54 protein-coding genes and 1 riboswitch (1 of these 55 only partly in view) are annotated in these 57671 nt (G+C 36.4%); of the genes, 8 read left to right on the forward strand and 46 right to left on the reverse strand.

Annotated elements, in window-relative coordinates:
* Window positions 1–296 precede the first annotated feature (296 nt).
* The 9 genes from RTL21_RS05380 to RTL21_RS05420 form a co-directional block, all read right to left on the reverse strand.
* Window positions 297–1583: a phospholipase D-like domain-containing protein gene (locus RTL21_RS05380; protein ID WP_312094099.1), complete on the reverse strand. Its 1287-nt coding sequence runs from the start codon at window positions 1581–1583 to the stop codon at window positions 297–299.
* Window positions 1584–1909: 326 nt separating this feature from the next.
* Window positions 1910–2554, reverse strand: a complete 645-nt coding sequence (locus RTL21_RS05385; protein ID WP_312094101.1) for an urease accessory protein UreH — start codon at window positions 2552–2554, stop codon at window positions 1910–1912.
* 29 nt (window positions 2555–2583) lie between these two features.
* Window positions 2584–3399 (reverse strand): urease accessory protein UreD, encoded by an 816-nt coding sequence (locus tag RTL21_RS05390; RefSeq protein ID WP_312094103.1) that lies wholly within the window; start codon window positions 3397–3399, stop codon window positions 2584–2586.
* Window positions 3400–3402: 3 nt separating this feature from the next.
* Complete coding sequence (gene ureG, locus RTL21_RS05395; protein ID WP_312094105.1) at window positions 3403–4011, reverse strand: urease accessory protein UreG; 609 nt, start codon at window positions 4009–4011, stop codon at window positions 3403–3405.
* 30 nt (window positions 4012–4041) lie between these two features.
* Window positions 4042–4728, reverse strand: a complete 687-nt coding sequence (locus RTL21_RS05400) for an urease accessory protein UreF (protein WP_312094107.1) — start codon at window positions 4726–4728, stop codon at window positions 4042–4044.
* A complete protein-coding gene (ureE, locus tag RTL21_RS05405; protein ID WP_312094109.1) occupies window positions 4721–5167 on the reverse strand; it encodes an urease accessory protein UreE in 447 nt (148 codons plus the stop codon). The genes RTL21_RS05400 and ureE overlap by 8 nt, the downstream gene beginning before the upstream one ends.
* A 10-nt stretch (window positions 5168–5177) precedes the next feature.
* Window positions 5178–6887, reverse strand: coding sequence for an urease subunit alpha (gene ureC, locus RTL21_RS05410; protein ID WP_312094111.1), 1710 nt, complete (start codon window positions 6885–6887; stop codon window positions 5178–5180).
* A gap of 26 nt (window positions 6888–6913) precedes the next feature.
* Complete coding sequence (locus tag RTL21_RS05415; protein WP_312094113.1) at window positions 6914–7219, reverse strand: urease subunit beta; 306 nt, start codon at window positions 7217–7219, stop codon at window positions 6914–6916.
* A gap of 13 nt (window positions 7220–7232) precedes the next feature.
* Complete coding sequence (locus RTL21_RS05420; protein WP_312094115.1) at window positions 7233–7535, reverse strand: urease subunit gamma; 303 nt, start codon at window positions 7533–7535, stop codon at window positions 7233–7235.
* 420 nt (window positions 7536–7955) lie between these two features.
* Between RTL21_RS05420 and ahpC the strand changes: the two genes are divergently transcribed.
* Both ahpC and ahpF read left to right on the forward strand, forming a co-directional pair.
* The gene (ahpC, locus tag RTL21_RS05425) at window positions 7956–8519 is read left to right on the forward strand and encodes an alkyl hydroperoxide reductase subunit C (RefSeq protein WP_312094117.1); all 564 of its coding nucleotides are present in this window, start codon (window positions 7956–7958) and stop codon (window positions 8517–8519) included.
* A gap of 14 nt (window positions 8520–8533) precedes the next feature.
* Window positions 8534–10063: an alkyl hydroperoxide reductase subunit F gene (ahpF, locus tag RTL21_RS05430; RefSeq protein WP_312094119.1), complete on the forward strand. Its 1530-nt coding sequence runs from the start codon at window positions 8534–8536 to the stop codon at window positions 10061–10063.
* A 347-nt stretch (window positions 10064–10410) separates the two neighbouring features.
* Here the strand turns inward: ahpF and RTL21_RS05435 are convergent, their stop codons facing one another.
* On the reverse strand, window positions 10411–10857 hold the full coding sequence (locus RTL21_RS05435) for a GNAT family N-acetyltransferase (protein WP_312094121.1): 447 nt from the start codon (window positions 10855–10857) through the stop codon (window positions 10411–10413).
* Between the two features lie 269 nt (window positions 10858–11126).
* Between RTL21_RS05435 and RTL21_RS05440 the strand changes: the two genes are divergently transcribed.
* Entirely contained in the window at window positions 11127–12785 is a 1659-nt protein-coding gene (locus RTL21_RS05440) for a peptide ABC transporter substrate-binding protein (RefSeq protein WP_312094123.1), read from the forward strand.
* A 136-nt stretch (window positions 12786–12921) separates the two neighbouring features.
* On the opposite strand, the gene RTL21_RS05445 is transcribed toward RTL21_RS05440, so the two are convergent.
* The 12 genes from RTL21_RS05445 to RTL21_RS05500 form a co-directional block, all read right to left on the reverse strand.
* Window positions 12922–14841 (reverse strand): BglG family transcription antiterminator, encoded by a 1920-nt coding sequence (locus RTL21_RS05445; RefSeq protein WP_312094125.1) that lies wholly within the window; start codon window positions 14839–14841, stop codon window positions 12922–12924.
* Window positions 14842–14993: 152 nt separating this feature from the next.
* Window positions 14994–16385: a glycoside hydrolase family 1 protein gene (locus tag RTL21_RS05450; protein ID WP_312094127.1), complete on the reverse strand. Its 1392-nt coding sequence runs from the start codon at window positions 16383–16385 to the stop codon at window positions 14994–14996.
* Window positions 16386–16402: 17 nt separating this feature from the next.
* Window positions 16403–16717 (reverse strand): PTS sugar transporter subunit IIA, encoded by a 315-nt coding sequence (locus tag RTL21_RS05455; RefSeq protein ID WP_312094129.1) that lies wholly within the window; start codon window positions 16715–16717, stop codon window positions 16403–16405.
* 103 nt (window positions 16718–16820) lie between these two features.
* On the reverse strand, window positions 16821–18098 hold the full coding sequence (celB, locus tag RTL21_RS05460; RefSeq protein WP_312094131.1) for a PTS cellobiose transporter subunit IIC: 1278 nt from the start codon (window positions 18096–18098) through the stop codon (window positions 16821–16823).
* A gap of 56 nt (window positions 18099–18154) precedes the next feature.
* Window positions 18155–18469: a PTS sugar transporter subunit IIB gene (locus RTL21_RS05465; protein WP_312094133.1), complete on the reverse strand. Its 315-nt coding sequence runs from the start codon at window positions 18467–18469 to the stop codon at window positions 18155–18157.
* 243 nt (window positions 18470–18712) lie between these two features.
* On the reverse strand, window positions 18713–20317 hold the full coding sequence (gene xynB / locus RTL21_RS05470; protein WP_312094135.1) for a xylan 1,4-beta-xylosidase: 1605 nt from the start codon (window positions 20315–20317) through the stop codon (window positions 18713–18715).
* A 78-nt stretch (window positions 20318–20395) separates the two neighbouring features.
* Window positions 20396–21790 carry an MFS transporter gene (locus RTL21_RS05475; protein WP_312094137.1) on the reverse strand — a complete coding sequence of 465 codons (1395 nt, stop codon included), beginning with the start codon at window positions 21788–21790 and terminating at the stop codon, window positions 20396–20398.
* Window positions 21791–22610: 820 nt separating this feature from the next.
* Entirely contained in the window at window positions 22611–24113 is a 1503-nt protein-coding gene (locus tag RTL21_RS05480) for a malate:quinone oxidoreductase (protein WP_312094139.1), read from the reverse strand.
* Between the two features lie 307 nt (window positions 24114–24420).
* Window positions 24421–25248: a MetQ/NlpA family ABC transporter substrate-binding protein gene (locus tag RTL21_RS05485; RefSeq protein WP_312094141.1), complete on the reverse strand. Its 828-nt coding sequence runs from the start codon at window positions 25246–25248 to the stop codon at window positions 24421–24423.
* Between the two features lie 18 nt (window positions 25249–25266).
* Window positions 25267–25929: a methionine ABC transporter permease gene (locus tag RTL21_RS05490; protein ID WP_312094143.1), complete on the reverse strand. Its 663-nt coding sequence runs from the start codon at window positions 25927–25929 to the stop codon at window positions 25267–25269.
* Window positions 25922–26671, reverse strand: a complete 750-nt coding sequence (locus RTL21_RS05495) for a methionine ABC transporter ATP-binding protein (protein ID WP_312094145.1) — start codon at window positions 26669–26671, stop codon at window positions 25922–25924. The genes RTL21_RS05490 and RTL21_RS05495 overlap by 8 nt, the downstream gene beginning before the upstream one ends.
* Window positions 26672–26805: 134 nt before the next feature.
* Entirely contained in the window at window positions 26806–27420 is a 615-nt protein-coding gene (locus RTL21_RS05500; RefSeq protein WP_312094261.1) for a LysE/ArgO family amino acid transporter, read from the reverse strand.
* A 127-nt stretch (window positions 27421–27547) separates the two neighbouring features.
* Here RTL21_RS05500 and RTL21_RS05505 point away from each other — a divergent pair, with 127 nt between their 5' ends.
* Complete coding sequence (locus RTL21_RS05505) at window positions 27548–29002, forward strand: aminotransferase-like domain-containing protein (RefSeq protein ID WP_312094147.1); 1455 nt, start codon at window positions 27548–27550, stop codon at window positions 29000–29002.
* 16 nt (window positions 29003–29018) lie between these two features.
* Here the strand turns inward: RTL21_RS05505 and RTL21_RS05510 are convergent, their stop codons facing one another.
* From RTL21_RS05510 to RTL21_RS05550, 9 genes are all read right to left on the reverse strand, one after another.
* Window positions 29019–29675 carry a FusB/FusC family EF-G-binding protein gene (locus RTL21_RS05510; RefSeq protein ID WP_312094149.1) on the reverse strand — a complete coding sequence of 219 codons (657 nt, stop codon included), beginning with the start codon at window positions 29673–29675 and terminating at the stop codon, window positions 29019–29021.
* Between the two features lie 126 nt (window positions 29676–29801).
* Window positions 29802–30077 (reverse strand): CD3324 family protein, encoded by a 276-nt coding sequence (locus tag RTL21_RS05515; RefSeq protein ID WP_312094151.1) that lies wholly within the window; start codon window positions 30075–30077, stop codon window positions 29802–29804.
* A gap of 233 nt (window positions 30078–30310) precedes the next feature.
* Window positions 30311–31291 (reverse strand): LLM class flavin-dependent oxidoreductase, encoded by a 981-nt coding sequence (locus RTL21_RS05520; protein WP_312094153.1) that lies wholly within the window; start codon window positions 31289–31291, stop codon window positions 30311–30313.
* 36 nt (window positions 31292–31327) lie between these two features.
* Window positions 31328–32323: an LLM class flavin-dependent oxidoreductase gene (locus RTL21_RS05525; RefSeq protein ID WP_312094155.1), complete on the reverse strand. Its 996-nt coding sequence runs from the start codon at window positions 32321–32323 to the stop codon at window positions 31328–31330.
* A 98-nt stretch (window positions 32324–32421) separates the two neighbouring features.
* A complete protein-coding gene (locus RTL21_RS05530) occupies window positions 32422–32724 on the reverse strand; it encodes a DUF3219 family protein (RefSeq protein ID WP_312094157.1) in 303 nt (100 codons plus the stop codon).
* A 12-nt stretch (window positions 32725–32736) separates the two neighbouring features.
* The gene (locus RTL21_RS05535; RefSeq protein ID WP_312094159.1) at window positions 32737–33807 is read right to left on the reverse strand and encodes a sensor histidine kinase; all 1071 of its coding nucleotides are present in this window, start codon (window positions 33805–33807) and stop codon (window positions 32737–32739) included.
* Window positions 33804–34484, reverse strand: a complete 681-nt coding sequence (locus RTL21_RS05540; protein ID WP_312094161.1) for a response regulator transcription factor — start codon at window positions 34482–34484, stop codon at window positions 33804–33806. The genes RTL21_RS05535 and RTL21_RS05540 overlap by 4 nt, the downstream gene beginning before the upstream one ends.
* Window positions 34485–34584: 100 nt before the next feature.
* Window positions 34585–35400 carry an ABC transporter permease gene (locus RTL21_RS05545; protein ID WP_312094164.1) on the reverse strand — a complete coding sequence of 272 codons (816 nt, stop codon included), beginning with the start codon at window positions 35398–35400 and terminating at the stop codon, window positions 34585–34587.
* Window positions 35397–36398, reverse strand: a complete 1002-nt coding sequence (locus RTL21_RS05550; protein WP_312094263.1) for an ATP-binding cassette domain-containing protein — start codon at window positions 36396–36398, stop codon at window positions 35397–35399. The genes RTL21_RS05545 and RTL21_RS05550 overlap by 4 nt, the downstream gene beginning before the upstream one ends.
* Window positions 36399–36593: 195 nt before the next feature.
* Between RTL21_RS05550 and RTL21_RS05555 the strand changes: the two genes are divergently transcribed.
* Entirely contained in the window at window positions 36594–38135 is a 1542-nt protein-coding gene (locus tag RTL21_RS05555; RefSeq protein WP_312094166.1) for a DUF4179 domain-containing protein, read from the forward strand.
* A 34-nt stretch (window positions 38136–38169) separates the two neighbouring features.
* Here the strand turns inward: RTL21_RS05555 and RTL21_RS05560 are convergent, their stop codons facing one another.
* Window positions 38170–39564 (reverse strand): MFS transporter, encoded by a 1395-nt coding sequence (locus RTL21_RS05560; RefSeq protein WP_312094169.1) that lies wholly within the window; start codon window positions 39562–39564, stop codon window positions 38170–38172.
* Between the two features lie 97 nt (window positions 39565–39661).
* Window positions 39662–40234: a cysteine hydrolase family protein gene (locus RTL21_RS05565; RefSeq protein ID WP_312094171.1), complete on the reverse strand. Its 573-nt coding sequence runs from the start codon at window positions 40232–40234 to the stop codon at window positions 39662–39664.
* A 117-nt stretch (window positions 40235–40351) separates the two neighbouring features.
* On the opposite strand from RTL21_RS05565, the gene RTL21_RS05570 reads away from it, so the two are divergent.
* Window positions 40352–40954 carry a TetR/AcrR family transcriptional regulator gene (locus RTL21_RS05570; protein WP_312094173.1) on the forward strand — a complete coding sequence of 201 codons (603 nt, stop codon included), beginning with the start codon at window positions 40352–40354 and terminating at the stop codon, window positions 40952–40954.
* Between the two features lie 70 nt (window positions 40955–41024).
* On the opposite strand, the gene RTL21_RS05575 is transcribed toward RTL21_RS05570, so the two are convergent.
* Entirely contained in the window at window positions 41025–41366 is a 342-nt protein-coding gene (locus tag RTL21_RS05575; protein ID WP_312094175.1) for a zinc ribbon domain-containing protein YjdM, read from the reverse strand.
* Between the two features lie 135 nt (window positions 41367–41501).
* Here RTL21_RS05575 and RTL21_RS05580 point away from each other — a divergent pair, with 135 nt between their 5' ends.
* The gene (locus RTL21_RS05580) at window positions 41502–42326 is read left to right on the forward strand and encodes a lipid II flippase Amj family protein (RefSeq protein ID WP_312094177.1); all 825 of its coding nucleotides are present in this window, start codon (window positions 41502–41504) and stop codon (window positions 42324–42326) included.
* Window positions 42327–42618: 292 nt separating this feature from the next.
* Here RTL21_RS05580 and RTL21_RS05585 read toward each other — a convergent pair whose 3' ends face one another.
* Entirely contained in the window at window positions 42619–44622 is a 2004-nt protein-coding gene (locus RTL21_RS05585; RefSeq protein ID WP_312094178.1) for a YhgE/Pip family protein, read from the reverse strand.
* Between the two features lie 122 nt (window positions 44623–44744).
* Here RTL21_RS05585 and RTL21_RS05590 point away from each other — a divergent pair, with 122 nt between their 5' ends.
* A complete protein-coding gene (locus RTL21_RS05590) occupies window positions 44745–45656 on the forward strand; it encodes a LysR family transcriptional regulator (protein ID WP_312094180.1) in 912 nt (303 codons plus the stop codon).
* A gap of 159 nt (window positions 45657–45815) precedes the next feature.
* On the opposite strand, the gene RTL21_RS05595 is transcribed toward RTL21_RS05590, so the two are convergent.
* The 11 genes from RTL21_RS05595 to RTL21_RS05645 all read right to left on the reverse strand — a co-directional run.
* Window positions 45816–47264: a DEAD/DEAH box helicase gene (locus RTL21_RS05595; protein ID WP_312094182.1), complete on the reverse strand. Its 1449-nt coding sequence runs from the start codon at window positions 47262–47264 to the stop codon at window positions 45816–45818.
* A 180-nt stretch (window positions 47265–47444) separates the two neighbouring features.
* A complete protein-coding gene (locus RTL21_RS05600; protein WP_312094184.1) occupies window positions 47445–47636 on the reverse strand; it encodes a hypothetical protein in 192 nt (63 codons plus the stop codon).
* A gap of 217 nt (window positions 47637–47853) precedes the next feature.
* A complete protein-coding gene (locus tag RTL21_RS05605) occupies window positions 47854–49248 on the reverse strand; it encodes a vWA domain-containing protein (protein WP_312094186.1) in 1395 nt (464 codons plus the stop codon).
* Window positions 49249–49472: 224 nt separating this feature from the next.
* Window positions 49473–50219 carry an amino acid ABC transporter ATP-binding protein gene (locus tag RTL21_RS05610; protein WP_312094188.1) on the reverse strand — a complete coding sequence of 249 codons (747 nt, stop codon included), beginning with the start codon at window positions 50217–50219 and terminating at the stop codon, window positions 49473–49475.
* A 20-nt stretch (window positions 50220–50239) separates the two neighbouring features.
* Window positions 50240–50983, reverse strand: coding sequence for an amino acid ABC transporter permease (locus RTL21_RS05615; RefSeq protein ID WP_312094190.1), 744 nt, complete (start codon window positions 50981–50983; stop codon window positions 50240–50242).
* A 63-nt stretch (window positions 50984–51046) separates the two neighbouring features.
* On the reverse strand, window positions 51047–51883 hold the full coding sequence (locus RTL21_RS05620) for a transporter substrate-binding domain-containing protein (RefSeq protein ID WP_312094192.1): 837 nt from the start codon (window positions 51881–51883) through the stop codon (window positions 51047–51049).
* Between the two features lie 109 nt (window positions 51884–51992).
* A riboswitch (Lysine riboswitch) is annotated at window positions 51993–52173 on the reverse strand.
* A 268-nt stretch (window positions 52174–52441) separates the two neighbouring features.
* A complete protein-coding gene (locus RTL21_RS05625; RefSeq protein ID WP_312094194.1) occupies window positions 52442–52549 on the reverse strand; it encodes a methionine/alanine import family NSS transporter small subunit in 108 nt (35 codons plus the stop codon).
* A 1-nt stretch (window position 52550) separates the two neighbouring features.
* Window positions 52551–54053, reverse strand: coding sequence for a sodium-dependent transporter (locus tag RTL21_RS05630; RefSeq protein ID WP_312094196.1), 1503 nt, complete (start codon window positions 54051–54053; stop codon window positions 52551–52553).
* A 338-nt stretch (window positions 54054–54391) separates the two neighbouring features.
* On the reverse strand, window positions 54392–54991 hold the full coding sequence (locus tag RTL21_RS05635; RefSeq protein ID WP_312094198.1) for a hypothetical protein: 600 nt from the start codon (window positions 54989–54991) through the stop codon (window positions 54392–54394).
* A gap of 12 nt (window positions 54992–55003) precedes the next feature.
* Complete coding sequence (locus tag RTL21_RS05640; protein WP_312094200.1) at window positions 55004–56173, reverse strand: Alp7A family actin-like protein; 1170 nt, start codon at window positions 56171–56173, stop codon at window positions 55004–55006.
* Window positions 56174–56812: 639 nt separating this feature from the next.
* Window positions 56813–57671 carry the 3' portion of a DUF5050 domain-containing protein gene (locus tag RTL21_RS05645; RefSeq protein WP_312094202.1) on the reverse strand. It continues 647 nt past the right edge of the window, so 859 of the gene's 1506 nt are visible here — the last part of the coding sequence; its start codon lies off the right edge, out of view — the gene reads right to left on this strand; it ends in the stop codon at window positions 56813–56815.

Below are 57671 nucleotides of genomic sequence, written 5' to 3' on the forward strand. Positions count from 1 at the left end.
TGCTCTTGCTTTTTCGGTTTTCATTCCCTTCATGAACACCACTTTTCCCTCTTGCTCTTGCTTTTTCGGTTTTCATTCCCTTCATGAACACCACTTTTCCCTCTTGCCCCTGCTATTTTGCCTTTCATCTACTTGAAGGATAATTCTATTGTTAAGCACAGCTTTTAGAAACCTATGCGAAGGAAACAAGTGATACTTTTTAATTAAACAAAGCCTCCAAGTTTCACGTGAAACATGGAGACTTTATACGATTTGTTTATATTTCCTAGAAAATATTCTTATTCTCTTTCTACTCCTTAAACTAAAAAAGCAAAAAACTTTATGATCGGAGCTAAAATTTTTGTAGCTATTTTCTTAACAAATCCAACCTCTGCTTGATTTACTTTTTCATTCGTTTTATAGCTTCCATCTTCTAAAACCTGAAGACTATGATTATCAACCGTTTTATTTAGCTCTTTTTGGAGAAAGCGAGCAAACTCTTCACTATCAATCAATAGCATTGTTTCTGTATTTAAAAAGGTACTTCTTGCATCTATATTGTAGGAGCCAATTAAACTAATTTTCTCATCAAAAATGTAAGTTTTTCCATGAAGAGATTCTGTCTTTTCCTGGTATTCATATAATTCATCCACCCAATTAATGATAGATTTTCGATTTGCCCAATATCCTGAAAAAGCAACCATATTAGGTGTAGAGGCAGTAGAATTTGTTAGTACCTTCCAATGATCAACTGTTATTTTCTTTGGATCTGCATAATCAAGCATTTTCTTAGTAGGAACAATATAAGGACTTTCAAAATATATAGACTTTGAAGCCTGTTCACTTAAAGATACAAGTTCCTTCCAAATAAGTGGGTCTTTATTAATTCGCTGATGTGGATTATGAAGTAAATATACCTTATTAGTTGAATACGCATCTTTCTTCCAATCTTTTGCTTGGTTAATTGATAATGGGTATACATCTTTTGCATGTTTTAATAATTGAATGGACTTCTCTGCTTTTTCCTTTCCTAATTTCTCCTTCCTTTGCGATAATTTTTTTACTGCATTCTTCGTATAAGGATGATTCCATACGTATTGGTAATAATCAGTCACTTCCTTTAATACGCTATCCTTATAATTTGCTTGCTCATCGGTAAACACGAGAACATCTCGGTCATTTGAAGCTCCCTTAGACCCTGGTGCACTAAAGTATTTATCCCCAATATTTCTGCCACCAACTAACGCAAGCTCCCTATCTATAATGAAAAGCTTATCATGAAATCGATTATTCCATGCCCAAGGCTTTCCGAGATGAAGGGGCTCATAGTATTTTAATTCGATATTCGGATGATTAAATATCGCATAGCTGTATAATCGTAAATCCTTATTAAATTGACTGACAACGCCATCTAATAAAATTCGCACCTTTACCCCATGGTTTGCTGCCTCAAATATACAACCAAATAAAAGATCTGAATACGTACCCTTATGAATTGCATAAGTAGATATATCAACAGATTCTTTAGCATTCTTTATCAACTGTAATCTAGCCAAACCTGACTCTTCCCTATCTTGAAGTAGCACAACTTTATCCGGAGACATTCCTCTTTTCTTATTCTGGTTGAAATAACTAGCTGGCCTCCACGAAGGGACCTCCTTAGGTTCATAAAAATAAGGTACGATAACACAGGAAATGACGATGTAAAGTAAATATATACCACCAAGGACTAAAATTGTCTTAAGACTATTCATTATCATACTTTTTCCCACCAATTTCTTAATAGATACTTATATCTTCTCCTTCATCAGACTAAATATTAAAGATTAGAGAAGAATCTCATTAAGAAATAAAGTAGTACGATAGTCAGACATTTAGCACTAAAAAAAGCCAAAAGATACCATGATATCTTTTGGCCTTACAGATAACGTTAAATCCAAATTTTAAATAACCCATCATTAAATCCGATATTATACATATAATAAATCCCAAAAATGATACTGATGCTTCCTGTTACTTTTGTAAAAAGACCATTTACATTGACCTTTTTCGTTGAAAATACAAATGGGACACCTAATACGGTCGTAAATAGTAACATGCCGACACATGTACCTATTCCAAAAATAACGATATAAATGGCACCTTCCCAAATCGTATTAACGGTGCTCATCGTTAATAGAACCATTGCTGCACTTCCCGCCAGACCATGAACCAATCCTAATAAGGAGGATTTCCAATAAGAAGTAGCTTCATTCTTATTATGCGAATGTGTTTGCCTTCCTTTAAAAAACATATTTGTTATTCCTAGATATACGAGTACGATACCTACTATAAATTCCAAAGACATGGCTACCGGATCCGGTATTTCCTGCTTTAATACGATGACGATTAATCCAAAAATCAATAAGGTAAAAGTATGACCAATTCCCCAAAACACACCAGATAAAGAGGAATTCCATAAATTTTTGCTTCTACTTGCAATGGTAGATACTGCAATCACATGATCTGGTTCTAATGCATGCTTAAATCCTAGTACTAGTCCAAATAATAAAATGGACAGAAATCCAAATTCCATTAATGCTGTTCCTCCGTTTGCTTGTTATGTTAGTATTTTCTCCACTCGAGTGCTTCTTTTCCTAAAAGGCTTTTTCTTGCCAGGGCATGAACAGAATGAAAGATTCGCTCAATTATTCCCGTATTATAAGCTAATATGCGCAAAATGAATCCATTCACAGGCAGTTTAGAAATACCAAATCGTATACCCTCTTGATAGTTCTCTACTAATTGATCCAACTCTAGTCGAAATGTGCGATCTGCTTGGTCATGTATAAGCAGAAGCGTACCAATATGGGTATAACCTTCCATTTGCATAATAGATGTAAAGTCTTCTCCTGGTTCCAAACAAAGATGGTCAAAGAAAATTAGTTTATTATTTCTATATATTTTTTGCTTGGAGCGAATCCACGCATATTTAAAGAAACTGCCATCCTCTGCCCATCCAGGCGTGATAATATCGCTAGCAAAATAACAGGCTCCTTCTTCCATATGTACAACCGTATTTTGGAAAAACTTTGCTTCTTCATAAGCGATAATAGGATCTGGAAAATACTCTAATACACTATTTCTAGCTAGATTAATTATCGTCTCTTGCTTCACGCAGTCAGTTGGTGTTCGATAAATTTTTGTGGAGGATTGGGTGGTGACGGAAACTGCGGCAGCTTCCGTCAAATGAATCGATGTCTTATATCTATCTCCATCCACATATCCTCCTCCCACATGAATACAATAGAGCGTTGGTTCATTTTCTTCTAAGTAAACGGGCCGAGTAATTTTCATTGTCCCTTCATAATAACAATCTCCCAGCACTGTTTTCTGTTGTCTTTTCTTTACAGAAAGATGTAATACTCCTGTATAGCTCATTTTCTATAATCCAACTAGAAATGCTTGCTTTTTAATCCATTCCACTACTTCCGAAAGTCCAATTTCCTCTTTCAGATTGGTAAAAATATACGGTTTATCCGCTCTAGCCGCAATCGTATCTCGCTCCATTACTTCCAAGCTCGCACCAACATATGGAGCTAAATCGATTTTATTAATAATAAATAAGTCCGATTTAATCATCCCTTGTCCACCTTTTCGTGGGATTTTTTCACCTTGCGCTACATCGATAATATAAATGGAAAAATCCACAAGCTCTGGACTAAAGGTCGCAGCCAAATTATCACCGCCACTTTCGATAAAAATCAGCTCTAAGTCTGGATGTAATTCCTTCAGCTCATCAATAGCAGCAAAATTCATCGATGCATCTTCTCTAATCGCCGTATGTGGACATCCTCCTGTTTCTACACCAATAACACGATTTTCTGGCAACACACCATTTTTCAATAAAAACAGTGCATCCTCTTTCGTATAAATATCATTTGTAACAACAGCCATGCTGAGCTCATGTTGCATAGCACGAGTTAATTTTTCAACAAGCATTGTTTTTCCAGCACCAACTGGGCCTCCGATTCCAATTCGAATTGCTTCCATACGTTTCTCCTCTTTTGCTTATTTTTTTCACTAGGACATAAAAAGACGAACATGTAAACGCTCATGCTTCATTTGTGCAATTTCAAGTCCAGGACTAACACTTGCAAAATCCTCCATCGTCAAACTCATTATTGTATCTACACATGTATCTACTAATGGTTGAATGGCAACCAATATCTTTTGTCCATCGGTTTGTCCTAAAGGAATGCCGCGCACAGCATTTTGCACAAGGGAAGAGATGGATGTGAAAAGATATGTCTTTAGAGCTGTCGCTTCCTCCACATTCAAATAGTGAGCAAGAACCGCAAATACAATGCTCGTATGTCCAAAGGCATCTTTTTCCTTTATATAAGAAATATATTGCACCAAATTAGCAGAATCATAGAGCTCTTGGCAAAGCTTAGCCATTCTTTCCCCAATTCTCTTGTTTCCCATTCTCGTTTCTTCTGCGAGAGATGAGACATACAAAAGTCTATCTATCTCTAAAACCTTATCCCAGCTGCTAGCTGCAATTGCTTCATATGCTAAGTGAAGAGCAAGACCATCTACATACACGAGCTGTTTCTTTATATAAATGATTATCGCCTCATAAAAGCTTTGCTTATCTGTTATTTTTCCTTCTTGAATATAAGTTTCCAACCCAAAAGAATGGGAAAAAGCCCCTGAAGGAAAATTCGAATCACTTAGCTGCAGCAAAGGATATAATGGATTAGTCATGGCTATGCCCGATATGACGGAAAGCTTGCTTTACCTTTCGATTTTCTCTTTTAAAGGGAATGGATAATTGTTTTAATAATTCTTCTACCAAATAATCATATTGGACAATCATTTCATTGCCTTCAAATTGTGCAGGTAAATGACGATTTCCAAGCTGATGTGCAATTTCACCCATTTGCTGAATACTTAATGGCTGGATAGTGATGACATCGTCTGCCTTTACGGAGATAACAATCATATTCTTTTCATCCATATATAAAACATCCCCATCAAGGAGTTCTCTCTTATCTGTTAAACGAATGCCAATTTCCTTTCCGTGGTCTGTTACGACTCGCTGAATTCTTTTTAATAAATCATTACTTTGCAAATAAACTCTTTCTACATGATTTGCTCTTTTTTCCAATGTCGCTATATTTCCAACAATCTTTTCGATAATCATCTTATTCACCTCAAAATAAAAAATATCGCTGTGCCATTGGCAGTGTCTTTGCAGGCTCACAGGTTGCAAGCTTTCCATTCACCTTTACTTCATAGGTTTGTGGATCTACTTCAATGGTTGGCGTTTCTCCGTTAAAAAGCATATCCGCTTTTTTTAATGCTCGTATTCCAGCTACCGGCTTGACTATTTTTTGTAGATTAAGTGTTTGATGAACGCCTTTTTCGTAGGCTGCTTTTGAAACAAATGTCATGGAGGTTTGGTATTTTACACGACCATAGCTCGCAAACATTGGCCGGTAAAAAACTGGCTGCGGTGTGGGAATACTAGCATTTGGATCTCCCATTATACTATGAGCAATTAATCCTCCCTTTAAAATAAGGTCAGGCTTCACCCCAAAGAAGGCGGGATCCCACACAACTAAATCCGCTAATTTTCCCACCTCAATTGATCCAACATATTCAGATATCCCATGAACAATGGCTGGATTAATCGTATATTTCGATACGTAGCGCTTTAAACGAAAGTTGTCACCAATTCCTTTATCTTCTTCTAACTTTCCTCGTTGTTTTTTCATCTTATCTGCTGTTTGCCATGTTCTCGTTATCACTTCACCAATTCGCCCCATCGCTTGCGAGTCCGATGAAATCATACTGAAAATTCCTAAGTCATGAAGAATATCCTCTGCTGCAATCGTTTCTTTGCGAATGCGAGAATCAGCAAAAGCGATATCTTCCGGAACAGATGGATCTAAGTGGTGACAGACCATTAGCATATCTAAATGCTCTTCAAGAGTATTTATGGTATATGGCCTAGTGGGATTGGTTGAAGATGGTAAAATATTAGAAAAACTAGCCGCCTTAATAATATCTGGTGCATGGCCACCGCCTGCGCCTTCTGTATGATAGGTATGGATAACACGTCCATCAATGGCAGCAATGGTATCTTCAACAAAGCCACCTTCATTCAATGTATCTGTATGTATTGCTACTTGAACATCATATTTATCAGCTACCTTCAAACTTGTATCAATAGCTGCTGATGTAGTACCCCAGTCCTCATGTAGCTTCAACCCAATAGCTCCGGCTTCAATTTGCTCTGCTAACGCGTCTTCGCTAGATGCGTTTCCTTTTCCAAGGAACCCCAAATTCATAGGAAATGCTTCTGCTGCTTCAAGCATGCGATGAATATTCCAAGCACCTGGTGTACATGTTGTAGCATTCGTTCCTGTTGCAGGGCCAGTACCTCCACCAATCATTGTGGTAACTCCTGAACTTAGAGCCGTTTCTATTTGCTGCGGACAAATAAAGTGGATATGTGCATCAATTCCACCCGCTGTGACAATCTTTCCTTCGGCCGCAATTACTTCTGTAGAAGCACCAATCACAATATTGACATCATCCATCAACAATGGATTTCCAGCTTTTCCAATTGCTTCAATTTTCCCATCCTTTACGCCAATATCCGCCTTATATATTCCTGTGTAATCAAGAATGATGGCATTTGTTAAGACAAGATCCACGGTATCCTTCCGTGTAGCTAGCGGATGCTGTCCCATCCCGTCACGTATAACCTTTCCGCCACCAAACTTTACTTCATCCCCATATGTCGTATAATCCTTTTCAATTTCCAGAAAAAGCTCAGTATCTGCTAAGCGAATAGCATCTCCCACTGTTGGACCAAACATATCTGCATATTGATTTCTTGTCATCCGAAAACTCATGAATATGCCTCCTTTCTTACAACATGTTATACCGAACCGTTTGTTTGATTATTCAAACCATAGATCTTTCTTTCTCCTGAAAAGGGAACGAGCTGTACTTCCTTTTCGTCTCCCGGTTCAAAGCGGACAGCTGTACCGGCTGGTATATTTAAATGTGTTCCAACAGTGTTTTCTCGACTAAATTGCAAAGATTTATTTACCTCATAAAAGTGAAAATGGGAACCTACCTGAACAGGACGATCACCTTTATTTAACACTTTTACTGAGATAGCCTTTTTCCCTTTATTGCAAATAATTTCTTCCTTCTTTAAAATAAATTCACCAGGAATCATCACCACTTCTCCTTTATCTTATGGGATCATGTACGGTAACAAGCTTTGTACCATCTGGAAAGGTTGCCTCCACCTGTATATCCGGAATCATTTCCGGAACTCCTTCCATTACATCTTCTCTTTTCAAAATGGTTGCCCCATATTGCATTAGCTCTGCTACCGTTTTGCCATCTCTCGCACCTTCTAAGACTTCATAGGTAATAATCGCAATGGATTCTGGATAATTTAATTTCAATCCTCTTCCTTTCCGCCGCCGGGCAAGGTCTGCAGCAACCACGATCATCAACTTTTCCATTTCTCTTGATGTTAGCTTCATCCTAAACCTCCGTCCCATATTAAAAACTTAATTTTTTAAATTTTAAAAATTATGTAATTATATCTTCTACTAATGCTGTTAAAATTCCTTCTAGAAGTTTAGTAGAGAAAATAGCTTTTCCTGATAGATTAATTTATTGAGCCTTAATTGAGAAAAGAGCTTAACAAATGAAAATTACTGGATATACAGCAAAAATAACTTAAATTCCATACTAACATTATTAATTTTTTACAAAATAAAGCGTGACGCATAGTATATAAAAATTAAAATAATTATAATTAAGTTCCATCTTGTCCTTGACAAAATAATTAAGTTTATATAATAATAAATGTTGAATTGTAATAATTATTATTTGCATAAGTTTGGATTATTCGTCTAAACTAGTAATAAATTTTATTTATATTAGGAGGAATTTAAACAATGTCAATTATCGGAAGAGAAGTTGCGCCATTTAAAGCTCAAGCATTTCAAAAAGGTGAATTTATTGAAGTAACAGAAGAAAACTTAAAAGGTAAATGGAGTATTTTCTGCTTCTACCCAGCTGATTTCACTTTCGTATGCCCAACTGAACTAGAAGATTTACAAAACGAATATGCTACATTAAAAAACCTTGGTGTAGAAGTATACTCTGTATCAACAGACACTCATTTCACACACAAAGCATGGCATGATCATTCAGATGCTATCGGCAAAATCGAATACATCATGATCGGTGACCCAACACAAAGAATCTCTCGTGATTTCGAAATTCTAAACGAAGAAGCTGGTCTTGCAGATCGTGGAACTTTCATTATCGATCCAGATGGTAAAATCCAAGCTGTTGAAATTAACGCAGATGGTATCGGCCGTGACGCTAGCACACTTGTAAACAAAATCAAAGCTGCACAATATGTACGCAACAATCCAGGTGAAGTTTGCCCAGCTAAATGGCAAGAAGGTAGCACAACTCTTAAGCCTAGCCTAGACCTTGTTGGTAAAATTTAAGGGAGTGGCTCTATATGTTATTAGATAATGAAATAAAAGGGCAACTGAATCAATATCTGCAAATGATGGAAGGCGATGTGGTTCTTAAAGTTAGCGCGGGATCCGATGATGTATCCCGTGATATGCTAGCTCTAGTAGATGAACTAGCTACTATGTCTTCACACATCAAAGTAGAAACTACCCAATTAGAGAGAACACCTAGCTTTAGTGTGAACCGTGTCGGTGAAGACACTGGGATCACTTTTGCTGGTATCCCTCTTGGACATGAATTTACTTCTTTAGTGTTAGCTTTACTTCAAGTAAGCGGAAGAGCTCCTAAAGTAGACCAAAAAGCAATCGATCAAATTAAAGCAATCAAAGGTGAATATCGTTTTGAATCTTACATTAGCTTAACTTGCCATAACTGTCCGGATGTTGTACAAGCATTGAATGTTATGAGTCTTTTAAACCCTGGAATCACACACACAATGATTGATGGGGCTGCTTTTAAAGAAGAAGTAGAAAGCAAAGATATCATGGCAGTTCCTACTGTTTTCCTTAATGGAGAATCATTCGGCAGTGGCCGTATGTCATTAGAAGAAATTTTAGCAAAAATGGGTAGCACAGCTGATGCTTCTGAATTTGCTAGCAAAGAACCTTTTGATGTATTAGTAGTTGGCGGCGGTCCTGCTGGTGCAAGTGCTGCAATCTATGCTGCACGTAAAGGAATCCGCACTGGTATCGTTGCAGAACGCTTCGGTGGCCAAATTATGGATACTTTAGCTATTGAAAACTTCATTAGTGTGAAGCAAACAGAAGGTCCAAAGCTTGCAGCTAGTTTAGAAGAACATGTAAAAGAATATAACATTGACGTTATGAATCTTCAACGTGCTAAACGCCTAGAGAAAAAGGACTTAATAGAAATTGAGTTAGAAAATGGAGCAGTTCTTAAAAGTAAATCTGTTATTCTATCAACTGGTGCTCGCTGGCGTAATGTTGGTGTACCTGGGGAAGCTGAATTTAAGAACAAAGGTGTAGCATATTGTCCACACTGTGATGGCCCATTATTTACTGGAAAAGATGTTGCTGTAATCGGCGGCGGTAACTCAGGAATTGAAGCTGCTATTGACTTGGCAGGAATTGTGAAACATGTAACAGTTCTTGAATTTATGTCTGAATTAAAAGCTGATTCTGTGTTACAAGAGCGTCTATATAGCCTTCCAAATGTTACAGTTCTTAAAAATGTTCAAACAAAAGAAATTACTGGTACTGATAAAGTAGACGGTATTACTTATATTGAACGTGAAACTGGTGAAGAAAAACATGTCGAACTTGCAGGCGTGTTCGTTCAAATCGGTCTAGTTCCTAATACGGACTGGTTAGAAGGCGCTGTAGAGCGTAACAGAATGGGTGAAATCCTTGTCGATAAGCATGGTGCAACAAGCCAACCAGGTGTATTTGCAGCTGGAGATTGTACCGACAGTGCTTATAAGCAAATTATCATTTCCATGGGTTCAGGTGCAACTGCTTCATTAGGTGCTTTTGATTATCTAATCCGTAATTAATAGATGTTTTGTCAAGGAGCTTCCTTTTTGGGGAGCTCCTTTTGTTTGAATTTTGATTGCTAGGGAAGTGGGTGGCTTTAGCAGATATTTTATATTTCCGCTGATTCTATGCGCTTAGATGACTTCTGTGCTACTGTTCGCTTTCTTTTTATATGTTTTTGGTAACAGAGACGCTCTCTCTATTCCCTTTTCCTTTGCTTTTTATGCTGAAGGTAACAGAGCCCCTCCCTCTGTTACCATTCTCTCTTTCCACCCCTTCAAACTAGCTTAGAGAACCTATCACCTTACAGCTGTATAAAAGAAAAAGCCGCCCTCTATTAAAAAGAACACCCCGCATTTATTTCTACTTATAACTCTAATTCCATCCATTCATCTGTTTCCGTAAAGCCAAATTTCTTATATACAGGTCTACCAAGCTTTGAAGCACCTAGCCACATTTTAGTAATCCCTAAGTTTTGTGCTTCTTCTACTAATTTCATTAATAGACTAGAAGCAATTCCTTTTCCACGATAATCATTTTTCGTATACATATTCGTCACATAAGCTTTTTTTCCACTCTTATTGGTATACGATGGAGGAAAATCATAAATAACGATTGCCCCTGTTGCAATAATCTCATTTTGCTCCTCAACTACCAATTGAATAAGAGAACCTGCTGCTAATTTCTTCCGAAAGAAAGCTTCTAGCTCTATATCAATATCTTTATCTGCTTTAATCCCTTCATCTACTAACTGGGTTTTTCTCCATTCCATTAACAAGTTGACATCGGCAACAGTCGCTTTACGATAATTCATCCAATCCCTCTCTATTATTCATAATAAATTTTACCTATTTTCAACAGATTACTAACTATTCTAAAAATTATCATATCATATTTCATTTTTCCGCAAAAGTTTCTCCCATTAAGCAAACAATAGTCCAAATATACTAAAATATTCAATAATTATCCAACAATAACTTTACAAGTTAACTAATTAATAGGTATAATCATTTTTATAGTTTTGAATGTTCTCTAGATATACAATATTCAGAATTAAACAACGCATAATAGGGGGAATACTTCATGAAGCGAAAAAATTGGTTATTACTTCTCACTTTCGCATTTACGCTAAGTGTATTAGCAGCATGCTCTGGTGATAATACCAACGTTTCTACAGACGCAGACGACAATGAAAAATCAGATGAAAAAGTCCTTAACTTTTTAAATCCAGAGGCTATTCCATCAATGGATCCATCTTTAGCTACAGATGAATCTTCTTTTATCTATTTAGGCGCTACAATGGAAGGGCTTTACCGTTTAGATAAAGATACACAACCATCACCTGGTATTGCTAAAGAGCATTCCGTTAGTGATGATGGTTTAACTTGGACTTTTACATTAAGAGAAGACGCTAAGTGGTCAAATGGGGACCCAGTTACAGCAAATGACTTTGTATATGCATGGCAACGTGCCGTTAATCCTGATACTGGATCAGAATATGGTCCATATATGATGAATGGTGTAATCAAGAATGCTAGTGCTATCAGCTCTGGCGAACTTGCTGTCGATCAACTAGGAGTAAAAGCTGATGGTGATTATACACTTGTTGTCGAATTGGAAAATCCAACTCCTTACTTTGAAACATTAACTACATTCGGCACTTTCTTACCACTAAACCAAAAATTTGTAGAGGAAAAAGGGGATAGCTTTGCAACAAGTTCTGAAAACTTATTAGCAAACGGACCTTACACAATCTCTAATTGGGATAGCACAAGTAACTCATGGGTTCTTGCAAAGAACGATAATTATTGGGATGCAAGCACCGTACAAATGGATAAGTTAACATTTGAAGTAGTTAAAGATCCACAAACAGCACTTAACTTATATGAAAAAGGATCTGTTGATCGAATGGATCTTACTTCTGATCTAGTTGACCAATATTCAACAGATGAGAACTATGTTGTTTCTGCAGATACATTTGTGTACTTCCTGAAATTTAATCAAACTACATCTGAAGCTTTAGCAAACAAAAACATTCGTCTAGCTATTAGCCGTGCATTTGATAAAGAGGCTTTGGTTAACGAAATCTTAAATAACGGCTCTATCGTAGCGAACGGACTTGTTCCAACTGACTTCACTCCAATGCCAGAAACTGGTGAGGACTTCCGCAAAGTTAGTGGAGATCTTGTTTCTTATGATTTAGAAGCAGCTAAAGAATACTGGGCAAAAGGTTTAGAAGAGTTAGGCACTGATAAAGTTGAGCTTGAGTTTTTAGCAGATGATGATGTGACAACAAAAACGTTAATTCAATATGTTGCTAATCAGCTTTCTACAAACTTAGAAGGATTAACAGTTAACATCAAACAAGTTCCAAAAGAACAACGACTTGATTTAGATTCCAATATGCAATATGAGCTTCAACTTTCCAGATGGGGTCCAGATTTCCTTGATCCATTTACATTCATGAACCTATGGATTACAGATGGAGGAAACAATAAAACTGGATATTCTAATAAAGAATACGATCAATTAGTTGGCGATACTGCAACAAAATACGCAACAGATAATGTTGCTCGTTATGAAAATTTCTTAAAAGCAGAAAAACTATTATTTGAAGATGCACCAATTACACCAGTTTACCAAGCTTCTAGAGCACAATTAATTTCACCGAAAGTTCAAAATGTGTTCGTGAACCCGTTCGGGGCAACTTATGAATATAAGTGGGCTGACGTAGCCGAATAAGAAAAGCGCAATTTGAAAAAGCGGGAATGTACCAAAAGGGTACACTCCCGCTTTCTTTTTTTATAAACCTGTGTTCAAGAAATATTCCTATTGTGTTGCCTTCTCGCATTTAAGTTTAAGCCTTAGAAAATGCTTTTTACGCTTCTTTCATTATTCGAATAAACTCCTCATAAGAGCTTGCCTTTAATATTTTATGGACACTCGTATGATCCTCAATAAACTTTCCAAGAACTTCATACATTTCTTGCAAATCTTCCTGACTATTCTTTTTCACACATAATAAGAAGACCATTTGAACAGGATTGTTATTCCAATCAATTGGCTTTTCTAATGTACAAACACATACAAATGTTTTTTCTGTTTGTGGAGTAATGGGATGAGGAATCGCAACCAAATTCCCATAGGAAGTTGGAGCTACCTTTTCCCGCTCGTATACTGCGTCTAAAAAAGCTTTGCCCACAATACCTTGCTCCATTAATTGTTCATGCAAAAATGCTAAAACTTCCTCCTGTGTATGAAATGTTTTCTTTAAAAAAACAAGCTCTTGAAGGAAAAACGATTCAATTGGCTGATGATTACCTTGTGTTAGGATAAATTTTTCAATCGCTTTTAAATCACTTTCCTTCAGTATCGCATTTACCTCTATTACAGGTACATCAAAGCTTTCCTTGATTGGAATGGAACTAACGATGAAATCAACCTCGCTTAAATTATATTGGTCGAGCATATAATATTCCGTTGTCCCAATCACCTCTAAATTGCTTCCAAAATAGGATTTTAGTCGATAATAAATTAACTGAGCCGTTCCTAGTCCTGACGCACATACTACAAGACAGCGTTTCGGGCCAGAACGCAATTTTGTTCTTTCCATTGCAGCACCGATATGGAGAGCTAAATAACCAATCTCATTTTCATCCATTTCAATTCCTGTATACTCTTTAATGGCAAGCCCTGCAATAATTCCCGCTTCATAGGCAAGTGGATAATTGTTCTTTATTTCTTTCAGCATTGGATTTCTGATATTCATGCCATATTTAATTCGGTTCACTGCAGGCTTTAAATGCATGCTCATTCCAAAGATGAGTTCTTCATCTTTTTCAATCCCCAAATCTAGTTTTTCTTCCATCTTTGCCACTACAAAGTGAACTAGCTGAAGAATATCATCTTCAATCACATGATCAATATGTCCCTTTTTCTGGGTGACTAGCTTTGTTCCAAGTAAGTGCATAGCAATATAGGCAATCTCTGCTTGTGGAAACTTAATGTGATAAAGATCCTCTACTTCTTTCACAATTTCACTTGCAACATGGTATTCCCTTTGTTGTTCAATCTCATCCATATCTGCATGAAATATCGCCACATAATGACCACTAACAATTCGCTTTTGGGCGATTACAATATGAATGAATAAGTTGTTTATGGCAATATCAGAAAGCGTAATTTGATACTTCTTTATTTGTTTTAAAATAATTGCCTGAATAGCCTCCATATTTTCACTATCAAAGATGGAGGGGAGTGGACTATCTATTGTATTAGTTGGTTGTTTTTTTCGATCAAGTACATACTCTGATAAACAAAATCGAACCTTTATTTCATCCCCAACTGTTTTCAATCCGTAATTCGGTCTTGCCTCTAGCATAATGTCATACTTTTGCAGAATCTCTTTCACCGTTTTTATGTCTTGTTGAATCGTAGATTTACTTACAAATAGTTCATCTGCAAGATCATCCAATTTAAGATAATGATCATTTAATAAAAACCGGATGATAATATAGGTTACTCTATCCTCTGGTGTTTTGGGAATACCAATATGAGATAGAGAGTTTTCTACAAAGATAGAATGTAAATACTGTTGGAAAACAGGTTTATCCCAAATTTCCAATGTATAACCTTTTGATATAACAGAGATTATTTTGGCACCATGATTATTTAATAGTGCATCTAAGTTTTTAATATCTTCTCTCGTCGTTCGAGCCGTCACATGATTGACAGTAGCTAAATATTCACCTGTAATAGGTGTATCCGCTGCCAATAATTCACGTAAAACTTGTTTCATTCGGGAGCTTAGCAAAATAAAGTCTCCTTCCACTCATATTTTTACAAATTTTTCTATATATATCCTTACTCAAAAAGGTTCTGATCTTAATCCTTGATCAGAACCTTTCCTTTATATCTTTAAAATTATATCAGAAATGATTTCATTTACCCCTAAAACCCGTTGTTTTTTGCTACATTTTTAAACCAGTAAGCACTTTTCTTTGGTGTTCTTTGTTTTGTCTTTATGTCTACTGAAATGAATCCATAGCGATTTTTATAAGCATTAGACCAAGACCAATTGTCCATGAATGTCCATAGATGATAGCCCTTTACATTACAGCCTTCTGCTAGGGATTTATGCAGCCATTGTAAATGACCCTCAATGAATTCAATTCGGTAATCATCTTGAATTTGACCATCTTTCAAGAAACGTTCTTCATCTTGAACTCCCATACCATTTTCAGAAATAAAGGATTCCACATTCCCATAGTTTTCCTTTAAATTAACCATGATATCATAAATACCTTTTTCGTAAATTTCCCAGCCACGATAAGGGTTCATTTTCCGTCCAGGCATTTCATAAGAATCAAAGAACCACTCTGGCATAAATGGACTGTATGGATTTGGCAAATGTTCTTTCGCCTTCACTCGGCGCGGTTGATAGTAGTTAACACCAAGAATATCGACTGTATTTGCTTTAATTAATTCTAAGTCCCCTTGTTCTACATTTGGTAGTTGGCCATGTTCACGTAGTATTTCTACTAATTCCACTGGATATTCACCAAGAACAGCAGGATCTAAGAAACTTCTATTAAAGAATAAATCACAAATATTTGCCGCCTTTAAATCATATGGATTCTGGCTTCTTGGATAAGATGGTGTTAAATTCAAGACAATCCCAATTTTCGTATTTTCGTCTTTATTCCATTCTTTAAAAGCTTGAACTGCTTTTGCATGAGCTAAAACGGTATGATACGCAACTTGTACAGCCTTTTTGAAGTCTACGATATTTGGATAGTGGAAATCGTATAAATATCCACCCTCCACAGGAACAACTGGTTCATTAAACGTAAACCATTTTTTCACACGATCACCAAATAGTTGGAAGCATTGCAAAGCATATGCTTGGAAAGCATCTACCACTTCACGATTTTCCCACCCACCAATGTTCTGCATTTCAAGGGGCATATCGAAATGATACAGGGTAACGAATGGTTCAATTCCATTAGCGAATAGCTCATCTATTACATTATTATAAAAGGCTACAGCTTCTGGATTAACTTCTCCCCGTCCGTTTGGAATTAACCTAGACCATGAAATAGATAAGCGGAATGAATTATGCCCAATTTCCTTCATCAATTGAATATCTTCTTTGTATTGATAATAGAAATTGGAAGTAGTTGCTGGTCCTACATTATCAAAAAAGCGATTTGGCTCTGCCTCATACCAATGATCCCAAATATTTTTCCCTTTTCCTGCTTCATTTGCTGCACCTTCTATTTGTGTTGCAGAGGTGGCACTCCCCCACCAAAATCCTTCAGGAAATTTGTATTGAACAGTCATTTTCCGAAACCTCCAACTTATTTATTACGATAGATTTCTATTATTTCTGTAGCTAGATCACGAACAGTAATAGCTGTCATCAGATGATCTTGAGAGTGAACTAAAATAACATTCACACTAGCTCCATTTCCACTCGCTTCTTCTTGGAGTAATTTCGTTTGAAAACCATGCGCTTTTCCAAGTTCTGCACTTGCCTCTTCTATTAATTTATCCGCCTCTTCAAAGTTTCCCTCTTTTGCCTCTTGTATCGCTTCCATCGCACATGAACGGCCATTACCAGCGAAGAGAATAATTTGAAAAGCTATTTCTGTCATTTTGTTATCTGTTTCCATCCCTGTCACTCCATTCTCTAATACCCAAGGGGTCACCCTTAAGTTAACTAAGGTAATACCCCTTTTTTTGATGTAGAATTTCTAATCTATGATTCTTTCTCTATTATCCTTGTTTTTCTGTTTCATAATAATTTTTATCTAGGACTTTAAGGAATGGCCACCAGATTGCCATTACAACAAGTAAGTTAAAGATTTGAAGGGCTGCTCCTCTCCAATCATTACCCGTTGCTAAAAATCCACTTATACCAATTGGTGTTGTCCATGGAACAATGATTCCTGCAGGCTTTGGCACGATACCAGCTGACATGGTAAGATACGTAATTACCGTTACAACTACTGGCGCTAAAAGCCAAGGAATAATAACTAATGGATTCATAATAATTGGAAGTCCAAAGATCATTGGTTCATTTACGTTGAAAATTCCTGCTGGTCCACCAAGTTTTCCAAGTTCTTTTGTTTGTCTGCTCTTACCGATTAAGAAGATAAGGATAACAACACCTAATGTCATTCCCGTACCACCCATACCAACTAAGAACGTATCCATAAATTGTTTTGTAACAACGTTTGGAAGCTCTGTTCCTGCTTGGAAGGCACTGAAGTTTTGATCATTCAACGCATACCAAATTGGATCAAGTACAGAGTTCATAATAATCTGACCGTGTAAACCGAAGAACCAGAATAATTGAATTAATAGTACAACTACGATTGTTGCTGGTAGACTACTACCCAAAGCAGTTAATGGCTCTTGAATAATCGTATAAATAAAGTTTTGTACTGTTTCAAATGGTGTAAAGCTAAATAAAATACGAATGATTAAAAAGATTGTTAATGTTAATGTAATCGGAATCAATGCACTAAATGATCTAGATACAGACTCTGGTACACCTGGAGGCATTTTAATCGTCCAGTTTTTCTTCACAAAGAATCGATATAGCTCTGCAGAGATAAATGCAGTGAATATTCCTAAGAACATCCCTTGTGCTCCTAGAATAGCAGTTGGGATAACACCTGTTACTTCTCCTAATTCTTGCGGGTTTAGAATAAGGAATGACGCAACCCCAACTACTGCACCATAAATTGCTTCAAGACCATAATGCTGTGTCAATTTATATCCTATCCCCATTATGACAAATAGACCCATTATGCTTAGCGTGGCTGCAGATGCTGGCCCTAATGCATTTTGGTAGGATGCATATGCCTCCGGACTGATCCATTTATCTAGGAAAGGAAAGTTTGCAATTACAACAAAGATTGATCCAAAAATGATTAGCGGCAAGGCAACCATAAAACCATCACGTAATGCTGCTAAATAACGATTGTTATTCAATTTTTCAGCAATTGGTAACAGAATATTTTCCAAAACCTCCATAAATTTATTCATAAGGTTTTCCTCTCTTCCTTCTATTAGTAAGTGTTTTCATTTTTAAAATAAAAATCTTACTTATTATTCTCGATTAATTCTAAAGCTTTATTTAAAACAGCTAATCCGTCAATGCGTCCGTAAGCAACCGGATCAATAACATCTAATGGAATACCAACTGTTTCTGCCACAGCAGCAAGCTTCTTTTTCAAAAAGCGCATTTGCGGACCAATTAGAAGTACGTCTGCACGTTCCATATCTGTTTGAGCTTTATCTTGAGCAACAGCCCAAATTTCTACTTCCATTCCTTTTTCTTTTGCAGCATCTCTCATTTTTGAAACAAGTAAACTAGTAGACATACCTGAAGAACAAGCTAATAAAATTCTTTTCATTTTAATGACCTCCGAATTAATTTATTTTAAGTAAATTGTTTATTATGATTACTACGCTTTTATCTTACTATGAAAACTCTTACATCTTAACATATTGTTTTTCCGTCTAAAGGAGGAAATAGAATGTTAGCACTTTCATTTTTCATTTCCCCTTTAGCACACAAATTAAAAAAAAGGAGGTTTTAGAAAAGGAACCGAATAAAAAACCCAGTAGCAATATATTCTGCTCCTGGGTCTACATCTTTACTCTTTTTCTTGATAACGGAAATATTTAAAGTCAGCTGGTATGTTTTGACCGCTTGTATCTTGACATTGCATTCCTACAAATGCTCCTGTGAAGAATCCTCCTCCGCGAATATAATCATCCGATAATTTTTTAGATTCAAAAACAATATCCACTTTATGCCACTCTTCTTTATTAAAGGAATAAGAATAGTAATAAACCTCAGTATCGACTGTTACTCTCAAATATACATATTCCGCTTCACTTGGAACAATAATTTTCTCCTTCAGTGGTTGGGAGAACGAGAAGTTATCACTAATCGTTAAATCAAGGATGCGGCCAAGCTCTTCATCATATGTTACTTGCAGTGCTGTCCAATTTTCTGTGTTGTAATAATTCACTAATCCTGCAGCCTGTTGAATGCTTTCTGGTGTAAAAGCTAATGCTGTTTCTGCTTCAAATTGAAGACTTTGCCAGCGTCTAGCTACAAAAGATTGTGTAAAAGTAGATGTTAATGATTCTTGACCAAATAATCGTAAATGATTAGATCTTTCCGTTAAGGAACCTAATTGTTCTGTAAATGGAATACGCAATGTTTGAAAATTTATATTTAGCTTATCTTGATTAAATTCATCCAATACTGGATAAGTGGATGGAAACTTTGTTTCAGTAATCTTTGGTGCTTCTACCTCCACGCTTCCTTCTTTTCCACCTACAACATACGGCCAGCCATCTCTCCATTCAAGCTTTTGAATAGCTGTTTCTCTGCCTAAAGGACAGTATCCTCTTTGTTGAATAATAGAATCATCATCTGGATGAATAGGGCGTCCAGTTAAATGGGCTAAATACCATTCATCTGTATGCGTTTGGACAATAGAAGCATGTCCACATTTTTGCAATGGATTTCTAGGGTCATGCCAAGCTGTTAAAATTGGGTTGTTTGGATGAACCTCATATGGACCTTCTATATTTTTAGATCGAGCAATCGTTGCAGCATGCTCGTACTTCGTTCCACCTTCTGCTGTTAATAAGTAATAATATTCACCAATATGATATAAATGCGGCGCTTCAGTTAGTTTTATATCCGTACCTTTAAAAATAATTTGGGGTTTATTGATTAATTTTTTCTGTTCTGTGGAATATTCCTGCATCACTATTCCACCAAATGGATGACGATCTAGGCGTTGGTCCCAAAGCATATTTAACAAATATTTTTTTCCACCCGTGTCATGGAACAAGGAAGCATCAAATCCAGAGCTATTTAATTTAACTGGCTCCCCCCAATCCCCGTCCACTGTTTCAGAAGTAACTAAATAGTTATGACAATCCTTCCAAGCACCATCTACCACTTTTACATCTGTATAAATAAGCCAAAACTTTCCATCGCTATAGCTTAAGCATGGCGCCCAAACACCGCCAGAGTTAGGGTTTCCTTTCATATCTAATTGAGATACTCTTTGTAATGGGTGTGCAACCAGTTCCCAATTGACTAAATCCTTAGAATGGTGAATTTGTACTCCTGGGAACCATTCAAAAGTAGATACGGCAATATAATAGTCTTCTCCAACTCTACAAATACTCGGATCTGGATTAAAGCCTTTAAGTACTGGGTTGATAATCTTCATCTTAACATCCTCCTTATACATTTGCTTCCAATAAAATAAGTACTTTAAATGGTAATAGATTAATAGTTTCTAAAATTATTATTTTGCTTCAAATTCTTCAATATTATCTAAGTAAATTTTATCTCTGTTCTCTAATTCTCGTATCATTTTGTCATATGTCTTTTCATCAAGATTATAGAAATTGATATCAACCATTGCTAATATTAAGAAAATTACTGGTACAACGGTTGTTGTAATGAGTATTCCCATCAATGCCTCAGGAGTCTGTACTTGATTGGCAATATAGCCGAATTTGTCCAAAATCAACCCTGGGACAATACCACCAAGAGCCATCCCAAATTTAAAGAAGAATCCGATAATTGCATAAATCAAGCCACCCATTCGTTTTCCTGTCTTATATTCCCCATATTCGATCGTTTCTGGGATAAGCGCCCACATATATCCTCCAGCTGTAAGACTTCCTGCTGCAGCAACTAGACGAAAAATAAGAACTAATGCCACATTACTAGGCGGAATAACAAGCAAAGCTAAAAGACCAACAATATTTAATAGTAATGCATAGTTTAATAGTCTCTTCTTACCAAGCGCCTTACTAATTTTAGGTAAAAATGGGAGAACTGCTAAAGCAGGCAAGCTTCCAAGTAATCCATACCACTTTACCAAGTCTTCTCTGCCAAGATTATATGTTACATAGTAGATTCCAACAGAATTACTAATAGAGTTTACGCCAAAGATAATGATAAAGAAAATACTTAAAACAACTAATGGACGATTAATGCGAAATTGTTCGAAGATATCAGTGAACTTAATTTTCTCTACAGATTTTTGTAAAACAACTCGCTCTTTTGTACTCTTAAAGCAGAAAATTAATAGACAAGCGCCAATAACACCTAAAATACTCATCGTTAACTGCCAGCCAAGAGCTGAATTTTCTGTAGTATTTCCTAGAAATGTCGATAATAATGGGACAAAAAAGGCTACAACTAATCCACCCAAGTTTGCTAAAATCATTCGAACAGATGTAATGCTAACTACTTCTTGGTTATTTCTTGTCATAGCAGAAGTTAATGCACCATATGGAACATTTATCGTTGTGTAAACAAGGGATAAACCAACGTAAGTAATATATGCATAGATTAATTTACCCGCACTTGAAAAGTCAGGCGTCGTAAAACACAGAATAGCTAATATAGCAAAGGGAAAAGCACCAAATAGTAGATACGGTCTAAAACGTCCAAACTTTGTATTTGTTCTATCTACAACTGTTCCAATAAAAGGATCAGCAAGGGCATCAATAATCCGGACTACTAAAAACATCGTACCTGCTGCTGCTGCAGATAGCCCATAAACATCGGTGTAAAAGAACAAAAGGTAGGTTGATACCGTTGTGTAAATCAAGTTACATGCAAAATCTCCAGATGCATAGCCAAATTTCTCATTCAAACTAATTTTTTTTAAATTCTCACTTGCCATCATCTTTCCTCCTTTAAAAGCCCCTACAGACACAACTTGCTCCAATTTGATTTTTCTATCGAGTCATCTTCCTTTTTAATTAAGGAATTCTTTTATTTTTCTGTATGTAATATATTTTCTTTAAAAGATTAATAATGAGTTCTCCAGCCCAAATGGAACCGTTTCCATATCAGAGAATAAATACACCTTGGTCATTTATTTTTTTATTCACCAACATAAAGCGTTAACAAATATTTGGTAAATGGTCACCTTGACTCTTTCTGATTTTCCTGACCTCTGTAATACCATCTAAAACCTTATCTTCAATTATTCTTTGGGGAATTTTTCATTCTAAAGCAATATAAGCATGGAATACACCTTCTAGTTCAAAAGAAGTTCTTCTTTCTTTTGCGTCAAAAATTAAACCACCTCGCATTTCCTTTTTTAATAATGATATACATGAACAAGTTACTCATTTTAATTAGTTAGTTTGTTCATCGTATAAACTAAGTTACCCTTTTTGAAAGCGTTTGTCAATCCTTTCAAAAAAATTACATAAATTTTTGTCTGGTTTGAAATTTTCATAGGGGAGTGTAACTTGTATGAACTCTGTAAGTCTTTTGGACTTTTTCAACATAGGTTTTTCATAAAAAAAAGAACTTCCATCCTTTCGATGAAAGTTCTTTTTTATAACTATATTTAGTTCACGCAAGTAGACAACAGAGAGCCTTTTCTGAACAATCGTATTTCAGAAGTAATAAATGCTATTAATTTTAAAAAATACGCTCAAAAAAATTTTTTTCTCTAAAAATTTCACTTTCTTCTCTTGCCATTCCAACTATTAGTTATAAATCGCTTTTTTCTCACTTAAACCAAGTGTTTGTGTTGTTACCTTGTGAACTTCCTGCAGCAACTTAGGATTATCCTTCAGTGATACTCCATAAGAGGGAATCATTTCTTTCAATTTGGTCTCCCATACTGGCATTTGCTCTGGGAAACATTTTCGAATAACTTCCAGCATAACATGGACAGCAGTGGAAGCACCAGGTGAAGCGCCGAGCAATGCTGCTATAGATCCATCGGCAGCACTCACAACCTCTGTACCAAATTGAAGTGTTCCTTTGCCTCCAGCTTCTGTATCTTTGATTACTTGCACACGTTGCCCTGCGACAACGAGATCCCAATCTTCTGCTTTAGCATTTGGAATGAATTCTCGTAACTCTTCTATCCGCTTCTCTTTCGATAACATAACCTGCTGAATTAGATAACTCGTTAAGGACATATTTTTGGCACCAGCTGCCAACATGGTAAACAGATTATCTGGTTTGACAGATGTAATTAAGTCAAACATTGATCCTGTCTTTAAAAATCTAGGCGAGAAGCCAGCAAAAGGGCCAAATAGTAATGATTTCTTATTGTCAATAAATCGTGTATCGAGATGAGGAACAGACATTGGCGGCGCCCCAACCTTTGCCTTCCCATATACTTTTGCATGATGCTTTGCCACTATATCTGGATTCTTACATACTAAAAATATGCCACTTACCGGAAATCCGCCCATATGCCTTCCTTCAGGAATACCAGATTTCTGCAGTAAATGCAGACTACCGCCCCCACCGCCAATAAAGACAAATTTAGCAGAATGGGTTTCCGTGCTGCCACCATCTAAATCTTGCACCTTCACTTCCCACAAACCATCAGTTGTACGTTTTAAATCATTTACACTATGCTTGTAGTTAATTCCTACATTTTTCTGTGCTAAATCAGCAAACAGCAGTCGTGTTAAAGCGCCGAAATTAACATCTGTTCCTGAAGCAATCTTCGTTGCTGCTATCGGATCTTTTGATCCACGGTTCTGCATAATAAGAGGGATCCACTCCTTCAGTTTTTCCGGATCCTTTGAAAATTCCATCCCTGCAAATAATGGATTACTTACCATTGCTTCAAAACGTTTCTGTAAAAAGTCTACATTACTTTCTCCTAGCACTAAACTCATATGAGGTAATGGCATAATAAATTCTTGCGGTTTATGTAATACTTGATTGTTTACAAGATAAGACCAAAATTGCAATGAAACTTGAAACTGTTCGTTAATTTCTATCGCCTTTCTAATGTCTACAGAGCCATCTGGTTTTTCCACTGTGTAGTTCAGCTCGCAAAGTGCCGCATGACCTGTTCCCGCATTATTCCATTCGTTAGAGCTTTCCTCTCCTGCACTTGCCAATTTTTCAAACACTGTGATTTTCAAACTCGGGTCTAATTCTTTTAAAAGCATTCCCAAAGTTGCACTCATAATCCCGGCACCAATTAAAATAACGTCTGTTTTCGTTTCTCTTCTGCTCATTTTAACCTTCCTTATACTTTTAGATTTTCAGTAAAAATGTAAGCGTTCCCTTTTTAACGCATTGAAGCAGCAAGGAATAAAACTAGTCCTACATCTTTTCTGTATCAAGCATTACCTGGTTACAGCCCAACTCATTTTCAAAAAATTTCAAATAGTTATCTTTTATTATACGATAATTATTCATTTTTTTAAAGTCAGAATTAGCAAGATTTGTCCCTAAAAAAGAAAGCCTTACCCTCGCCAAAAGACTCGGATAAGGCATTGTTATGCTATTTAGTAAAGAAATATTACTTCAATCACCCTTCATTTAAAATGCAGGGATTGCTGTTTCATCATATTTTTCTTCTAAGAATTTACGAACCTCAGGACTTGTCATTGCTTCTGCTAGCTTTTGAATTGGTTCCCAATCCGCATTATCTTTACGAGCTACTAACGTAATCGCGAAGTCATTCTCTACTCCCTCTGTCAGCAATGCATCACTTTTTGGTGTTAAGCCAAGTGGGGAAGCATAAGCTGGTGTCATCACTACTAAATCCGCATCATCATACATTCTCGCAAGCATCAATAAATCCACTTCTTTAAACTTTAAGTTTTTCGGATTTTCCAAAATATCTGCTTTTGTATAATAAGGACCTGTTTTCTCTTTTAATGTAATCACGTCATGCTGAGCTAACAATGCCAATGAACGGTCAATATTGGAAATATCATTCGCAATCGCAATGACAGCACCCTCTGGCACTTTATCCATGGAATCATATTCTTTTGAATACACACCATAGTTTGCAAAATAGATCTCTTTAACAGGCACTAGCTCCGCATCATTGCTACGGTTGAATTCCTCCATGTATGGAACGTGTTGGAAGAAGTTTGCATCCACTTCACCTGCTGCAAGAGCAGTATTTGGCTGCACATTATCACTTAATACAACGATATCAAGATTGATACCTTGCTCAGCTAATGTCGGTTTAACAAGTTCAAGGATTTCAGTCATTGGAGGAATTAAGGAAGCAACCTTCAATGTTACTTCTTCTTTCTCCTTATTTTGCTCATCCTTTTGGTTAGTTTCAGTATTGTCTTTTCCACAACCTGCCAAAATAAATAAACCTATCATCATTAAAAATAGAATTTTCTTCATTCGTTTATCTCCTATCATTTACCTTTTATCTATTACTTTCGCTATTGCTGTACCAGTAAATTGTATAGCCTGTACTAATATTACCATAATAATAATCATATAAATCATTAAGTCTGTTTTAAATTGTTGATACCCATAGCGAATGGCAAAATCTCCAATGCCTCCACCCCCGACAACTCCCATAATCGTCGAATAAGAAATGAAGCTAATAATTGATGTTGTTAGTCCTAAAATGAGTCCAGAACGAGCTTCCACATAAAGAAATTTAAAGATTACTTCCCTAACAGATGCTCCCATTGAAATCGCTGCTTCTATAACACCCTTCGGTACTTCCAATAAGGATTGCTCCACTAATCGAGAATAATGAGCAATTGCTATGATGGATAATGGAACAGTTGCAGCAGCTGTTCCAATGGCCGTTCCTATAATTATTCTTGTAAACGGAATAAGAAAGACAACTAATAATAAAAATGGAAATGAACGAATAATATTCACTACTAAATTCAATGTAGAAAATATGAATGGATTCTCCAGCATTTTGCCCTTTCTGCATAAGAAAAGCAATGTACCAACTGGGAGCCCTATTATGATAGCTGCTAAAATAGACATGCCCACCATAACAAAGGTTTGTCCAATTGATTGCCAAATTTCCAATCTATATTGTACTAATATCTCAGGCATGGTCAACTTCACCATCCTTTGTAAGCTGTTCTACCATTCTTTTTGAGGTATTATTTATTTGCTGAATTCCTTTTGGTTCGATAGCTACCGTATCGTAGATTTCTCCGTCTTCGATAACCGTCACACGATTACATATGCTTTTAATTACTTCCATCTCATGACTGACGATTACAATCGTTACACCTAGACGTTTTTTTACATCCTCTAATACATGTAAAATTTCAGCTGTCGTTTTTGGATCAAGAGAAGACGTAGGTTCATCGCATAATAATACTTGCGGATTATTTGCAATTGCCCTGGCAATCGCAACACGCTGCTTTTGTCCACCACTTAATTGAGCAGGATATTTCTCCATAAAGCTTTCCAATCCAACAAATTGAAGACACTCGATTACACGACCTCTTCTTTCTTTTCTAGGATAATTAGCCAACTCTAAAGAGACTGCGACATTTTCATAAACCGTTTTATTAGCGACAAGGTTAAAATGCTGAAAGATCATCCCAATCGATTGGCGAGCTTGTCGAAGTTCCTTGTATCCTAAGCTAGTCAGCTGTTTCCCGTCCACTTCCACTTCCCCGTCATCTGGCACCTCTAATAAATTCATTAATCGAAGCAACGTCGATTTACCAGCACCACTCGCACCAATTATCCCGAAGATTTCGCCTTTATGTATCTTTAAAGAAATAGACTTAATGACTTGGTAATGTGCAAACCGTTTACTGACATTACGTAATTGAATCACAAACGTTACCCCCTTTATCATTTGAAGGGTGATTACAACCTTTTTATTATAGCTAAATACTCAGTGAATGTCATTTTGAATGCCCAAATTTATAGGCACAACAAATACATGGTGGGCGCAAAAGCAATGAGTACCTACGAGATTAGCAAGTTAGCCCCTAAATAAACTGCCATTCCCCAAATAATAATGGCTGAAAGCTGATTCACACGCTTTAACAACAATCCTCGCTGATCAATTTGTCCAAGCTTTCGACCTAATATAGCTAAAAGGCAAAACCATATCCATGAAACACTCATACAAGCGACCGCAAAAACAAGTTTTTCTTCACCAGTATAAGCAAGAGAACTTGTGCCAATAACCCCAATTGTATCAAGAATGGCATGGGGATTTAATAAGGAAACAGAGGCGGCGAACGTTATTTGTCGACGTGGAGAAAACCGTATTTGTTTTTGTTTATTCCCCATTTCCGATGTACTCTTCCACATCGCCCATCCCATATAGGCTAAGAAAAAAAAGCCGATGATAAACAACAACACTTTTACCCATTCAAAGGTAAATACCACCACAGAGACACCGGCAACAGCCAAATATATAAGTAAACTGTCACAAATACTAGCCGTAATGATTGCTGGTAACACATAGGTAAACTTTTTATGCGTTGCCCCTTGATTAAATAGAAATATATTTTGAACACCTAAAGGTAGTATTAACCCAAATGCCAATATCATTCCATGCAGTAATGCTTCCATCCCTATTCCCCCTCTTCTTCCTACAGCATAACGAAGAAAAGGCATCCTGTCTCCATCCAATTGGATGGTCACTAACCCAACCATTTTGATAGAATAGGAGAAAATAGATACAGGAGTATACTCAGTTATGGCAGAAATAGAATGGAAACCACAAAAGAATTCAACCGTTTCTTTACATCAGCAAATAACTACCTATATGAAACAGAAAATACTTCATGGGGAATGGACAATTGGTATGAAACTCCCTTCCCAACGAAATTTAGCTAAGCAATTTCAAGTCAATCGAAGCACCATCGTAGTAGTCCTTGAAGAATTAGCTGCCGATGGATTAATTGAAGCCAAGGTAGGAAGCGGAACAAAGGTAATAAATAATACGTGGAGCTTGCTCGCATCTACTCCTCCAGATTGGATAGGTTATGTTCAATCGAGTATTCACCAGCCAAATATTTCTATTATCCAAGCGATCAATAAAGCGGAAGCAGATTCACATTTTATTAGACTAGGAACTGGCGAGCTTTCCCCAGAACTCCTTCCTAATAAGCAGATGGAACAGACCTTTCAATTTAGCGATATGCATAGCTTATCACTTGGATACACGGAACCAAAGGGAAGCTTAGCTTTACGCCAAGCGGTTAGTACCTACTTAAAAGCAAAAGGGATAAACGCCTCATCCGAATCGATTTTAATTGTTTCAGGTGGGCTGCAAGCCCTGCAATTACTTTCACTTGGCTTATTAAAAAAAGGTTCTACTATCTTTCATGAAACACCCTCCTATTTAAATTCTATTCATGTATTCCAGTCAGCTGGTATGAATCTATTTGGACTCCCCCTTGATGTAGAAGGAATTACCTATGATGCATTCAGCAGACTAAAAAGGCAGCATAAAGGAGGATTGCTCTATACAATTCCAAATTTTCATAACCCGACAAGCATCGTAATGTCTGAAAAAAGACGAACAGAATTAATCATGTTAAGCCAAAAGGAATCCCTCCCTATCATTGAAGATGATGTCTATGGCGATCTATGGTTGGACAGCCCTCCACCTAAGCCATTAAAAGCACTCGATACGCAAGGAAACGTTCTCTACATTGGAAGCATGTCCAAATCATTAAGCCCTGGCCTTCGAATTGGATGGATTGTAGGACCAGAGCCAGTCATTGAGCATTTGGCTGATATAAAAATGCAAACCGATTATGGCTCCAGCTCCTTATCCCAGTTTGCTGTTGAAAGATGGCTAGAAAGCGGGATGTACGAGAAGTTTTTAAAAGAAATAAAAGTGGAGTTACGGTATAGAAGAGATTTTACTCTGGATTTATTAAAAAGATATTTTTCTGCTTTCGCAACCTGGAACCTTCCAAAAGGCGGCTTCTATATATGGCTGAAATTAAAGCAAAACATCTCTTCACGCAAGCTATTTGATTTAGCTCTAAAAGAAGGAATTCTTATCAATCCAGGCATTGTTTACGATAAAACGGATGACCAGCATCTGCGAATATCCTATTCCTACGCTTCTTTGGATGAGCTGGAAAGGGGTTTAATAACCTTAGCACAGGTTATACGAAAGGAAGGACGATTCTACTGAGAATATTTAGTGATTCTCAGTAGAGTCGTCCTTCAGCAAGCTGCAAAAATTCTCGCAAATATTCAGTATTGGTAATGTTTTCATTACATTCATTGCTATCTGTGCAGATTAGATTACCAATTGCTTTATAGTAATCAGCATTTTTAGGTTTCTTTTCTTTTGTAACCGTTGAAAAATAGGCTACCTCTCCAAAGCAGTTACAGAAGGAACAAATATTTTTCTTACTAGTCGGTGTCATTTTCCCTTCGATTCCAACAAGCTTTCCTTCAAAATTATAAATGATTACTTTTTTGTTGGACTTCAAATTATTCCAGCTTAAATAAGTTAATTTGTCATGATTTATAGAGGTTAAGTCAGGTAGCTTTAACTTTTTTTGCTTGGGAAATAATTTTTTAAGCTGCTGCTCTGTAATTGGAGGAAATGATAACAAAAAGGGGGAAAGCTCCTCTACATATCGCTCATAGTCTTCCTTTGTTTTCCACTTCGTTATATCCAATAGTTCTTGCTGATCAAGTGATGCTTGGGGAAAGAGATTCAATATTTTTGCATTAGCTAAATCTATTACTGCAGCTAACACTGTTTTAGGCAAATTTTTATTAGCACTATCCTTAATGATTGCAATCTGTTTTTTTATAAAATTTAGCTGTTCATTTTTTATAAATTGTTCGGTCATAACATTCTCTCCTATTATTAGTAGCATTTCCTACTATTATTTTAATAAAGACAACACCATTCTAAAATGGAAAAGATAACTTAGAAATAAATTTTACACAAAAAACACTGATGAAAACCATCAGTGCTACTCTTTATTTTTATGTGCATACACGATTTTCTTAATCGTTTCCGGTGAAAGATGGTATTCCTTTGCCAAGCCTTGAATCGTGCTTCCCTTCGCAAAGGCTGCTTTTATCGCATCGTTCCTGCGATCAAGTATTTTTCTCCCGCCACTTGAAGTTCCCCACTTCTTATATGCGTTTTCTTGTTTCGGAATATACAAGGTCTCCCCTTGCACATATTTTTGAATTTCTACAATGAGCTTTTCAGGTAAAATGTTGTTTGCATTCGTATATTTCACTTTTGCCCGCTCCCTTATTTTTATTTTGTCTAAAATAAGGTGCAAAGCCAAAATATTAGAAATGCTTGTTAGCGATAATTAATTGTTTCGCCCCATGCAAAGTATCGCCTTTCTAATAATAGGCTTTGCATGAGTGGAAGTAGTATCAGACAATCGTTTGTGATTCTCCAACTGTAAGCACCCCCTTTTCATTCATTATTATAGCTACTGATTAAATCATTTGTCATGAAAAGCTACAGAACTGCCTCTGCTAATAATGTATAAGACTGCAGTTTTTCTTCAAAATCATAAATATTTGTTATAATCATAAATTCCTCTGTTTGGTAGTATTCCTTTAATCGGAAAAGTTCTTCTTTTACCTTTTCTGGAGTACCGATTATTGCACGCTTTCGATTTTTTCTTACGATTTCTTTGTCTTCTTCTGAAAGTTTTACCCTTTTAGCCTCTTCTTTCGATAGAATAAAGATGTCTTTTCCTTTCTCCACAGCTAATAGCCATAAATCTTGGCTTATTGCCATTTCCTCTGCTTCTTCTTGTGTAGGTGCACATACAACAAAAACACATACATTTGCTTGTGGATTAGTCAGAAAACTAGATGACTGGAAGTTTTCCTGATAATGCTTCATCGCAATACTTCCGCTAATGGGATTAATAAAATGTCCATATGTAAAAGCTGTTCCCTTTTCCGCAGCTAATCTAGCTCCGCGCTGTGAGACACCAAGCATCCATATTTCCGGTCGTGTTTCAACGAAAGGATAGGCTTGAACCTCGTGGTTAGGCGGCGTATCTGTTAAATATTCTTGAAGCGATGTCACTTGGTGAGGAAATTCATTCAAGCTTTTCCTAATCCCATCCGTAAGAGCTAATCGTGTTGGAGTAGAGCCTCCCGGTGAGCGTCCAATTCCTAAATCCAATCGATTCGGATACAACGCTTCTAATACCTTAAAATTCTCCGCTATTTTGAATGGACTGTATTGTGGAAGCAAAACACCTCCAGAACCGATGCGTATTCTGTTTGTTTGAGCTGCAACGCTCGATATCAATATCTCAGGGGATGTTCCCGCGATTCCATTGGAGTTATGATGCTCCGCAACCCAAAAACGAGTATAGCCAAGTTCCTCTGTCCGCTTTGCCAATTTAATTGTATTTTGTAGAGTAATCCCAGCATTCAAATTCTTGCTGATAACAGATTGATCAAGTACACTCAATTTCATTTGAATGACCTTCTTTCCTTACATTTAAAAAAAACATTACCATACTTCCTTTGCAATCAGCTCATAAGATTTTTTTCGACTCTCATAACTATTGGTAATCGTTATGATCATGATTTCATCCGCATGGTAGGCAGATTGTAGCTTAACCAATTGCTTTTTGACCTCTTTGGGATTCCCGATAATCATCTTATTGCGCATTTCGATGATTCTTTCTTCCTCATCGCTCGTCAAAGCATACTTTCTTACTTCTTCTACTGTTGGAATTCCTTTATTTTTTTCGCCTTTATCTGTTTGAATTTTCGATAGGAACCAACTTAAAGCCAGTTCCTCTGCTTGTCCCGTTGTTTCCGAGCAAATAACAGATACCGTTACGATCACTTGTGGCTCTTGGATACCTCTGCTTTTTTGAAAGGCATTTCTGTATGTATTTACAATCTCGATTCCGTCTTTATCGCTCATAAAATGTCCAAATGCATAGGCCGTCCCATATTCTGCCGCTTGGATAGCACTCTTTATACTCGTTCCAAGAATCCAAGGGACAGGGGCAATAGCTGGAAGAGGATGTGCTGATATTTTTGAAAACATATGATCAGATGGATAATTATTATATAAAAAGTGAAGAAGATCTTTCATGGAGTTTGGCATATTTCGTACGTTTTCCAGAAAGTTTCCTGAGAGAGCAATCGAGGCTTCAGCAGATCCTCCTGGTGCTCGTCCAATACCTAAATCGATTCGGTTGGAAAATAAAGTTGCCAACATATTAAACGTTTCAGCAACTTTATAAGGTTTATAGTGTGGTAAAAGTACAGCTCCTGCACCAATTCTTATCTTTTCCGTGTTCGCTCCAATATAGCCTAGCATGACTTCTGGAGCAGAACTAGCAAGTCCTGAGAAATCATGGTGCTCCGCGATCCAGTATCTTGTATATCCAAGTTTTTCTCCCAATTGAGCAAGCTTCATCGATTCTCTAAGTGCATCCTGGGCCGTTTTTCCAGATAAGACAGGGGATTGATCTAAAATACTTAATTTCATCTGAACAACCTCACTTTCTATGTAAATGAGCAATAAGAAAAAAAACAGATCCCTTCCTTGCCTATTAACGGCGATCTGTTTTTCACCATAGCTATAACTTATTCTACTTCCAGTAATTCTAAACGAAAGTTACTAATACTGTTTTCATCTAAAAAATCGGTATAGGATGTTGCATATTGATTGATTTTCCCTCTAAATTTCAATTGTTTATCAGAAATATTCACATCAAAAACATTTGCATACAAAAACTTCGTAACGACATGGTATTCTTCCCCGCCTCTTACTTTAAATTCAAAGCTTACTGAGGTTAACAGCTTCTCCGACTTCGCACTTTTAACCTTTTTCTCTTTATAATTCGAAACCGTTATTCCAAAATCATTTAAGAAAACTTTATTTACCATATCATCACTCCTCTAGTTCCCTATTGCCACCGTTATCTCCGTTCCACTACCAGCTTCACTTTGGACTTGAATTTCAGCTTCGTGTAAATCAAGAATTTTTTTAACAATGGAGAGGCCGAGACCATTTCCTCCTGCATTTCGATTTCTTGATATATCAGCTTTATAAAAACGTTCAAAGATGTGCATGAGTGAATCTGGGCCCATACCAATTCCTGTATCTCTTATTTTAACAGTTATGCTTTCATTCTCCGCTTGAAATGCTTCGACTGTTATGGTACCTCCTTTTGGAGTGAATTTTATACTATTGTGAAGTAAATTAGTCCATACTTGATCCAACATGTCCTCATCCGCAGTGATTATGACATTCTCAAGCGAGATATCCATATTTATTTCCTTCTCCGTCCATTGTGGCTCATTAGCAAGAATAATTCGACGAAGTTGATGATCTAATCGGTATTCTTTTCGATCCAAAGGTAAATGTTCCGATTCCAAGGACGTAAGCTTTAATAGGTTTTCGCTTAATTTGGACAACCGCGTGCTTTCCATTTCAATAATGTGCAAATAATGCTTTCGTTCTTCCAGAGTTAAATCATCATTTTTCAAGGTATGGGCAAAACCACTAATCGATGTTAGGGGTGATTGGATTTCATGTGATACATTCGAGATGAATTCCTGGCGCATTTCTTCCATTTCCCCTAATTTTTCTGCCATATGACTAATGCTCGTTACTATTTGATAATAAGGATGATCATTGCGCCCTTCACGAAACTGGTTTTTATAATAAGAAAGATCGATATTAAAGTTTCCTTCTGCTATCATCTTGATTGCTTGAATGATTGGATGCAAAAATTTGTCCTGTTTTGATTTTACCCAAGGGATTTTTGTAATAATGGATATACAGCAACCAAAAAGGAAAAATCCCACTACAGAATTAATTAACTGCCTGATGAATTCGCGGGGCATTATGTGGATTGCATCATAAAACCATGCTGTTAGCCAATAAGCTAGCGACCAGCATAAAAGTAAAAAAACTACAATCGCAAGCATGCCTGATATTCTTTTTATGAGTTGGAGAATTTTCATTGTTTTACCTCCAAACGATAACCAAGACCACGAATCGTTGTTATTTTAAAGGGATATTCCTCTTCGGAAAATCGCTGCCGCAAGCGCTTTATATGAACATCAACCGTCCGCTCATCTCCCTCATAATCAAATCCCCATATATCTTCAATTAATTGTTCCCTTGAGAATGTTTTCTTTTGATTAGTAGCGAGTTTAAATAATAATTCAAATTCCTTTAAAGGCAACGTAAATGCCTCATCTCCGAAAGAAACCTTATAAGAATCACGATCTATGACAACATTTCCCATCTCAATCCGATTAGAAAGGCTGATTTGATAACGCTTAAGAAGTGCTTTTACCCTAACAACTAGCTCAGCTGGAGCAAAAGGCTTTACTAGATAATCATCTGCTCCAAGATCAAAGCCTTTAACTTTTTGCCTGGTTTCCCCTTTTGCCGTCAACATTAAGATTGGCATTGTATCCCCGTAATAGGTTCGTACTTCCCTGCAAAAAGTCCAACCATCCATCTTCGGCATCATAATATCAAGAAGGATTAAATCTATTTTCTCTTGCTCTAGTATCGACAGACCCATTTCTCCATCGGCTGCCTCAACTATAGACATGCCCTCCTTTGTTAAAATAACCCGAATTAATTCCCTGATATGCGGGTCATCATCTACTATCAGTATTTTTGCCATATTATCATTCCTTTTGAAAAAATAAGGAGAACCGCCAAATTTCTTGACCGTTCTTCTTAATGGATTATTCTTAATTTTACCATTTTTATCTTTCTAAAACTCATGCACGACGCATATAAGCACGTACGGTAATCGGAGCGAAGATGGCTACTATTACTGCTGCTCCAATAAGAGATATAGTGAAATCCCAGCCTATTGTACCTGCATTCGTTAAATCCCTTACTGCAGTAACTAAGTGAGAGATTGGATTTATTTTTACAAACCATTGGAGAAAATTAGGCATTGTATCAGCTGGAACAAAAGCATTTGAAAGAAACGTTAATGGAAACAGGACAATCATGGAAATTCCTTGTACACTGGAAGCAGTTCGCGAAATAACCCCTAAGAAAGCAAAAATCCAGCTAATCGCCCATGAGCAAGCAATGACAAGAAGTCCTGCCAAGATAACAAAACCTAATCCAGCTTCTGGTCGATACCCCATAATATATCCCATTGTAAACGTAAGGGTTGTTGCAATCGTATAACGAATCGTATCAGCAAGCAATGCTCCCGCTAAAGGCGCAATCCGGGCAATCGGCAAAGACTTAAACCTATCGAATACCCCTTTATCCATATCCTCTCGCAACTGGACCCCTGTCACAACAGACGTTGTAATAACAGTTTGAACGAGAATACCTGGAATAATAACCGGTAAATAGTTTTGCACATTGCCAGAAATAGCTCCACCAAAAATATACGTAAACATGAGCGTAAAAAGAATCGGCTGCAATGTAACATCAAATAATTGTTCAGGTGTGCGCTTTATCTTAAGCAGACCTCTATAGGCCATTGTTAATGAATTTCTAACAGCTTGACGAAAACTTGAGGTTCTACTAAGTTTTTGTTCCTTTACAGGCTTGATTGTAGTGCTAGTCATACTAATTCTTCCCCTTTACTAGATGTATTCGTACTTTCCTTTGAGCCAGTAATAGATAAAAAAACCTCATCTAATGTTGGTTTCTGTACACTTAATTCAGCTAGTTGAATCCCCGCCTCTTTTAATGTGATTAGCAAATCTGTTACTTTGTCAGCATCTGCCATAGGTGCTGTGATTTTGCCGCCTTCTGCTGATACAGCGGAATGGACGTTAAGCACACGCTCCACTAGTAAGCGAGCCTCTTGCATATATTGCTCGTTTTGAATACTTAAATGTAAGGATGAAGTACCGATTGATTCCTTCAAATCATTGACTGTTCCTTCTGCAACTACTTTCCCATGATCAATAACCGCAACTCTGTCCGCAAGTTCATCTGCCTCTTGGAGATATTGGGTCGTCAGGAGTACAGTTGAGCCTTCGTTTACTAATTTTCGAATTGTATCCCACATTTGATTGCGAGTTCGCGGATCTAGTCCAGTAGTTGGTTCATCTAAAAAGATAAGCGGTGGCTGAGCAATGAGACTCGCAGCTAAGTCAAGTCGTCTTCTCATTCCTCCTGAGAAATTTTTTAATGGACGTTTTGCTGCTTCTGTTAAGCCAAACTCTTCTAGTAATTCCATCGCCTTACGTTTTGATTCTGCACGCCCTAGCCCTAAAAGACGAGAAAAAATAATTAAGTTCTCCGTCGCACTCAATGATTCATCAACAGAAGCATACTGACCTGTTACACCAATTAATTGGCGCACAAGCTGTGCATCCTTCCCGATATCATAGCCAAAGATCTTCGCTGAACCTGCATCTGCCTTCAACAAAGTTGCAAGCATTCTAATCGTAGTCGTTTTCCCAGCACCATTCGGGCCAAGCACCCCATAAATCGAACCAGCGCGCACATTTAAATCCACCCCATCAACTGCCCGATTATCACCAAATACCTTTACTAGCCCTCGAGCTTCTACAGCCCATTCACTGCTATCTATAATCTTTTTATTATTTATCATTTGATTCAAAGTAAATCCTCCCTCTTTATCTTTATGAAGAGATAATAAAACACGAATATGAACGGAATATGAACTGGGGAGATAGGAGGACTCGATTATAATAGAACCATAACCGTAAATTTTTTATGCAAATATACATTTCCTTGAAACTTTTAGATAGAGTAACTGCTCTAACCTATGAAAGGAGGTAATCTTTTGGACAATAATATAAAACTTGTAAAGAAAGCAATGAGTGGAAATGAAAAGGCATTTGAAAAGCTAGTTAAACAAGAAAGTGAGAAATTATATAAAACTGCTTTTCTATATGTTCGGAATAAAGAAGACGTTATGAACAAAAAGCATTTTAAACAGGAAATTAGTGAAATAGAGTTTCCCCAAAATGAAGTGTTTCAATCCATTAATAAAGGAATAAAAAGTGGCCGAAGAGAAAAAAGTTTGGGAACAAAATCTCCCATTAAAAAATGGGGAATCGTTTCATCTCTAGCTGCTTCTGCTTTTCTGGCATCAGGTTTACTGTTCGCACCAGTAACTAGTGTTCTAGCATCTGTACCTATCTTAGGCTCTATCTATGAAAAATTCAGTTTGCAAATTGGAATGGAATTATTAGAAAGCAATTTAATCACCCAGCTAAACGAAGAAGCAAAAAGTAATGGAATAAATATGATCATTACAAGTGCTTATTATGATGGGAATGTAATTGGAATAACTTTTAAAGCAACTGGTGACAAAATTTCTTTAGATAAAATAGGGGATAAAGGACCTGAGACAGGTTATAGCTTCCACCTTTTTAATGGAAAGGAGCAACAACAATGGTCCGCTAGTATGACTGTCTTAGAAAAAATGGAAGATGGGTATGTCGCCGCTTTAGAATTTTATAATCCTGATGCTAATTTACCTGAAGATTATACGCTTCCGCTAACATTTACCTCTATTACAGGGGTAAATGGAAGTTGGAAATTCGATATTCCTGTAAAACAAATTCCTTCAGAAACAATTGCCACAAAAGGTGAAAGTATTTTTAAGGAAGAGAAGGACTATTCTATTTATGTTGATTCCGTTATTAAAGGCAAAGCCACTACATTATTAAACTATAAAACAACCTATCCGTTAGCAGGGAAAAATGATGAGATAAGTCTAACTGTATTTGATAATGAAGGAACTAGATTATCAAAAAGTCATGCAGATGTTCTATCTGTTAAACAAAGAGATAACGTCATAGTAAAAGATACGAGAGAATTATTCACCAGTAAAATAAAGGAAAGTACTATTTTAATCATTCAACCTGAAATTAGACAATATGAAGAAGACACAGTAAGCTCCTTAGAAAAGACCTCCCCCTTTGTTATAGAAAGCAAAAGATTCGATTATAAATTAAAGGTAAATGATATCAAACAAAGTGGAAAGCTGCTTACCATTGACTATACTATCCTAAATGTGAATTCGAAAGAGTTTAGGAAGGATATTATTCAAAACTTCGCTGACTTCATCAAGCTTATAAAGAATGATCAAATCTCTAAAGAAACAAATGGAGAGCTAAATATAAACAAGATGCTAGAACATCAAATTCTTAGTAATGAAGCAAAACTAATTGATCGTACTAATCTGCATTTCCAATCTATATTTACCATTAATACAGATGAATTTGACAAGAATGAATACTCCTTAATGGTTCCCTTTGGCACTTTAAGTAGTAATAAGCCTATTAAAATGGAACCACTGGAAATAGAATTAAAATAACGGAGCAGAGGTTGGGTTCTGATGCGGACTATTTTTAGGAAGCGCTAGGACCACCCCCTCTTTTTTCCTCTTGTAATCCTTTAAGTCCTACTAAAGTTATAATCATCAAAATAATTCCAATACCTGTTCCAAAAATCGCAATTTGGTGCATGCCTGTTGTGATAGACTCTGATTTTAAGAACAAACCATTTCCTGCAGATGCTAGCATAGCGCCCATATACATAAACGTTCTTAACAACCCAGAAGAAGCTCCTATTTGACTTTTATTTGCTTGAAAATAGACAGCATTTTGATTAGCTAAACTAAGCAAACCTTGTGGTATCCCTAAAAAGGAAACAATCGCCAATAAAGAAGCAAGACTACTATCCTTATTGATAAATAGAAATAATAGAATAGCAAGAAGTTGAATAAATCCTCCAACAATAAGCTTCAAACGAATAAAGGGACTTTTCCCTGTTAATTTTGAAACGATGATCGACATCAAAAACATCGGCATTAGCACTAATCCTGTTTGTGAAGGCGATAATCCTCTCCCTTTTTCCAACCATTGAGGGAACCCATAAAGCATACAATATGTCACAGTTGCTGTAAGTAAGCTCCTAGCATAAGTAAACAGCAAGGGACTATTCCCTTTAAAAATTCGAACATCAATAAAAGGAGCTTTACTTCTCAGCTCGATGATAATAAAAATTATTCCCGTTATAATGGAAATAATTATTAGATAAATACTATTTAGACTCGGGCTCATTAAGAAAAGCAAAGTAGAAATTAAAGTAATTCCAAAAAAGATTATTCCTGTAATATCAATAGAAATATGTCTTTTCTCTGACCCGACAGAAGTTAAAGAAGCCTTTGGAAAACGAGTATAGCCTAAAATTATACAAGCAAAGGACAAAGGAATATTCATCATGAATATACTTTGCCAACCACCTAATCCAATCAATAACCCACCCAATGTAGGACCAATAACGGCAATCGTTTGATTGGCAATAGCCAGTAATGTAAGGATTTTAGCCGGACTATCCTCCCCAGTTCGGTCTGCTTCACTGCGAATTAAATACATAGATGCTGGGTAACCCGCACAGGTCCCAAGGCCAAGCAAAACCCTCGCAACAACTAACCACCAAAAATCAGGTGGGAATATTGCGATAAAACTCGAGATACCTACTAACGATGTGGCGATTAAAAAAAGTAATCTAGGACCATATAAGTCAATCAATTTCCCTACAACAGGCTGCCCAATTGCCGTCGCTAAATACAAGGCAGAAATTAGCCATGCTGTTTGTGAAGGTGACACGCTGAATGCTTTTCCAATTGGAATTAAAGCAACAGAAATAATAGAAGAGTTAATAGGATTCAAAATAGAGCCTAAGATCATCGGGGCAATCAACTTTTTGTTAAAGTAGCTTTTATTTTGACTAATTGCCAATGTTATTCCTTCCTTCTATAGTTACCATGTCTAAAATGGTAGACTGTCTCAACAAAATAAGGACTATTTCTTGGTAAAAGAAACAGTCTCTCTATCTTTAAATCAATGTATCAACCCAGTCTTCTACAGTTATCACATCAGCTTGACTAGGAAATACTTTATCCATCAAAATGTGATGCACCTCTTTATTCGTATCAAAACAAGCATCTGCTAGTACCTTTAATTGAAAATCTTTGTCTGCCGCTTCCCTTAAAGTAGATAGAACGACTCCACTTGTTGAAATTCCACTTAGTACTAGTGTCTCAATTTGCTGGGAACGCAAAATAATCTCCAAATTGCTTCCGGCAAATGCACTTATTCGATATTTTGTAACAACAGCCTCATTTACCTCTGGTTGTATAGATTCATGAATTTGTGTCGCTTCATCAAGGATAGTCATTCCTCCATACTTTAATATTCCGGAAAATTTTTTGTTTTTGGGACTAACTTCAGGGTACCCCTCACTGAATCCCACTCTAATAAAAATTACAGGAACAGCATGCTGCCGGGCTACTTTTATAGCTTTCTGATAAATTGTTAATGCCTCTTCTTTTCTTTCCCCTAGGCTTGAGACAATGCCATTTTGAACATCCATAACTAACAATGCTGATTTACTATTGTGATTTTGCATATATTGTAATCTCCTTTACATTAGGATAAAATTAAGCGGAGAACTCTCTCACTTATAGTAAACGGAGAACTCTCCGATTGTCAATAAAAAGCATCTTTTTTATGGGAGCGATAACAAATGACTGATGAAAAATTAACTAATACACGATTGGAAAGACGAGATGCAGCAGAGAATCGTCAACGAATATTAGAAGCTGCACTAAAGTTATTCGATCAATATGATGTAGAGCAAGTTAGTATGAATCAAATTGCAAAAGAAGCAGATATTGGAGCTGGAACACTCTATCGTCGTTACCGAAACAAGGGTGAATTATGTCTCGATTTAATCAAAGATAATGTAGTAATTTTCTTTGATAATATGGAAAACTACTTGCAGGATAACCAAACAGCTACTCCAGCTGAGCGATTAAAAGGCATTATTAATCTATTCATCCAATTTAGAGAAAGCAAAGCACAATTGCTTAAAGGTGTAGAGGATTCTGAAGCATCCCCACCCTCAAAATCCGGAACGCACAGTCCCTTACACGATCAATTGCATCAACAATTTGTGAAACTATTTAATGAAATGAACAGCACTTCAAACAAACCAAATACCAATATTTTCAAAGCAGATATTTTATTAGCTGCTCTAAAAAGTGACTCCTATTTATTTCAACGAGAAGTTCGTGGATATTCACCAGAAGATATTGCAGAAGCACTTTATGAAATGTTCGTTCTATAAGCTGCAAAAAGACGGTTCTATGAAGTGTCCTCCATAGAACCGTCCTTTGGGCCGCCTTGATATCAAAAGCCTATATTTTCTTCACAAATTCCGATTTTAATTTCATTGCTCCAAATCCAACTATTTTACAATCAATATCGTGGTCCCCATCCACCAATCGGATATTCTTTACTTTTGTTCCTTGTTTTAAAACCGATGAACTACCTTTTACCTTAAGATCCTTGATAACAGTAACCGTATCTCCATCGTTCAAAACATTTCCATTTGCATCTTTGATAACCTTATTATCTCCGTCCACTTCCGCATCAGAATTTAATGTCCACTCATATCCGCATTCCGGACAAACCAAAAATGTCCCATCATCATATGTATATTCCGAATGACACTTCGGACAACTAGGCAAATTACTCATTGTTTTCTTTCCTCCACTGTTTGAATTTGTATTAAAGAATACTATTATAACAAATACAGGGAAGCAAATGGACTGTTCCGCCAACCAATATATGGTACAATATGACAAAATACTACAAAAGAGAGAAGTGTTCTATTGGCTTTCATTACTGGTAAGGTCCTATTTATCGCTTTATTCATTCTTATTATTCATTGTATTGAAACCCTTGCCTATGCAGTTAGATTATCCGGGGCAAGAGTCAAACTAATTGCCTCTGCCTTGTCATTATTTAATATGATGGTTATTGTTTCAAGAATGGCTAACATGATGCAACAACCATTTACAGGCAGTATCGTTGATTCTGCTCCTAAAGAAAATACACTTTTATTTGTGGAACAACAATATAGGGTTTTAATCGGAGCATCTACTCTCGGTACAATTGTCGGTATCATTTTGTTACCAACATTTACTGCCATATTTTCTCGAGCTATTATTCATCTGGCAGAAGAACGTGGTTCTGTTCCTTCTCTCCTAAAAAAGGGATTTTCCTTTGAATACATAAAAAGAGGAATAAAGTATATTCACCTGCCTAGACTTTCTTATCTAAAAGGAATAAGATTCAGAGATATTCCTCTCCGATTATTCTTCTTTAATATGATTGTAACAGCCATTTATACAATCGGGGTTTTATCGGCTCTTTATGCATCTCTATTAGCACCTGATAGGTCTGGCGCCACCATTATGGCATCTGGTTTAATAAATGGTTTGGCAACCATATTATTAGCTCTTTTTATTGATCCAAAAATTTCTGTACTTGCAGATGATGTTGTAAATGGAAAAGGTAGTTACATCAATCTCAAAGGAATTTCCGTATTAATGATCTCCTCAAGACTTTTCGGGACATTACTTGCCCAATTACTATTTATCCCTGGGGCAAAATATATAGCCTGGATCACAAAATTTTTGGTTCTTTTTAATTAATGTTTAAATTGGGCTGGTAATCTTATGTCCTATTAAAAACTACATCATAGAATCACATTTCATATAAACAATCATTCGTATTAGCCTAATACAAATTAAGTACTTTGAATATCAATGGTATAAAAAAGATGATCTCTATCCATGTAGAGATCACCCCAGACAATAGACAAACTCTTAAAAATTGAGGTTTGTTTACAATCTTTTACCAAGTAAATCTAGAATTCTAATCGCTTAAGTCTTAAAATACGAATTGATAATTACCTAGAGGTGAAAACACACTTTACCAAAACCTTTAAGAAAGAGAACTTTGAGCATACGATTCCCGATGCTGAATATGACTTGCCACCCAAGCAATGATTCCAGCTACTGCAAGATAAATCACCAAAATGAATAATTGATTTTGTAATTCTTGCCAATTTCCTAAAGAAATGACCTCCTGAAGACTTTTAAGTGAATGAGCCATAGGCATCCATTGTCCTATCTTACTTAATATAGGGTTTCCCAGTTCCATTGGGAAAGTACCACTACAAGATGCCAATTGGAACACGAGGAAGGTAACCGCTAAAAACTTCCCTACTAATCCAAATACTGTAACAAGCATCAATATAAAGGTCATGAAGGTAAATGACACGATGATACTTGAGAGTACAAATAATGGAATACTTGCCACTTCCAGTTTAAACACACTTAATACAATAACATCTACAATAATTGCTTGAACAAACCCAATCACATATACCAATCCAAGTTTATTGACTAAATGATTGGTTCCATTTACAATAAGCTCTTTTCGTCTGCCGAGAGGGAGGATATTTGATGCCATTATTCCTCCTACAAAAAAGGCAAGCGATAAGAAATAAGGAGCAATGCCTGATCCATAGTTTGGCACATTTGAAACATTTTTCTGTTCTAATATGACAGGTTCAGAAAACATGTCCGTCAATGAATTACTGTTTTTGACACTAGCTGTTTCTTTAGCAGCATCATCCAAACTAGATGAAAGGGTATATGCTCCATCCGATAATTGACTAAGTCCGTCCATTATTTTTTCTGTACCTTCTTTAAGAGGTATTGTCCCATCCGCTGCTTTAGTTATTCCATTATTTAAAGAAGCATAGCCTTCGCTCCATTCATCCAACCCATCATTGAATTTTACTGTCCCCGATGTTAAATCATTAGCGCCAGCTGCTGCTTCGTCCAGCTTGTCAGAAAATTTGTCTAGCCCAGAATTTATATTTTCCTGCCCTGCTGTTACCTGTTGTGCACCCTGTGCAAGCTGCGTTTGTCCAGTCTGAAGCTGTCCAGTTGCCTCTGCTAATCCATTTGCAATCGTCAGCAGCTTAAGAAATTCTGGATCCTCTCCTGCTTCTGGATGTGCCTTACTGTATGCACTCATTTGGTCCTGAAGGAGTTTGGCAGCTTCATTTGCTTTTGATTGTCCTTGAAGGAGCTTTTCATTGCTTGAAGACCATTGTTTTACACCAGCAGTAACTTGTTCCTCACCTGCTATAAGTGCATCCAATCCTACAGTTAACTTATCCATGCCTTCAGATAAAGAAAGAGAACCCTTTTCCAAATCCGCACCACCAGAAGATAGTGCTTCTTCTCCCTTTAGAAGTTTATTACTGCCAACTGTCAATTGATTCATCCCTTGATCAAATTGGACATATCCATTATCTAGCTTGACCATTGCATTTCTAGCATCATTCATGCCCTGATGGAGATCATTAGCTCCATCTCCAGCTTTCTCTAAACCCTCTGCCAGTTCACTGAACTTAGAAAAAACACCTTCTGCATACGTCTTTGTAATGCTTTTTGAGATCTTTTCATTTATTCTTTCTACTGCAGTCGAACTAATCTGGGATGCGACAAAATTCCCGCCTGGATTTGTTTTTGAGATAAGTTTTGCAGGAATTGGGTGGTCATCCATTAGGGTACTAATGTTTTTTGAAAAATCTTTTGGAATGGTTAATACCATATAATAATCCCCGTCTTTTAATCCCGTTTCGGCCTTTTCCTCGGAAATAAAATGGAATTCCAGGTCCTTATTTCCTTTTAATTCCTTAATCAAATCATCTCCTGCTTCTATACGGTCACCATCCATCATGGCCCCTTTATCCTGATTAACAACCGCTACAGGCAGATTATCTAAGTTACCATAAGGATTCCAATATCCAGCTAAAAAGAAACTAGCATAGATTAAAGGTACCATTATAAGAAAAATTAAAGCTATACGCCCATGAGGATGTTTCCACATCGCCATTAAGTCTTGCTTTATCAACTGTATCCCTTTCAAGTAACCACTTCCTTAATTAGTTTTTCACTTTATTTATAGTAATTACTTTTTCACATATTGTATAATATATAATTAGATATAAATACATAGATTTTAGTCTATGTAAGGAAGGTTTTATTGACATGGAACTTTTACAGCTTCATTATTTTCGGACAGTAGCAAGGCTAGAGCATATGACAAAAGCAGCTCAACAGCTTCAGATTGCCCAACCCTCACTCAGCAAAACAATTTCTAGGTTAGAAGAAGATTTAGGCACCCCTTTATTCAATAGGAAACACCGACAAATTCAACTAAATGAATTTGGCAAAGTATTTTTAAAGCGGGTTGACCGAATTTTTGAGGAGCTACACGAAGGAAAAAGGGAGCTTTTAGAACTATCCAAGCGACAAGAAAATAAAATTACGCTTGCTGTTACTATCCCACGTGTTCTACCGGACCTCTTAAATACATTTTTATCCAAGAATCCAAATGTAAAATTTCAGCAATACTTCCTTCAGCCTACTTCTTCTGTGAAAGAGCAGCTACTTGAAGGGAAAATTGACTATTGCATTTCATCTGCTACTATTCATGATCCGGATATCATTTGGGAACCTCTTTTAACCGAAGAAATTTACCTGATTGTTCCCCCTGGCCATCCTTTTTCCGACCGGGACACAATAAATTTGGCAGAGGCAAAAAATGAGCCATTCATTCATATGCATACTGGCTATGGATTTCGAAATTTAACAGATCAATTTTGCCATGAAGCAGGATTTCAACCTCATATAGCCTTTGAGGGTGATGATTCAACGGTTATAGGAGATTTAGTGAAACAAGGATTAGGCATTGCTTTTGTTCCAGAAATCACATTGCTTCATCAGTCAAACCAGTTTCCCCACAGTCTCTCCATTACAGAACCAAAATGCCGGAGAACGATTGGAATTGCTTGGTCAAAAAACAGATATTTGTCGGAGACTGCACAGCAATTCAGGGAGTTTGTAAAGGATTACTTTACTTTGTTATCTACTAGACTTAAAAAAAATGACAATTTATAGGGATAGAAACAAAAGAGTTAGGAAAATTTCTTCCTAACTCTTTTGTTTCTATCCTTATACGCTTTTATTTGTGCATGGATCTATCCGCTTCTCTAATACTGGGATGTAGACCCATTCGTATTTCCAGAAGTAGTTTTTGCTACCTCTCCTAATCATTTCTCAATTCTTATTAGCCTCATATACCTTCAACAGCTTACCTTTTATGGTCGTTTTCTTCATTTTATCCAGTACCATAGGTCCTTTATCATTTAAAATTTCAACATAGGAAAAGGTATCCATTATGGTAATAATCCCAATATCCTCTGCCGTTACGCCTTCAATTCTAGCAATCGTTCCAACAAAATCTACTGCGCGAAGCTTCTTTTTCTTTCCGCCATTAAAGTATAGCTTCATAATATGCTTGTTTAATTTTTCATTTTTCGCCTTTTTAATCGTTGGCTCTACGTTCTTCTTTGCCTCAAATTCCGATTTATTAGCAGAAACCTCTTCTTTTGATGGAGCTGCTATATTGGGAATTTCAAAACCGATATATTCTTCAATCTCTTTTAAGAACTTATCTTCAAACGGGGTAATAAATGTGATTGCTTTCCCTTTTTTACCTGCCCGACCGGTTCTTCCTGTACGATGAACATAGCTTTCCTTTTCTAAAGGAAGGTCATAGTTGATAACATGAGTAATGCTATCAATATCAATACCTCTAGCAGCTACATCTGTAGCAATTAAATAGCGGAATTCTCCCCTTTTAAAATCATTCATTACTTCAAGTCTATCTTCCTGTACCATACCACCGTGAATTTGATCACAGTTATATCCTAAATCAGATAACTGATCACACAAGGTATCTACCCTATCCTTCGTCCGGCAAAAGATGATACAGCTATCGGGATTTTCCACAATCGTTACCTCTTGAAGAAGAGAGAATTTCTCCTTTTCCTCTACTTTAATAAGCGAATGATCAATTTTATCGGTTGTGAGCCCCGTTGCCTTTATTTCAATATCAATTGGTGTCTTCATATAACGAAGAGATAGATCCTTAACCGCCTCAGGTAAAGTAGCGGAAAATAGCATCGTTACTCGATTTTTTGATAATGCCTTTATAATAGCCTCTACCTGTTCAATAAACCCCATGTTTAGCATTTCGTCTGCCTCATCTATAACAAGGTAGTTTATTTTGTCTAAAATCAACGTTCCTCTCTCTATATGATCTAATACACGCCCCGGTGTGCCCACTACTACATGCGTTTTTTGTTTTAATTCTGTTTTTTGGATGGCAAAAGGCTGTTTTCCATACACAGCGGTTGCCTTAACGCGTTTAAATCTTCCGAGATTTGTAAAGTCCTCTTTTACTTGAACAGCAAGCTCTCTTGTTGGTGTTAAAATTAACGCCTGAGGCTTATTTTCTTCCCACTCTATTAATTCACAAATAGGAATTCCATAGGAAGCCGTCTTCCCACTTCCTGTTTGGGATTTCACTACAAGATCGATTTTTTCTAACACAAGAGGGATTACTTTCCTCTGAACTTCTGTTGGAATTTGATATTCTAAACTATCTAGAGCCTTTACTATTTGATTACTTAAATTAAAATCATGAAAACCTTTTTCACTCATCACGAAGCCTCTTTTTTTGAATTATTCTTCTTATTATTTCCGTAACATCTATTACCTTATACAAACTTCTATTATACGCTATCTTTTCTTTACAAATGTACCAATGCATTAATTTAATATATTTTCTCTTACAGCTGACTGATGTCTTCCCTTTTAGAACTCTTATTATTAAAAAAAGACCTACCCTTTAGGCAAGTCTAACGCTTGATATGCTGATTGATACTTTCCGCCTGCCGCAACTTCCGAATGATACAAAGCCCTTATAGCCGAACTTTTCTCGAGGTCATGTTCATCCATCAAATCCTTTAAGCGTATTTGCAAGTCCTTATTATCTTTGATTAACTGTTTCATTTGTGATTTCAAGTATTTCATAAGCTATTTAATCCTTCCTCACTTATTCCCATTCACTATATTATTACATACAATCCATCAAATTTTATAAAAAATTATATCATTAACTTGTGCTTTGGTTCATCAAGCTATACTTAACTTGTCAGAAGCCGTGTTTTGCCTAGCTGCTTTCCTCTAAACAAAAAGCTGTTCTATTCAAGCAAAACAGCCTGGCAAAAAAACTACCAGGCATTTCCCCTTACTCCTGTTGCCATTGCTGACGCCATTCTTCTACCTTTGCATTAATTTCCTCTGCCACTTGCTCTCTTTCCGACACCTTGGCTTCTTTTATTTCTTCAAAGTGTTTACCACGCAAAGTATGTTGCTCCTCAGCTATTTCCAGGACTTGATCCTCCACCTCATCGGTAATCAAGTTCTTATCATTTAAGAAATAGATAGCATTTTTGATTCGATTTAATTCGGCATCAGAGACCGTATATAAAGGATTATAAATCTGATTCATTCGCTCCATTGAATCAGTCATTTGCTGTAGTGTCACTCCTTGTGTCCAAACAAGCTGACCTATTGTAGGCTGCCATTTTTTCGTAATTTGAACTTCCAGATCAGCAGGATCCTCTACCGTGATATACTCTCCTCCACCAGAATCGGCCACTTGTTTTAGCTGTTGCTGCCCATCATCATCGACATCGAATCCAATAATATTGACCTTTGCTTTGATATTTTGACTTTGAAGCTGTTTAGCTGCAGCAACGGGATCACCATCACAAGTCTCCACCCCATCACTCACCATATAAACCAGATTTGAATAGTCGTCCTTAGGATAATCCTTCAGTATTTCTTCCGCCTTTTTAATTGCCCCAGCTAAAGGAGTCCAGCCACTTGCCTGAAAGGAATTTAACGAATTTGTAAAATTTTCGGCTTGATAGACTGATAGCGAATAGACAGATTCTACGGACGAGCAAGATTTTGCCTTATCCACATTGGCCGATGAACCAACATGTCCATATGCAATTAATGAGACATTGGCATCACTGGGAATTTGCTCCATAAACTTGCCAATTGCTACTTTCGCTAGCTCCATTTTTGTTTTGCCTTCTATTTGCCCATTCATACTTCCACTTGCATCCATTAACACCAAAACATTCATTTTCTTTTGTTTTGTGGTTGCCTCATCCTCGCCACTTGGCAATTCTGGCATCATAAACCCATGATCATATGTAATTAACTGCTCGTAATAATTTTTATAATTTCCTGATCCAAGCAAATAAACTAGGTAATCATATATCTCGTCACTGCTTAAGTTTGTTTGTTCTGTAAAATATGCTTGAAGCTCCTTCTCTACAATGGGATTGAAGGTTTGCTCTAGAAAGTCCCGGTATTGTTGACTGTCCCATCCTCCTAGGGTTTCTAACTGCTGGTCCATATGGGCCTCAATCAACACACCAGCTTTTTGTTCAATCATTTCTTCTACTGTCCTCGCAGCAGCTGGAATCTTTTCCTCCACCGTTTCCTCCGTTGCCGTTGATGTAGCAGGATTTGAATTCTCCTTTTGCGCTTGCTCCTTCGCACATGCTGTAATTAATCCTATAGATAGTATACAAACTAGTAGTGCAACCCTTTTAGAAACATTCATTCCTTATCCTCCTTTTAGAAAAAATACCATTATTTCCTATACGATTAGAGATATGATTGGTTCCTAAGGCTTTGGACACAATTTACAGAATACATTTAGGTTCATCTTCCTATTATAAGGGTCTAGTTAAATAAAAAGATGACCTCTACACAGACAGAGATCATCCTTTATGAAAAAATTACACTTATTCAATTTTCTTTCTTTATTTATACTTAACGAAATATTTAGGACGGCTGTTTTACTAAAGTACGCTTTAAAAATTCCCTCGTACGTTCTTGTATCGGGTTATGGAAGATTTGTTCTGGACTTCCTTCTTCCGCAATAACTCCTTTGTCCATAAAGATAACGCGATCTGATACTTCCTTGGCAAATTCCATTTCATGTGTTACGATGATCATCGTTTGGCCGGAATTGGCGAGGTCTTTCATGACTTTTAGTACTTCTCCAACCATTTCTGGATCCAGAGCGGAAGTTGGTTCATCAAATAACATGACATCTGGATTCATCGAAAGGGCTCTAGCTATTGCCACACGCTGCTTTTGACCACCTGATAGCTGTCTTGGCTTCGCATTGATGTACTTATCCATCCCAACAACTGTTAAGTAATGCATAGCCACCTTTTCCGCCTCTTCTTTGGCTCGTTTTAAGACTTTCACTTGTCCCACTACACAATTTTTAAGGACATTATGATTGTTAAACAAATTAAATTGTTGAAACACCATGCCTAGATGCTTTCGATAATCTGCAACATCATGTTTGTTATCCAATATATTTTCACCATGGTAGAATATTTGCCCACCACTTGCTTTTTCTAAAAGATTGATACAACGAAGAAGCGTGGATTTACCAGATCCAGAGGAACCAATGATGGAAACGACTTCACCTTTGCTCACTGAAAAATTGACGTCTCTAAGCACTTCATGTGTTCCAAAAGATTTGTTAAGATGCTGAATATCAATAATCTGTTCCATACTCTCTTCACCTTCTTCCATTATTTTTTATCTAGTTCTAGCTGTGTATCATTTCCGATAATTGTATAGTTATCTGATCCATCTAATTTCTTCTCCATATATAGCAATATTCTCGTTACAATAAAAGTCATCACGAAATAAATCATACAAGCTACGAAAAATGATTCAAAATATCTAAAATTATTTCCTGAAATTGATTTAGTAACAAAATATAATTCTGTAACGGAAATTACGTTTAAGACAGATGTATCTTTAATATTAATAACAAATTGGTTTCCAGTTGCGGGTAGAATATTTCGAATAACCTGCGGTAAGACAACATTCCACATCGTTTGGACATGATTCATTCCAATCGCATGAGCTGCTTCAAACTGCCCCTTATCGACCGAAACAATCCCACCTCGAACAATTTCCGCCATATATGCTCCTGTATTAATGGATACTACAATGATAGCTGCAGTAAAAACATTCATGTCTATACCAAATGCTAGCGCGGAACCATAAAAGATAACCATCGCTTGGACAATCATCGGTGTTCCACGGAAGAATTCAATATAGATGGACAGGATTATATTAATTACTTTTAAAATGACTTTTTTTACTACTTGTTCAGGTGTTGGGATCGTACGAATAACACCTGCAACCAATCCAATTGCTGCCCCAATGATAGTCCCTATCAAGGCAATCAAAAGTGTTACACCAGCACCACGAAGAAACATAGGCCAGTTCTCTGAAATTATTTTAATAATCCACTCAAGACTCATCTTTTCTCCTCACTTACTGGATGAAACCGCCTGTATAAAGAGATACAGCCGGTTTCATCCTTTTTATTCTGCTGCTGGTTGATTCTTAATCGCATTATCCATTAAACTTGTACGTTCTTCTTCTGGAATATCTGCTAAGATTTTATTGATTTTCTCTGTTAAGTCACTGCCCTTTTGAAGACCAACAGCGGTAGTTGTCTCCTCTTCTGAAGTTTTAAACCCCTCATTAAATTCAACCATTACAAACTTATCATTTGCAGCTGAAGCACTAATCCCTTCAGGACGTTCAGATACGTATCCATCAATAACACCTGATTCAAGTGCTACTCTCATTGCAGGGAAGTTATCCATTGCTGTCTTTTTTTCTACACCATTAATTTGGTCAATAACAGAATAATGGAATGTATTTAACTGAGCAGTAATTTTTGCCCCTTTAAAATCTTGAATAGACGTTGCATTTTCAAACTTACTACCTTTTTTCACTACCATTACTAAATTTGATGTATAGTAATTACCCGAAAAATCTATTGTCTCTTTTCGTTTTGCAGTCGGTGACATCCCAGCGATGATAGCATCAATTTTCCCTGAAACTAATGCTGGTACTAAGCCATCCCATTCTGTTTTAACAATTACTAATTCTTTCCCTAAACCTTCCGCTACTTTTTTAGCAATCTCTACATCATAGCCGCCTGCATATTCTGAAGACCCTTTGATTTTGATCGCACCATTGGAATCATCATTTTGGGTCCAGTTAAACGGAGCATAACCTGCTTCCATCCCTACCTTAAATGTATTATCTTCTGACGATCCAGAAGCTGAATCACTACTTGTCCCACATCCAGCTAATAAAAGCATTGCTGATACTAGTAAAACCATAAATAATGTTAACTTGTTTCTCATGATGTCTCTCCTCCTATTTTCCTATCAACCTACTAAAACAAAAAAAACGACCTGAGATAAACTCAGGTCGTAGTATATGCAGTAGCCCTAAAGTCCTCTCTTTTATCCCAAATGAGATAGCACAACTCAATAAACTAGGTGTTTATTGAGACAGTCCTGCAGCTCTTAACTACAGACCCAGCATGTAATACCGAGAATATTACAAACTTCGGCGACATTTCCTTCTCCCTAGCATCATAGCTTCTCAAACTCCACTAAAGACTGTTAAATATCGCGCCTCTACCTCACTGCAAAAAAGTGAGGTCTTATTCAATTAGTTTTTATACTACCGTATTTTGTCGAGATTCGTCAACTTGTTTTTTTATTTGTTATAACTAGGCATCATTTTTTCTTCTTAATAGAAACCTTCTGTTTCATGAATAAAAGCAATTATTCCGTTTCTATTTATGTAGGCTGAGTATTTTTGCAACCATTCTAGACTTAAGAAACCATTCACAAGCCTTATCCAAATCAAGAAAAAGGGAATAACCATTCATTTATGGTCATTCCCTTTTAGAATTATTTAGCTTTCTTAGATACTCTTACAACATTATAGATACTGGCTGCTAAGCCGCCCCATAGGATAACCATTCCAACTACCATCATGGTTATTGCACTAGCTGACATATTAAACAACCTCCCTATTTTTGTCTAGAGCATTAGCTTTCCATTTTTTAAAGGATAAAAGGACTCCGATAATGATACTAATTATTACTACAAACACACCTGAATACAAAATTAACTCAGTTGGATATCCTCCGTAATTTTCCTTTAAGTTCTGGCGAATGTTATCAAACATCATATAGCCAAGAATAATAGGTGTTACTACACTTAAGCAAAACTTCCACCACGCCCCAATACGCAAGTCAGAAATAGCATTCGTATGAGACTGTAGCCCATTTAATCCTTTAAAGAACCAAGCAATTAAGATAACTTCTACAAATCCTGCAGTAACAATTCCAAAATTATTGATGAAGTAGTCTACCACATCGAGTAAATATAATCCTCCGTTTGTAGCAAAAATCAAGGAGATTACCGTTGCTACAATTCCGCTTGTTAATACTGCTTTTGTCCGTGATACATTAAATTTCTCTTGAATTCCTGCAATAAAGGTTTCCACGATTGAAATCAGAGATGTCATACCAGCAAAAACAAGTGAAAGGAAGAATAATACGCCAAATAGACCGTTCATTCCAGGGAACTCATTAATGATGCTAGGGAAGACGACAAACGCTAATCCAATACCACTACTTACTACCTCTTCCACGGCAACACCTTGTTGGTTTGCCATAAAGCCTAGTGCAGCAAAAACGCCGATTCCTGCCAATAATTCAAATCCTGAATTTGCAAATGCAGTAATAAAAGCATTATTGTTGATATCTGACTTTTTCGGTAGATAGCTAGAATAAGTAATCATAATTGCAAATCCAATCGATAACGAGAAGAAGATTTGCCCATATGCTGCAATCCAAACCTTTCCGTCAAGAATCATACTCCAGTCCGGCTTAAAAAAGGCATTCAACCCTTGTACCGCTCCATCTAAAGTTAAAGCACGAATCACAATTACTAAAAACATAACAATAAGGACAGGTAGGAAAATCTTATTTAATCTTTCAATTCCTTTAGAAACGCCACGATATAAAACAAAAAGCGTAACGACCCATACAAAAAGTACAGGAATAACAATACCAGGAACTAACCCACCAATTGTTCCAGGTTTATCCGCTATCTTTAAAACATTATCAAAAAAGAAACTTTCAGGGTTTGAACCCCATTTCGTTCCGAATGAATAAATGGTGAATTTTATCGCCCACGCGACAATAACTGAATAATAAGTACAGATGACAAAGGCAATCAATAACTGCCACCAGCCAAGCCATTCTGCTTTTTTATTTAAACGGAATAGGGATAGTGGTGCTGAGCCACGAAATTTCTGACCGATAGTAAATTCTAATATCAATATGGGAATACCTGCTGTTAAAATCGCAAATAAATAGGGCAAGAAGAAGGCTCCTCCACCGTTTTCATAAGCAACTGCTGGAAATCTCCAGATATTTCCTAATCCAATTGCAGATCCGACGGCTGCCAAGATAAAACCATACCGTGATCCCCATTGCTGTCGTTGTTCCATAAGATGACCTCCGATTAATCACTCTTTTAAAAAGATTCAGATAACTTGTTTTTACATTCTATTAATATAGCGATTATTTTTTGAAATGTCAAACTATTATTAGGGATTTTGTCGAATTTAAGAAGCTTTTTGTTTCCATTTATGGAAGAGAGGAATATTAACTACAGCGCATTATGAAACAATGAATTTCTAATTTTAGTTTAAAGTTGGATGAGTAGATAATATTCTATTCTACTACCTTTATTGACAATGCAACTAATCCTGCCATGGTAAAAAGAAGAGAGATTAATCCCTCTTCTTTTTTATCATACTAATTTTGTTTGCTATATCTACCTGTACTACTTATTCATTGTATGCAGAAAGTCTCCCAACAGACTGTCTAAATCATTTTCTATATCTTCTTCTTTTTCTTCTTCTGCCTTTATTGATTGATTATGTGTTGCTTTACCCCAATCAAAATTGTCTAAATCGTCCATGCTATCTATCTCTTCGACAACAGCTGTTTCTTCCATTGAATGCAAATAATCATCTACATTAGATGTCGCCTTAAATTCGCTTGTGCTTTCTTCTTGTAAATACAAGGCCTCATTTATATCTAAAGAATTACTATTTAAGGATGCAAGCAAAGCAGTCGCACGAACTGGATCCATTAATAGTTGGTATATAATAGAGCCTAATAGGGCCTCAGAATGCTCGTGCTTTAACCAATTCCGCTGTGATTTACTTAATTTATGTGGGAGAGGAATCGTAATCGTTTCTCGTTCCTTCGAAAAAGACTGACCAACCCCTTGCAACACAAACTCAGCGATTTTACTAGAGAAATTCCTTCTTTCTATTTCCTTTAGCTTTTGTAAATGGTTTATAAGATGATCAGGGGTATCAGAAGGGACACGAAACGAAATTGCTTGTCCTCTCTTAATTCCATTTGAGCTTTTCATATAATCACCCTATTAATTTTTCACAGGTTCTTGTGGTGGTTTAGGCTTTTCCGTCTTTCTTACAAAATCAGTAATGAGCTTATAATAAGCATTGGCCATCATCCAAATACTCTCTTTCTCATCCTCAAAGAAATCAATATTATACCCATCTAAATTATTATTTAATGTTTTAATGTATTCTTTTAATACATTGGCTCCTCCACCAACAAAATAACAGATTTCAGTCTGGGAATTTTTCTGCCATACATTACGTAATAATCGATATTGTTTTTTCGCTAGTTCAAGTAGAATACGATCTGTAATATCATGAACACTGGTCCGGCTACCCTTAACCATAATATGATTCCGGTCATTTTTTCTCGTGATAATTTCCACTACATCACGACGACTGTCTAATTCAATGCCGTGTTTTGATCTAATTTCTTCTCTTATTGCCTCTAATGATTCCGATACGCCAAGATTAAATCCTTGTGCCTTATCATCATCGACATTTCGATTCTTAATAACAGCGATATCCGTAGATAATCCCCCGATATCCTGAATAATAATTCTTTTATCGATTAAATCTTTATTAATAATTTTTAGATTGTTATCCATTACAAGATTTATATAGGCTGCAAATCCCTCAGGGTAAATCTTTACCTCATTAAATTTAATATTTACTTTCAAGCCTTGGTATTTTGGTGTAACAAGAAACTCCACTTGATGGACAGAACCAACCAATTTAGATCGGTAACCAGCATCCTTTCCTTCTTTCACTTCACGTAGAGGAAGGCCAGTTCCAAGCGTATAATTTGCATCAATCACATTTTTCATTTTTGGAAAAGAATTCGAATTCTTCTCATTAACGGCATCTAATGCCAATGTAGCAAAAAGCATTACCAATGTTTGATCTTCTTCTGATTTAGCACTGCCGGGATCTAGTTCCGTTGCACTGGTACTCTTTGTTGCCAATTGACCAACGCGATAGATTGCATTATTTTCTTTTAATGCAGGGGAATGCACTTTGATATGTATTCCTTCTAGTGGATTTTTATTATCCAATTCTTCTATTCCTATCACAGGACGATCTTCTGTATCTCTTGCCACAATATTAGGAATATTCAATTCGTATTCTAATTCTCCAAAGATTGCCTTAATAGAGTCATTACCAACATCAACAGCCGCGATTCTAGAGCTCATCTTTTCATCATTCCTTTTCATTTAAATTGATATACTCTTAAACAATGGTGGATAAATCTCTTGTTTCTAACTTTAAGGCTATAAGAGATTACTAGATTAATCAATCACCTTAACCCAAAAAATATATAACTGTAAACATCTTGTAAACTACGGCTATTTGTATACGCGTTTGTAACCCCTGTACACAAACACGTATACATCTTGTTATTACTAAATGTATACATGATTGTTTACAAGTAAACGAGTTTGTGTACATGATGTTTACGTTTTGTATACATGTAAATATTTTTGTGTACAAATATTTTTTTTTAATGATTGATAAAATCCTCCCTTAGTTATGCAAAAAAAGCAGGTGGATAACAACCCCAACCTTCATCTTATTTTTGTTTTAAATAAAATGCGTCTACGTTTGGTTTAGCGTCTTCACTAATATAGATTAGAAAATGGTTAACGGATTTGTAACTAACAAAATAGCACCACTCTATCATTTTTAATAGAGGGTGCTATTATTTTCTCAGCTACTTATAATATGGTCTACCATGATGTATCTAAGTGAAGATATTTTATTAAAAATCTATCAACAGCAATCTATAATTTTACAAATATCCAAAAACCGGCGATGACAGACTCTAAAATTATTTACTGAAAGTCATCAAAATAATATTTATCATCAATTTTTTTAAACGCTACATACACATTCATATCATGACCTGAAGTGGTTCTTTCTATATAAACTGTATCTTCGGAATAAACACTTATTGTAAAGTCATAGTAACCACCCATTGGAGCCCCATCTATTGGTAACTCAGACAAGGGTTCATCAAAATAGGTCAACTCATCTACAGGATCAGCAAGTAAACTCTTTAAAAAGTGTTCATCTCTAATAGAAAATCCCATAAGCAGCATTTTAGTAGCCCCAATTAGATGGTCTTGCGGGAAAATCATGTCTCCTCCGAGTATCATCTGTTCTCGCTCTTCCAACTCCTGAATTGTTATAGTTTCTTTTGTGCTAACTAGCTCATTATAAAGATTATACAATTCTTCTGGCGTATCACTCCATAGATCTGTATTTTCCATACTGTTATTTCTTTCATTTATTGCAATATCATATGCCTGTGAGACATCTTTATAAATAGCTAATGATAACTCCCCTTGACTAACTCCCCAATAAAACAAGTGCCCTCCAGCAAGACTATATGCAGATACTGGACTCGTAGGGACTTCCCACCGTTTTGATCCTATCATATCCATAGCATACATTTTTCTATTTTCTGTATAAAAAATCGTATCATCTGAAATATTCGTAAATTCAATCGTACTTCCATTTTCCTTTGTAACAGCTGTTAAGTTTCGTTTATCCTCACCAATTCCATTAATATTCATTTTGTAATAATCATCTGCATTATGATAATAGAGCACATCACCATCTACTTGAAAGAATGATAGATTATAATGAGATTTTACTTCAGGTTCACTATCACTTTTCAAGTCATCTATG

It is taken from the genome of Niallia sp. (assembly GCF_031978665.1).
Taxonomy (GTDB): domain Bacteria; phylum Bacillota; class Bacilli; order Bacillales; family Cytobacillaceae; genus Niallia.

Bases quoted from the DNA above. Each gene is read 5' to 3' on its own strand.
- RTL21_RS05380 (WP_312094099.1), bottom strand. From the start codon at position 1,583: ATGTCTCCGGATAAAGTTGTGCTACTTCAAGATAGGGAAGAGTCAGGT.
- RTL21_RS05385 (WP_312094101.1), bottom strand. From the start codon at position 2,554: ATGGAATTTGGATTTCTGTCCATTTTATTATTTGGACTAGTACTAGGA.
- RTL21_RS05390 (WP_312094103.1), bottom strand. From the start codon at position 3,399: ATGAGCTATACAGGAGTATTACATCTTTCTGTAAAGAAAAGACAACAG.
- ureG (WP_312094105.1), bottom strand. From the start codon at position 4,011: ATGGAAGCAATTCGAATTGGAATCGGAGGCCCAGTTGGTGCTGGAAAA.
- RTL21_RS05400 (WP_312094107.1), bottom strand. From the start codon at position 4,728: ATGACTAATCCATTATATCCTTTGCTGCAGCTAAGTGATTCGAATTTT.
- ureE (WP_312094109.1), bottom strand. From the start codon at position 5,167: ATGATTATCGAAAAGATTGTTGGAAATATAGCGACATTGGAAAAAAGA.
- ureC (WP_312094111.1), bottom strand. From the start codon at position 6,887: ATGAGTTTTCGGATGACAAGAAATCAATATGCAGATATGTTTGGTCCA.
- RTL21_RS05415 (WP_312094113.1), bottom strand. From the start codon at position 7,219: ATGATTCCTGGTGAATTTATTTTAAAGAAGGAAGAAATTATTTGCAAT.
- RTL21_RS05420 (WP_312094115.1), bottom strand. From the start codon at position 7,535: ATGAAGCTAACATCAAGAGAAATGGAAAAGTTGATGATCGTGGTTGCT.
- ahpC (WP_312094117.1), top strand. From the start codon at position 7,956: ATGTCAATTATCGGAAGAGAAGTTGCGCCATTTAAAGCTCAAGCATTT.
- ahpF (WP_312094119.1), top strand. From the start codon at position 8,534: ATGTTATTAGATAATGAAATAAAAGGGCAACTGAATCAATATCTGCAA.
- RTL21_RS05435 (WP_312094121.1), bottom strand. From the start codon at position 10,857: ATGAATTATCGTAAAGCGACTGTTGCCGATGTCAACTTGTTAATGGAA.
- RTL21_RS05440 (WP_312094123.1), top strand. From the start codon at position 11,127: ATGAAGCGAAAAAATTGGTTATTACTTCTCACTTTCGCATTTACGCTA.
- RTL21_RS05445 (WP_312094125.1), bottom strand. From the start codon at position 14,841: ATGAAACAAGTTTTACGTGAATTATTGGCAGCGGATACACCTATTACA.
- RTL21_RS05450 (WP_312094127.1), bottom strand. From the start codon at position 16,385: ATGACTGTTCAATACAAATTTCCTGAAGGATTTTGGTGGGGGAGTGCC.
- RTL21_RS05455 (WP_312094129.1), bottom strand. From the start codon at position 16,717: ATGGAAACAGATAACAAAATGACAGAAATAGCTTTTCAAATTATTCTC.
- celB (WP_312094131.1), bottom strand. From the start codon at position 18,098: ATGAATAAATTTATGGAGGTTTTGGAAAATATTCTGTTACCAATTGCT.
- RTL21_RS05465 (WP_312094133.1), bottom strand. From the start codon at position 18,469: ATGAAAAGAATTTTATTAGCTTGTTCTTCAGGTATGTCTACTAGTTTA.
- xynB (WP_312094135.1), bottom strand. From the start codon at position 20,317: ATGAAGATTATCAACCCAGTACTTAAAGGCTTTAATCCAGATCCGAGT.
- RTL21_RS05475 (WP_312094137.1), bottom strand. From the start codon at position 21,790: ATGGCAAGTGAGAATTTAAAAAAAATTAGTTTGAATGAGAAATTTGGC.
- RTL21_RS05480 (WP_312094139.1), bottom strand. From the start codon at position 24,113: ATGAGCAGAAGAGAAACGAAAACAGACGTTATTTTAATTGGTGCCGGG.
- RTL21_RS05485 (WP_312094141.1), bottom strand. From the start codon at position 25,248: ATGAAGAAAATTCTATTTTTAATGATGATAGGTTTATTTATTTTGGCA.
- RTL21_RS05490 (WP_312094143.1), bottom strand. From the start codon at position 25,929: ATGCCTGAGATATTAGTACAATATAGATTGGAAATTTGGCAATCAATT.
- RTL21_RS05500 (WP_312094261.1), bottom strand. From the start codon at position 27,420: ATGGAAGCATTACTGCATGGAATGATATTGGCATTTGGGTTAATACTA.
- RTL21_RS05505 (WP_312094147.1), top strand. From the start codon at position 27,548: ATGGCAGAAATAGAATGGAAACCACAAAAGAATTCAACCGTTTCTTTA.
- RTL21_RS05510 (WP_312094149.1), bottom strand. From the start codon at position 29,675: ATGACCGAACAATTTATAAAAAATGAACAGCTAAATTTTATAAAAAAA.
- RTL21_RS05520 (WP_312094153.1), bottom strand. From the start codon at position 31,291: ATGAAATTGAGTGTACTTGATCAATCTGTTATCAGCAAGAATTTGAAT.
- RTL21_RS05525 (WP_312094155.1), bottom strand. From the start codon at position 32,323: ATGAAATTAAGTATTTTAGATCAATCCCCTGTCTTATCTGGAAAAACG.
- RTL21_RS05530 (WP_312094157.1), bottom strand. From the start codon at position 32,724: ATGGTAAATAAAGTTTTCTTAAATGATTTTGGAATAACGGTTTCGAAT.
- RTL21_RS05535 (WP_312094159.1), bottom strand. From the start codon at position 33,807: ATGAAAATTCTCCAACTCATAAAAAGAATATCAGGCATGCTTGCGATT.
- RTL21_RS05540 (WP_312094161.1), bottom strand. From the start codon at position 34,484: ATGGCAAAAATACTGATAGTAGATGATGACCCGCATATCAGGGAATTA.
- RTL21_RS05545 (WP_312094164.1), bottom strand. From the start codon at position 35,400: ATGACTAGCACTACAATCAAGCCTGTAAAGGAACAAAAACTTAGTAGA.
- RTL21_RS05550 (WP_312094263.1), bottom strand. From the start codon at position 36,398: ATGATAAATAATAAAAAGATTATAGATAGCAGTGAATGGGCTGTAGAA.
- RTL21_RS05565 (WP_312094171.1), bottom strand. From the start codon at position 40,234: ATGCAAAATCACAATAGTAAATCAGCATTGTTAGTTATGGATGTTCAA.
- RTL21_RS05570 (WP_312094173.1), top strand. From the start codon at position 40,352: ATGACTGATGAAAAATTAACTAATACACGATTGGAAAGACGAGATGCA.
- RTL21_RS05575 (WP_312094175.1), bottom strand. From the start codon at position 41,366: ATGAGTAATTTGCCTAGTTGTCCGAAGTGTCATTCGGAATATACATAT.
- RTL21_RS05590 (WP_312094180.1), top strand. From the start codon at position 44,745: ATGGAACTTTTACAGCTTCATTATTTTCGGACAGTAGCAAGGCTAGAG.
- RTL21_RS05595 (WP_312094182.1), bottom strand. From the start codon at position 47,264: ATGAGTGAAAAAGGTTTTCATGATTTTAATTTAAGTAATCAAATAGTA.
- RTL21_RS05600 (WP_312094184.1), bottom strand. From the start codon at position 47,636: ATGAAATACTTGAAATCACAAATGAAACAGTTAATCAAAGATAATAAG.
- RTL21_RS05605 (WP_312094186.1), bottom strand. From the start codon at position 49,248: ATGAATGTTTCTAAAAGGGTTGCACTACTAGTTTGTATACTATCTATA.
- RTL21_RS05610 (WP_312094188.1), bottom strand. From the start codon at position 50,219: ATGGAACAGATTATTGATATTCAGCATCTTAACAAATCTTTTGGAACA.
- RTL21_RS05615 (WP_312094190.1), bottom strand. From the start codon at position 50,983: ATGAGTCTTGAGTGGATTATTAAAATAATTTCAGAGAACTGGCCTATG.
- RTL21_RS05620 (WP_312094192.1), bottom strand. From the start codon at position 51,883: ATGAGAAACAAGTTAACATTATTTATGGTTTTACTAGTATCAGCAATG.
- RTL21_RS05625 (WP_312094194.1), bottom strand. From the start codon at position 52,549: ATGTCAGCTAGTGCAATAACCATGATGGTAGTTGGAATGGTTATCCTA.
- RTL21_RS05630 (WP_312094196.1), bottom strand. From the start codon at position 54,053: ATGGAACAACGACAGCAATGGGGATCACGGTATGGTTTTATCTTGGCA.
- RTL21_RS05635 (WP_312094198.1), bottom strand. From the start codon at position 54,991: ATGAAAAGCTCAAATGGAATTAAGAGAGGACAAGCAATTTCGTTTCGT.
- RTL21_RS05640 (WP_312094200.1), bottom strand. From the start codon at position 56,173: ATGAGCTCTAGAATCGCGGCTGTTGATGTTGGTAATGACTCTATTAAG.